Genomic DNA, 52015 nt, shown 5'->3' on the forward strand with positions numbered 1-52015 from the left:
GCCATCAGCCAGCACCGTCAGCGAGTGACCTTGACGCGCCACCGCCAGCTTCGTCGCCAGCGGCGTGCGCCTGCCGTCCGCACCCACGATCGACGCCGTCGACTCGGCCTTGCCCGCGCCGCCGGCTTCCAGCCAGCGGCCATCGGGCAACTGCACCTTCGCCGCCGTCGCCGCCGCCGGCTTCACCACTGGCACCTTCGTCTGCGCCTGCGCCGTCTCCACCGACAGCCCCGCGGCCATCGTTACGCACACCACCACGCACGCGCTCACCACCGCCTTGCGGGCAAATTCAAAGTCCGACATTTCCTTCTCCCTCTGACATGACCCGGCGAGGACCGCTTTGGCGCTGTACTGCCGGGCACCTCAACGCCGCAGCCGCTCAGCGCGCCGTGAGCGCAGCATTGGCTTGGGCCGAGTTCTGGAACCTGGGGACGAAGGCCAGGCCGTAGTCACCACTCAGGGCAAAGTAGCCAGCGCCGAACTCGCACGTCGACTGGCTTGAGTAGAACGTGCAATACGTCGCCTGGCTGCCATCCGGCTTGTACAGATAGACCGTGACACTGGGGCTGTTGACGCCCGGGGCGATCACGAGGTCCTTCAGTGCCAGCCCGTAGGCCTTGCCCGCGACACCGGCGAACCGGTAGTAGCCCATGGCCTGGTCGGCGACGCTGACTGCTGTGGCCGTGCCGTCGGTCGGCAGGCTGGCCCCGGAGTTCGCGCTCTTCAGGTGAAGCTTCACCTGGCCTTCGTCGAGGTTGTCCGGCACAACCATCACCGTGTAGGTGCCGCTGACCGGGAGGACCGGCAGGCTCAGCACCTCGGCCGGCCGGCTGCTCGTGTACTGGTAGGCATACGCCATCTGGCTGCCATCGGGCCGATACACGTACACGTAGGTGTAGTTGTTCGTGCCCGTGTTGCCGTCGTCCAGCGTGTTGTTCGTCCACAGCAGCTGAAGGCTCTTGCCCGCCACGCCGTTGAAGGTGTAGCGCGCGTTCTGGCCCGCAGCCAGCGTGATCGTGGTGGGCTGGGCAGCGTCCACCGCCAGCTCACCGCTCAGGTCCTTGGACAGCACGGCCTTGAAGCTCGCGGCGTTCTGGAACTTGGGCCGGAACACCAACCCGTAGGCTCCGTCGACAGTGAACAGGCTCGGGCTGAACTTGCAGTCGGTTCCAGGCGTGAAACTGCAGGAGGTCACCTCGCTGCCGTCAGGCCTGTGGAGAGACACCGTCACGTTCGGGCTGTTCACGCCCGGCGTGAACACCAGGTCCTTCAGCGCCAGTCCGTAGCCCTTGCCCGCCGTGCCGGCGAACTGGAAGTAGCCCAGCTCCTGGTCGGCCACGTTCACTGAGGTCGCCGTGCCATCGGTCGGCAGCACCGTGCCGCTGTTGGCGCTTTTCAGATGCAGCTTGAGCTGGCCTTCGTCGAGGTTGTCCGGGTTCACCAGCACCGTGTAGACACCATCCACCGGCAACGCCGGCAAGCGCACGACCTCGCCCGCACGATCGCTCGTGTGCTGGGACTCGGACGTCAGCTGAGATCCGTCGGGCCTGTAGATGGTCACGTAGGTGTAGTTGTTCGTGCCCGTGTTGCCGTCATCCAGCGTGTTGTTGGTCCACAGCAGATGCAGGTTCCTTCCCGCCACGCCGGTGAACGTGTAGCGGGCATTCTGACCCGCCGCGAGCGTCACCGTCGTCGGTGCTGCCGCGTCGATGGTCAGCTCGGACCCGACATCCTTGCCCAGCTGAGCCTTGAAGCTGGCCGAGTTCTGGAACCGCGGCACGAACGCCAGGCCGTAGGTACCGTCAACGGGGAAGTAGTTCGGACCGAAGTCGCAATCACCAGCCGTCGAGAAGCTGCAATACGTTGCCTGGCTGCCGTCGGGCTTGTAGAGATACACCGTCACGTTCGGGCTGTTCGTGCCCGGCGTGAACACCAGGTCCTTCAGTGCCACGCCGTAGCCCTTGCCCGCCGTGCCCGTGAACTTGTAGTAGCCCAGTTCCTGGTCGGCCACGTTCACGGCCGTCGCGGTGCCGTCGGTCGGCAGCGCCGTACCGCTGTTGGCGCTCTTCAGGTGCAGCTTGACCTGGCCTTCGTCGAGGTTGTCCGGGTTCACCAGCACCGTGTACACACCATCCACCGGCAGCGGCGGCAGGCTCATCACCTCACCTGCGCGGTCGCTCGTGTACTGGCTTTCGGAGGTCAGCTGGTAGCCATCGGGCTTGTAGATGGTGACATAGGTGTAGTTGTTCGTTCCCGTGTTGCCGTCGTCCAGCGTGTTGTTCGTCCACAGCAGCTGCAGGTTCTTGCCCGTCACGCCGTTGAACGTGTAGCGCGCGTTCTGCCCCGCCTTCAGCGTCACCGTCGTCGGTGCGGCCGCGTCGATCTTCAGCTCGGTGCCAATGTCCTTGCCCAGCTGAGCCGTGAAGCTCGCCGAGTTCTGGAACTTGGGCACGAACACCAGGCCGTAGGTGCCGTCAACGGGGAAGTAGTTCGGACCGAACTCGCAATCGCCAGCCGTCGAGAAAGTGCAGTACGTCACCTGGCTGCCATCAGGCTTGTACAGATACGCCGTCACGCTCGGGCTGTTCACGCCCGGCGTGAACACCAGGTCCTTCAGCACCAGGCCATAGCCCTTGCCCGCCACCCCCGTGAACTTGTAGTAGCCCAGTTCCTGATCGGCCACGCTCACCGACGTAGCCGAAGCATCGGTCGCCAGCGCGGCACCGCTGTTGGCGCTCTTCAAGTGCAGCTTGACCTGCCCCTCGTCGAGGTTGTCCGGGTTCACCAGCACCGTGTAGACACCATCCACCGGCAGCGGCGGCAGGCTGATCACTTCGCCCGCGCGGTTGCTCGTGTACTGGTAGGCCGAAACCAGTTGGTTGCCATCCGGCTTGTACACATACACGTACGTGTAGTTGTTCGTGCCCGTGTTGCCGTCGTCCAGCGTGTTGTTCGTCAACAGCAGCTGCAGACTCTTGCCCGTCACACCGTTGAACGTGTAGCGCGCGTTCTGCCCGGCTTTCAGCGTCGCCGTCGTCGGCGCGGCTGCATCGATCTTCAGCTCGGTGCCCACATCTTTGGCCAACTGCACCGTGAAGCTGGCCGAGTTCAGGTACCGCGGCACGAACACCAGCCCGTAGGCACCATTGACCGTGAAATGGCTCGGCGCGAAATCGCAGTCCAGCGTGTTGGCGGTCAGCGAGCACGATGTCGCCAGGCTGCCGTCGGGACGGTACAGGTAGGCTGCCACGTTCGGGCTGTTCGTGCCCGGCGTGAACACCAGGTCTTTCAGCGCCAGGCCATAGCCCTTGCCAGCAACACCCGTAAAGCGGTGGTAGCCGAGCTCCTGATTGGCCACGCTCACCGCGGTGGCCGTGCCATCGGTTGGCAGGGCGCTGCCGCTGTTGGTGCTCTTCAGATGCAGCTTGATCTGCCCTTCATCCAGATTGTCGGGCGCCACCAGCACCGTGTAGGTCCCGTCCACCGGCAGCGCCGGCAGCGACAGCACCTGACCCGGCCGGTCGCTCGTGTATTGATAGGTCGACACCAACTGGCTGCCGTCGGGCTTGTACACATACACGTACGTGTAGTTGTTCGTACCCGTGTTGCCGTCGTCTATGGTGTTGTTCGTCAGCAGCAATTGCAGGCTCTTGCCCGTCACACCATTGAATTTGTAACGCGCGTTCTGCCCGGCCTTCAGCGTCGCCGTTGTCGGCGCAGCAGCATCGATCTTCAGCTCGGTGCCCACGTCCTTGCCCAGCTGGACCTTGAAGCTGGCCGAGTTCTGGTACCGCGGCACGAACACCAGCCCGTAGGCGCCATCGACCGTGAAATAGCTCGGCGCGAAGTCGCAATCGAGCGTGCTGCCAGTCAACGAGCACGATGTCGCCAGGCTGCCGTCAGGACGGTACAGGTAGGCCATCACGTTCGGGCTGTTCGTGCCCGGCGTGAACACCAGGTCCTTCAGCACCAGACCGTAGCCCTTGCCCGTCACGCCGTTGAAGCGGTAGTAGCCCACCTCCTGATCGGCCACACTCACGGCCGTCAACGTGCCGTCGGTCGGCAAGGCGGTGCCACTGTTGGTGCTCTTCAGGTGCAGCTTGATCTGCCCTTCATCGAGGTTGTCAGGCGTCACCAGCACCGTGTAGGTCCCGTCCACCGGCAGCGCCGGCAGACTCAGCACCTGACCCGGCCGGTCGCTCGTGTACTGATAGGCCGACGCCAACTGGCCACCGTCGGGCTTGTACACATGCACATACGTGTGGTTGTTCGTGCCCGTGTTGCCGTCGTCGATCGTGTTGTTCGTCAACAGCAGCTGCAGACTCTTGCCCGTCACACCGTTGAACGTGTAGCGCGCGTTCTGCCCGGCCTTCAGCGTCGCCGTGGTCGGCGCGGCTGCATCGATCTTCAGCTCGGTGCCCACGTCCTTGCCCAACTGGACCTTGAAGCTGACCGAGTTCTGATACCGCGGCACGAACACCAGCCCGTAGGCGCCGTTGACAGTGAAGTAGCTCGGCGCAAAGTCGCAGTCCAGCGAGCTGGGATACAGCGTGCATGAGGTCGCCAAGCTGCCGTCAGGACGGTACAGGTGGGCTGTCACGTTCGGGCTGTTCGTGCCCGGCGTGAACGCCAGGTCCTTCAGCGCCAACCCATAGCCCTTGCCCGCAACGCCGTTGAAGCGGTAATAGCCCAACTCCTGATCGGCCACGGTCACCGCCGTCGCCGTGCCATCGGTCGGCAGGGCGGTGCCGCTGTTGGTGCTCTTCAGGTGCAGCTTGACCTGCCCTTCATCGAGGTTGTCTGGCCTCACCAGCACGGTGTAAGTCCCGTCCACCGGCAGCGCCGGCAGCGACAGCAGTTGGCCCGGCCGGTCGCTCGTGTATTGATAGGTCGACACCAACTGACTGCCGTCGGGCTTGTACACATACACGTACGTGTAGTTGTTCGTGCCCGTGTTGCCGTCGTCCAGCGTGTTGTTCGTCAGCAGCAGCTGCAGGCTCTTGCCCGTCACACCGTTGAACGTGTAGCGCGCGTTCTGACCCGTCTTCAATGCCGCCAAGGTAGGCGTTGGCGCATCAATCGCCAGCACACCCTGGATGCTGGACACGACGCCGAGATTGACCGCCCCTGTCTCGGTCGCTTTGGGAATGAAAACGAGGGTGTAGGTGCCGTTGACCGTCAGCGGTTTGACGAAATCCACGACGCCACTGTTGTTCACATAGCTGGAGGATTCGATGCGGATGCCGTCTGGACGGTAGACCTCCATCGAAGCGGACGATGTAAAAGTACCTGCAGTGGTCAGCAGGCTGAGATATTGGCCCGCCTTGCCATCGAAGATCACCAATGCCTTCTTGCCCTGATTTGCAACGACCAGGGGAACGACTGCGCCATCGACGCGCGCTCGCGCTTTGAATTCAATCTCCGACACCAAGTGCGCACCGGGGACGGCATAGAAATCTGCCGAATTGGCTGATTTTCCGTAGCGCGTGGCGACGTTGATCGGGCCTGAAGGCGCCCCTGGGGGGACTTTGGCCTTGAGAAGGGTTGGGGAAGGACTGTCAGCGTCTGAAATAATCTGCGCCGGCCCTGCCGAAAATGCGACGGAATTATCTGCAACGCCTGCCTGAAAGTTATTCCCTGCAATTGCTACAACGTCTGCCGGCTTGCCAATATCAGGGGTAATCGACACGATCACGGGAATAGGCTTGTCGGCTCCCGTCACAAAGTCGGTCGCACTGGTCACCTGCCCTCTGACGTTGCTGACGGTGATCCGCCCCGTTGTGGCCCCGGCCGGAACTTTGACAACCAAAACATTCGACGTCGCCGACTGGACCCCGGCCGTCTTGCCGTTGAATTTCACGGTATTCTCGGCGGCAACGGCGCTGAAACCCGAGCCGTAGAGCGTCACGATCGTGCCGCTGGGGCCCGCATTGGGCGTGAATTCAGCCAGCGCCAAAGTGTTGACTGCGAAGCGCTTGACCTCGGTGATATTACCGACGGGGTCGTATTTGTACTGAACGCTGGCCCCATCGGGCGCCACGACCTGAACCAGCCGCCCCAGCTCATCGTAGACGTGGCCAACGTCCGCATAGGCAGCCGCACTGCAGAGCAGTAATGCCAAACCCATGCGCCTGACAAGACCATGCACCCCGCAGATCGACATCAGTCGACGCAATAGGGCCCCAACGCTATATCCGCAGCGCAGTTTTGACATCTCTCCCCCGGCAAAGAAATATGCTCAAGCCTGAGGAAGCATCAAAAAAATACGCTGACACGGTGCGTGCCAGTGCCCCCTCCCCTCGTGCCACTGAAAACTTCTTGTAGCTTTCGGCTTCGCGGCGATGCTAGAGGATGGAATCGTCTCCCAACAATTCAATTACAAGAATTTACATCTCGTCTTTGCATGTCATTCAAACTCGGGTGCGGCCCGGACCTAATTCTCATAGTTCACAGAACGAAACCTGCCGAAGACGTCAATCCCCATACCATAGGGATATGCTTTGGCCGGCTTCAACCACTCTTCAAGGCGGCGCGCAGCTGGTCACCGAGTTCCGGCCGATGCACAAACGGATCGGTCGGGTTGCGCATCTTGACGATGTCTTCGGCCCGCACCGCGACCGGCGCCAAAGCCCGCTCGTTCGGGTGGCTGAAGATGTAGAAGCGCCTGGCTTGCATCGCGTCGAACACGAACTGCGCCACCTCGGCCGCGCTGACCTTGCCACTGGCCACGGCCTTCTCACCCAGCGCCTTGGCGACCTTCTGGCTCGCCGTCATCGCGCCACTGTCGGCCATCTCGCCGGGGCGGGTTCGTTCGCTGCGCGCAATGCCGGTCGGCACGAAGTACGGGCACAGCACGTGGGCGTGCACCTGGTCGGTCACCAGCGCCAAGTCCTGATACAGGGTTTCGCTCAACGCGACCACGCCGTGCTTGGTGACGTTGTAGGCACCCTGGTTGGGCATGTTGACCAGACCCGCCATCGATGCCGTGTTGACGATGTGGCCTTGGTAGCTCGGGTCCTTCTTCGCCGTAGCCAGCATCATCGGCGTGAACACGCGCACCCCATGGGCCACGCCCATCAGGTTGACGCCGATGGTCCACTCCCAGTCCTTCAGCGTGTGTTCCCAGATCAGCCCGCCGACGGAGACGCCGGCGTTGTTGAACACAAAGTGCGGGGCGCCGAAATGCGCCATCGTCGCGTCGGCCAGGGTCTGCACGCGCTCGGCATTCGACACGTCGAGTTGGAACGGCAGCACCTTGGCGCCGAGTGCCTCGATCTCGACCACGGCTGCCGCCAGCGGCTCGGGCATCACGTCGGCCATCACGACGTTCATGCCCTCGCGCGCCGCAATGCGCGAAACCTCCAGGCCGAAGCCCGATGCCGCCCCGGTGATGACCGCCGTGCGGCCGCTGAAGTAACCCATGGTGTGCCCTTCGAAATAAATCTAGTGAATGGGGTTGGCGCGCGCGATCAATGTGTCGAACGGTGCGTTGCGCTGAAGGCTGCCGAACGCGCCGAGCGAATCGCCGCTGGCGATGCGCGAGTCGCAGAACGCGGCGAACACGAAGTCCGGGGCGTGCTGGCGCAACAAGGCCGCCTGCACGGCCAGCGCCACGTCGCGCGCCAGGATGCGGGCTTCGACCTCGTCGGTCAGGCCGTCAAGCCGCGTCGGCAGCGCGTCGGCCAGGCGGTCGAACGCCACATGCGCACCGCGCGCCGGCGCCAGCTCGGCCACCAGCGCATCGGCCACCGGGCCCCCACGCAGAGAGCGCAGCAGGTCAATCGCCATGATGTTTCCCGCCCCTTCCCAGATCGAGTTCAGCGGCATCTCGCGGTAGATGCGGGCCATCAGGCCCTCCCCGTGTTCCTCGACATAGCCGTTGCCGCCCAGGCACTCCATCGCCTCCTGCGCGAAATGGCTGCCGCGTTTGCAGACCCAGAATTTGGCCACCGGCGTCAGCACGCGCCGCATGATGGCCTCGTGGCCGCTGGCGTCCTGCCCGTGCTCGGTGCGGTCGACGGTGCGCGCCACACGCATCGCCAACGCGGTGGCGGCCTCGCTCTCGAGCGCCAGGTCCGCCAGCACGTTGCGCATCAAGGGCTGTTCGATCAGCGGCTTGCCAAACGCCTGCCGCTGCGCGGTGTGATGGATCGCCAGCGACAGCGCCTGGCGCATCAGCCCCGCAGTGCCCAGCGCGCAATCGAGCCGCGTCAGCGCCCCCATCGCCAGGATCTGCGGGATGCCGCGGCCCTCATCGCCAACACGCCAGCCCAGAGCGTCGCGAAACTCGACCTCGGAGCTCGCGTTGGCGTGATTGCCCAGCTTGTCCTTCAAGCGCTGGATCTCGACACGGTTGCGCGTTCCGTCCGGCAACCAGCGCGGCACCAGGAAGCAACTGAGGCCTGCAGTGGTCTGCGCCAGGACCAGGTGCGCATCGCACATCGGCGCCGAGAAGAACCACTTGTGACCGGTGATGCGGTAGCGCTCACCCCACACGTCGGCGCCATCACGCTCGGCACGCGTCGTGTTGGCGCGCACATCCGAGCCGCCCTGTTTCTCGGTCATGCCCATGCCGAGCGTCACACCGGTCTTCTGCGCCAGTGGCAAGCTGCGTGCGTCATAGACGGGCGCTGTCAACTTGGCTGACCAGTCCGCGTGCAGCGCTGCGTTGGCCTTCAGCGCCGGCGTGACCGCGTAACTCATCGACACCGGGCACAGCACCGAAGGCTCCAACTCGGTGAAGAGCATGAAACCGGCGGCGCGGCGCAGGTGGCCGCCCGGCCCTTCAGCCCACGGTGTGCCGTGCAACCCGTGGCCAAGCGCAGTGCCCAGCAACGCGTGGTAGCTGGGGTGAAACTCGACCTCGTCGATGCGTCGGCCTTGTCGATCGTGCGTATGCAGCACCGGCGGGTTCACGTTGGCCAGGCGAGCGTGCACCTGCAGCTCGGCGCTGCCGGCTTCGACGCCCAGGCAATTGAGCGTTGCATCGCCCGTGGTCGGGCCGTGGAACGCCAGCGCATCGCGCAGCGGCTGGTTGCCTTCGAACAGATCGGCACCGACCAGCGGCGCACTCTGGTTCGTCACTTCATGGGTCGGCGTCGACATGTTGTTCATGGCAGTCTCAGCATCTCCTGGTGCGGGATGTTGTCTTCCTGGTAGGGCTCGCCGATCGGCTGGAAGCCGAAATCGCCGTAGAACCTGGCGAGATGCGCCTGCGCGCTGATGCGGTTCGGCTGGCCGGGATAAGCCTCGGCGCAGCGCCGGATGGCTTCGGCCATCATCACGCGGCCGAGGCCGGTGCCGCGCAGCTTCCCATCGATCACGACGCGGCCGATCGACGGCTCATCGTATTTCAGGCCCGGGTCGACGACCCGCAGGTACAGCAGCAGTTCACCGGCATGCGGGCCGGTCTCGGGCCGCCCCAGCAGGTGCCAGCTGTGCTGGTCCAGCCCGTCGGCGTCGAGATAGGGGCAGTCCTGCTCGAGCACGAACACGCGCTGGCGCAGTTGCAGCACGTCGTACAAGCCCTGCAGGTCCAGCCCACCGAAGCGGCACCATTGCCAATGGGTGGGGATCGTCGCCATCAGACCAGCTTGACCAGTTGCTTGCCGAAGTTCTTGCCCTTCAGCAAGCCCAGGAAGGCTTCGGGCGCGCTGGCAATGCCCTGCGCCACCGTCTCGCGGTACTTGAACTTGCCCGTCGCCACCAGTGTGCCCAGCTCCTTCAGCGCTTCGGGCCAGACCTCCATGTGCTCGCTGACGATGAAGCCTTCGAGCTTCATGCGGTTGGTCAGCAGCAGCTGCGGATAGGTCATCGGGATCGGCTCGCCGTTGTAGCCCGAGATCATTCCGCACATCGCGATGCGGCTGAACGCATTGGCGCGCAGCATCACCGCGTCGAGGATCATGCCGCCGACGTTCTCGAAGTAGCCGTCGACGCCGTTCGGGCAGGCTTCCTTCAGCGCCTTCGACAGGCTCTTCAAGTCGCCATGCGCCTTGTAGTCGATGCAAGCATCGAAGCCCAGCTCTTCGACGACCTGCGCGCACTTTTGCGGACCACCGGCGATGCCCACCACACGGCAGCCGCGCACCTTCGCGAGCTGGCCCACGGCACCACCGACAGCGCCGCTGGCCGCACTGACGACCACCGTCTCACCCGCCTTCGGATTGATGATCTTCACCAGGCCATACCAGGCGGTCACACCGGGCATGCCGACCGCGCCGAGGTAGGCCGACAGCGGGATGTGCGTCGTGTCCACCTTCTGCAGCACACCCCGCTGGCTGGCATTGACGACCAGGTACTCCTGCCAGCCCCCCATGCCGACCACCTTGTCGCCGGGCTTGAAATGCTCGTTCCTCGACTCGACCACCTCGCCGACGGTGCCGCCGATCATCACCTCGTTCAACGGCTGCGGCGCGGCATAGCTCTTGGAATCGTTCATGCGGCCGCGCATGTAAGGGTCCAGGCTCACGAAGTGGTTGCGCACCAGCACCTGGCCGTCGGCCAGCGCCGGCACCGGCGTCTCGACCAGGCGGAAGTTGTCGACGGTGGGCTCGCCCTCGGGGCGCGAGGCGAGCAGGATCTGGTGGTTGATCGTGGTCATGGTGTTCTTCCTTTCAGGGGTTCTCTTGGTCGTTGCGTTGCAGCGGCTTCAACTGTCGGCCCTTGGCGGGCAGCGCACGCACGTACTTGAAAGTGCCGGTGGCATGGGCGCACAAGTGGCCGTCGGCATCGAACACCGACGCTTCGCAGAAGGCCATCGTCGAGGTGCGATGCAGCAGCTTGCCGAGTGCGCGCAGTTCGCCCTCGGCCGGCCGCATGAAACTGGACTTCATCTCGATCGTCGCGACGCCGGGACCGTCGAGGTTCATGCTGCGCGCCGCGATGGCCATCGCCACGTCCATCATGGTCATCAGCACACCACCGTGGGCGACTTCCCACGAATTCATGTGGGCGTCGTTCAGGTCCACCCGCAGCTCGCTGGCGCCGCCCGCGCAGGCGTGCAACTCCAGCCCGAGCTGCTCGACGAACGGCACGCGGACCGGGAACGGGATCTTGGTCTTCGACAACTCGCTCAACCTCCGGTCAAGGCCGACACACCGCCATCCACCGCGAGGATCTGCCCGGTGATGTGCTTGCCTGCGGCCGATGCGAACAACAGCGCCGCGCCCTTCAGGTCGTCGTCGTCGCCCAGCCGGCCCAGCGGCGCGTGCGCGGCCATCTTCTCGGCCCCCAACTTCTCCAGCAGGCCCTTGGTCATCTTGCTCGGGAAGAAGCCCGGCGCGATCGCATTGACCGTGATGCCATGGCGGCCCCATTCACCGGCCAGCGCGCGGGTGAAGTTGACCACCGCGCCTTTGCTGGTGTTGTAGGCGATCGTCTGCATCTCGGGCGGGTTGCCGCCCAGGCCGGCGATCGAGGCCACGTTGATGATGCGGCCGGCGCGGCGCGGGATCATGCTCGCATTGGCGACCAATTGGCTGAAGACGAACAGGCTGCGGATGTTCAGGTTCATCACCTTGTCCCAGGCCTCGAGCGGGTGCGATTCAGCCGGCGCACCCCAGGTGGCGCCCGCATTGTTGACGAGGATGTCGATGCGGCCCAGGCGCTCCATCATCTCGGTCACCACCCGCTTGGCGTCTTCGGGCTGGCTCGCATCGGCCGCGACCCAGCGGGTGTCGATGCCCTTGGCCTGCAACTGCGCCGCCGCCTCTTCCAGGTCGCCCGCCTTGCGCGACGACAGCAGGATCTTCGCGCCCGCTTCGCCAAGTGATTCGGCGATCTGCAGGCCCAGCCCGCGCGAGCCGCCGGAGACGAGGGCCGTCTGGCCTTCGAGGTTGAAGAGTTGTTGGATGGGGGTGCTCATGGGCGCTCCTGGTGGTGTGAGGTTGCTGGTCCTTCGACAGGCTCAGGACCGTGCTTCGACAAGCTCAGCACGAACGGGGTGTGGCGGTTCGACGCGTGCCTCACCACCGTTCGCCCTGAGCTTGTCGAAGGGTCTCCGATGAGTCAAAACCATTCATCGTGCATTTCGCGGCACACCGCTTCACGCGCGCTCACCACCTTGAGCCACGCATCGACCAGCGGCAGTTCGTAGGCATAGAAATAGCGGCAAGCCGCGAGGGTCCCCTCGCGTCGCGCCGTATCGGCATCGCGCGCGGCCAAGGCCACATCGAGCCAGATCCACGCGATCACCACGTGGCCGAAGGCCTGCAGGTACGGTGTCGCGTTGGCCAGCGCCTCTTCCGGCACGCCGGTGGCCCAGGCCGATTTGGTGGCGGCGCCCAGTCTCTGCACAGCCGCACCGAGCTGCGTCGCGAACTCGGCCAGCCCGTCGGCGTGACCCGCGCGCTCGATCGTCTCGTTGATGCGCGTGGCCAGCAGCTTCAGCCCGGCGCCGCCTTGCATCACGACCTTGCGGCCCAGCAGGTCCAGCGCCTGGATGCCGTGGGTGCCCTCGTGGATCATGTTCAGGCGGTTGTCGCGCCAGTACTGCTCGACCGGGAAGTCACGCGTGTAGCCATAGCCGCCATGCACCTGGATCGCCAGGCTGTTCGCTTCCAGGCACCATTGGCTCGGGAAGCTCTTGGTGATCGGTGTCAGCACCTCCAGCAGCAATGCCGCTTCGGCCGCCGCCTGCGGCGTGCCCGTGTGCTGCTCATCCACCAGGCGAGCGCAATACAAGCCCAGCGCCAGCGCGCCTTCGCTGAAGGCCTTCTGCGCCAGCAGCATGCGCTTGACGTCCGCATGCTCGATGATCGGCACCTGCGGCGCCGCCGCGTCCTTGCCGCCCTCTGTGATCGGCCGGCCTTGCGGACGTTGGCGGGCATAGGCGAGCGAAGCTTCGTAGCCCGCATAGCCCAGCATCGCCGCACCCAGACCCACGGCGATGCGCGCCTCGTTCATCATGTGGAACATGCAGCGCAGGCCCTCACCGGGCCGGCCGACCAGGTAGCCCACGGCCCCGGCTCGCCCGCCCGGCTTGAAGCGGCCTTCGCCGAAGTTCAGCAGCGTGTTCGTCGTGCCACGCCAACCGCACTTGTGGTTCAGCCCGGCCAACGCCACGTCGTTGCGTTCGCCGGTCAGTTGCGCATCCGTGCCGACCAGCTTCTTCGGCACGACGAACAGAGAGATGCCCTTCGTGCCCGGCACCAGCTTGCCGTCGGGCCCGGGGATCTTCGCCAGCACCAGGTGGATGATGTTCTCGGTCAGCTCGTGCTCGCCGGCCGAGATCCACATCTTGTTGCCGGTCAGGCGAAAACGCGGGCCCAGCGGATCCGCTTCGAAGTCGTCGCCATCGGGCACGGCGCGCGTTGCCACGTCGGACAGGCTGGAGCCGGCCTGCGGCTCCGACAGACACATCGTCCCCGACCAGCGGCCGCTGAACTCGTTCAGCGCGAAGACCTGCTTCTGCGCCTCGGTGCCGTGCGCCATCAGCAGGTTCGCATTGCCCACCGTCAGCAGGCTGCCGCCGATGCCAACCGAAGCCTTGGCGAAGAACGCATTGGCCGCGGCTTCGACGGTGTACGGCAATTGCATCCCGCCGATCTCGTAGTCTTGCGCCGCGCTCAACATGCCGGACTCGCCGAACGCCTTCCAGGCATCGTGCGTGGCCTGCGGCAGGATCACCTTCTCGCCATCGAAGCGTGGTTCCTCGATGTCGATCAGGCGGTTGAACGGCGCAAACTTCTCCCGGGCCAGGCGCTCGCTGGCGTCCAGCACCGAGCCGAAGGTCTCGCGCGAATGGTCGGCAAAACGCGGCCGGTCGACCAGCGAATCGGCGCGCAGCCAGTCGTGGAGCAGAAAGTCGATCGTCGGTCGCAACATGGGGCCCCCACGCCCCCTTCCGGGGGCTGCCCCCCAAGGGGGCTCACGCAGCGGACCGGCAAAGCCGGATCCGCGCACGCCACTTGATGAACGGCGGCTCCGTTGGAGCGCCTCGCTGGATCATGCCGAGCGTCTGTCAAAGCACCTCGAAGATCCCGGCAGCGCCCATGCCACCGCCAATGCACATCGTCACGCACACGCGCTTGGCGCCGCGGCGCTTGCCCTCGATCAGCGCATGGCCGGTCAGGCGCTGGCCCGACACGCCGTACGGGTGGCCGACCGCGATCGCACCGCCGTTGACGTTGAGCTTGTCCATCGGGATGCCGAGCTTGTCTGCGCAGTACAGCACCTGCACCGCGAAGGCTTCGTTCAGCTCCCACAGATCGATGTCGTTGACCGTCAAGCCCAGGCGCGACAGCACCTTGGGCACGGCGAAGACCGGGCCGATGCCCATCTCGTCGGGCTCGCAACCGGCCACCGCAAAGCCGAGGAAGCGGCCCAGCGGCTTCAGGCCCTTGCGCTCGGCATAGGCCTCGCTGACCACCGCGCAGGCGCCGGCGCCATCGCTGAACTGGCTCGCATTGCCGGCGGTCACCACGCCGCCGGGCATCGCGGTGCGGATGTCCTTGATCGAGTCGTAGGTCGTGCCTTCGCGCAGGCCTTCGTCGGCGCCGACGGTCACTTCCTTCGTGCGCAGGCCCAGCACCTTGTCGGCGACACCGGCCGTCACCGTGATCGGCACGATCTCGTCGTTGAACTTGCCAGCCGCTTGCGCCGCGCAGGCCTTTTGCTGGCTGCCCGCACCGTAATGGTCCATGCGCTCCTTCGAGATGTTGTAGCGCTTGGCCACGTTCTCTGCCGTCTGCAGCATGCTCCAGTAGATCTCGGGCTTGTGCTCCTTCAGCCAGCTGTCCTGCAGCATGTGGGTGTTCATCTCCTGCTGCACGCACGAGATGCTCTCGACGCCGCCGGCCACGTAGACATCGCCTTCGCCGGCGATGATGCGTTGCGCAGCCATCGCGATGGTCTGCAAGCCACTCGAGCAGAAGCGGTTGACCGTGGCGCCACTGACGGTGATCGGCAGCCCGGCGCGCAGCGCGATCTGGCGCGCGATGTTGGCGCCGGTTGCACCCTCGGGGTTGGCGCAGCCCATCAGCACGTCTTCGATCGCGCCCGGGTCGATGCCGGCGCGCTCGACGGCTGCCTTGACCGCGTGGCCGCCCAGCGTGGCACCATGGGTCATGTTGAAGGCGCCCTTCCAGCTCTTGGCCAGCGGCGTGCGTGCGGTGGAAACGATGACGGCTCGGCTCATGGCGGGCTCCTGTGGGGGACGTTGATTCAAGCGCCTGCGCCAGCGGCCTGGCTGACGAGGCGGTGGTAGAAGCGGATCAGCTCGGCCAGGTTGGCGGCCGAGATGCGTTCGTTGGTGCCGTGGAAACGGGCCAGGTCTTCGGGCTTGGCGCGCACCGGCGAGAAGCGGTAGATGTGGTCGCTGATGGCCTCGAAGTGGCGCGAGTCCGTGGCGCCGATCATCAGCCCCGGCGCCACCAGCGTGCCCGGAAAAACCTCGCGCACGGTCTTGTTGATCAATTGGTACGAAGCCGATTGCGTGGGCGAGACGCGCGACGCCTCGCTGGCATTCGGCAACGCCGACAGCTCGTAGCGCCCGCCTGGCATCGTGGCCTCGGCCACGTCGTGCACATGGCCCATCACCGCCGAGGCGCTGTCGCCCGGCAGCAGACGAAAGTTGACGGTCGCCTCGGCCCGGCCGGGCAACACGTTCTCCTTGTTGCCGGCGCTCGTCATCGTCAGCGCCGTGGTCGTGCGCAGCATCGCGTTGGTGCTGGCCTTGGCCTCGAGCTGCTTCTGCACCACCGGGCCGAACAGCCACAGGTTCGACAGCGCGATGCGGCCAAACCCACTCATCTCGGGGGCAACGGTCTCGAACATCTCGCGCGCCACGCCGCGAATGCCGCCGGGCAGCTGCTTGTCGTCCAACCGCTTCAGCGCCGCGCTCATCATCGCGATCGCACTCTCGCCCTTGGGTGGCGGCATCGACGAGTGCCCTGGCGTGGCCGGCACTTTCAGCACCACCGACAAGTAGCCCTTCTCGGCGATGCCGATCAGCGCGGCTGGCTTGCTGAGGCCCGGCATGATGCCCTCGGTGATCAACAGGCCCTCGTCGATGACGAAGTCCAGCCGCTCGCCACGCGATTTCAGCAGTGCCGCGATCTGCTTGGCGCCACGCTCGCCGCTGACTTCTTCATCGGCGCCAAAGGCCAGGTGGATCGTGCGCTTGGGCTGGAAGCCGCTGCTCGCCAGCAGCTCCATCGTCTCCATCTGCGCGATCAGGTTGCCCTTGTCGTCCCACGCGCCGCGGCCCCAGACGAAACCGTCTTTCACCGTGCCGGCAAACGGTTGCTCGACCCAGTCGCGCTCGGTGCCCGGGGACACCGGCACCACGTCCTGGTGCGCCATCAGCAGGATGGGCTGGAGCTTCGGGTCCGATCCCTTCCAGGTGTAGAGCAGGCTCAAGCCTCCGACCAGCTCGCGCTGCATCACCGCGTGCGCCTTCGGGTAGCGCGCCTGCAGCATCGTGTGCAACTGCTCGAACTGGTCGGTGTTCAGCGCCGCATCGTCATAGCTCGAGATCGTGCGCGCACGGATCGCCTCGGCAAGCCGTGTCGCGGCGCCGGCTTCGTCGACCACCAGCGGCGGCGCCGGCGGCACGTCGAGCTGGCGCGAGCCCTGCCGCAGCGTGTTCACCGCGACAGCGGCGACCAGCAGGCCCAGCACGGCCAGGATCGTGAGCAGCAGGCGGCGCAACACGGTCGTCGCTTCAGTTGAAGCTCTTGCCTTCGGCGGCCAGCTTGGCCAGCAGCGGCGCCGGCTGCCAGAACTCGGCGTCGTCGTTCGGGTTTTGCGCAAAACGCTTCATCGCCTGCACCACGTTGTACAAGCCGTAGGTGTCGGCGTAGCACATCGGGCCGCCGCGATGCAGCGGGAAGCCGTAGCCCGTGAGGTAGACCATGTCGACGTCCGATGCGCGCTGCGCAATGCCCTCTTCCAGCAGGCGCGCAGCCTCGTTGACCAGCGCGAAGACCAGGCGGTGCACGATCTCGTCGTCGCTGATGGGGCGCGGCGTGATGCCGGCCGCCTTGCGGTGGTCTTCGATCATCTTCTCGACCACGGCCGAAGGGATCGCGTCGCGCTTGCCCGGTTGGTAGTCGTACCAGCCGGCGCCGGTCTTCTGGCCGAAGCGGCCCATCTCGCACAGCAGATCGGCGGTCTTCGAGTAGCGCAGGTTCGGCTTTTCGACATAACGGCGCTTGCGGATGTACCAGCCCACGTCGTTGCCGGCCAGGTCGCCCATGCGGAACGGGCCCATCGCGAAGCCGAACTTCTCCACCGCCTTGTCGACCTGCTGCGGCGTGGCACCTTCTTCCAGCAGGAACCCGGCCTGGCGGCTGTACTGCTCGATCATGCGGTTGCCGATGAAGCCGTCGCACACGCCCGAGACGACACAGGTCTTCTTGATCTTCTTGCCCAGTGCCATCACCGTGGCCAGCACGTCCTTCGCGGTCTTCTCACCGCGCACCACCTCCAGCAGCTTCATGATGTTGGCGGGGCTGAAGAAGTGCGTGCCAATCACGTCCTGCGGGCGCTTGGTGAAGGCGGCGATCTTGTTGACGTCGAGGGTCGAGGTGTTGGAGGCCAGGATCGCGCCGGGCTTCATCACCTTGTCCAGCTGTTCGAAGACGGCCTTCTTGACCTCCATGTCTTCGAACACCGCTTCGATGACGATGTCGGCGTCGCCAATCGCGGCATAGTCCAGCGTCGTCGACAGCAGCGCCATCGTGGCCTCGTACTTCTCGGGCTTGAGCTTGCCCTTCTTGACCTGGCCTTCGTAGTTCTTGCGGATCGTCGCGACGCCACGCTCCAGCGCATCCTGCTTCATTTCCAGGAGGACGACCGGCGTGCCGGCCGACAGGAAGTTCATCGCGATGCCGCCGCCCATCGTGCCGGCACCGATGATCGCGACCTTCTTGATCTCGCGCAGCGGCGTGTCTTCCGGCACGTCGGCGATCTTGCTGGCCGCACGCTCGGCGAAAAAGGCATGACGCAGTGCCTTGCACTCGGGCGTCATCATCAGGCCGACGAACAGCTCGCGCTCATAGGCCAGGCCGTCTTCGAACTTCTTGCTGACCGAGGCTTCGACCGCGTCGACGCACTTCAGCGGCGCCGGGAAGTTCTTGGCCATCGCGCCCACGGTGTTGCGGGCGAACTGGAAGTAGCCGTCCGGGTTCGGGTGCTTGACTTTCAGGTCGCGCACCAGCGGCAGTGGGCGCTTGTCAGCCACCTCGGTGGCGAAGGCGATCGCGCCTTGCAGCAGATCACCATCGGTGATCAGCTTGTCGAACAGCTTCTGCCCCGGCAGCGAGGCCAGCAGCTCGCTCTTCACCGGGTCACCGCTAACGATCATGTTCAGGGCCGTCTCGGCGCCCAGCACACGCGGCAGGCGCTGCGTGCCGCCGGCACCGGGCAACAAACCGATCTTCACCTCCGGCAGCGCCACATTGGCGCCCGGCGCAGCCACGCGGTAGTGGCAACCCAGCGACAGCTCCAGGCCACCGCCCATGCACACGCTGTGGATCGCCGCGACCACGGGCTTGTTGCACAGTTCGACCAAACGGATCAGCGACAGCAGGTTCGGCTCCGCCAGCGCCTTGGGCGTGCCGAACTCCTTGATGTCGGCGCCGCCCGAAAATGCCTTGCCGGCGCCGGTGATGACGATGGCCTTCACGTTGGCATCGGCCTGCGCGCGCTCCAGGCCTTCGGCCACCGCCAGGCGGCTCGCATGGCCCAGCCCGTTGACCGGCGGATTGTTCAGCGTGATGACGGCCACCGGGCCGTGAAGTTCATAGCTGGCGCTCATGTGCGGGGTCCCTTCAAGGTGACTTCAGACGTGGCAAAAATAGAACGATCGTTCGATTCTAGGGACAATCGAATGCCCTTCAGTGTCTCTGCAGTGACAGGGGATGGGCTAGGTGAAACCCTAGGCACCCAGCGACGAATTGGCCGCGGCAAACGCAATGGCGCACCTATGCTCGCGGCTTCACTTTTCTGCGTCGCCATGTTCACTGTCCTCAACCGCCGCCCTGCCCCGCTGGCCCTGTTGATTGCCAGCCTGTTCGCTGCACCCGCCGTGATGGCGGCCGAGGCCGCAGACACGACCACGAAGAAATCCCCCTGGAACGTGAACCAGCCGCCGGGCGAAGCGCGCATCGCCGAGATCGATGTCCGCACCGGCACCTGGATCAGCGTGGACGTCAGCCCCGACGGCAAGACCCTCGTTTTTGATCTGCTGGGTGACCTGTACCTGCTGCCGATCGCCGGCGGCGACGCCAAGCCGCTGACGCATTCGATCGCCTGGGAGCACCAGGCCCGCTTCTCGCCCGACGGCAAGCGGATCGCCTTCATCAGCGATGCCGGCGGCGGCGACAACGTGTGGGTGATGGACGTCGACGGCAGCAATGCGCGCGCGGTCAGCACCGAAGACTACCGGCTGCTGAACAACCCCGTCTGGCATCCGGACGGCCAGTACATCGCCGCACGCAAGCACTACACGGGCACCCGCTCGGCCGGCTCGGGCGAGATCTGGCTGTACCACGTCAGCGGCGGCAAGGGCGTGGCGCTGAACGAGAAGCCGAACTGGCAGAAAGACCTCGGTGAGCCGGCGCTGTCACCCGACGGCAAGTTTCTCTACTACTCGCACGACGCAACGCCGGGCAAGACCTTCGAGTACAACAAGGACTCGAACAAGGAGATCTTCAAGATCTTCCGCCAGGATCTGTCGGACGGCTCGGTCGAACCCTTCGTGCAAGGCCCGGGCGGCGCGATCCGCCCGACACCGTCGCCCAACGGCAAGTGGCTGGCCTTCGTGCGCCGGGTGCGCAACCAGAGCACGCTGTTCGTCAAAGACCTGACGACGGGCGTCGAGCGCGCCGCATGGCCCGGGCTCGAGCGTGACCTGCAAGAGGCCTGGTCGGTCTACGGTGTCTACCCGGCCTTCGCCTGGACGCCCGACTCGCGCTCGATCGTCTCGTGGGCGCGGGGCAAGCTGTGGCGCATCGACCCCTTCAACAACACCGCGGTCGACATCCCCTTCCACGTGAAAGACACGCGCGAGCTGCGCACCGCGCAGCGCGTGATGCAGACCGTGGCGCCGGACGAATTCCCGGTGCACCAGCTCGGCTCGGTCAACGTGTCGCCCGATGGCTCGCGTGTCGTCTACTCGGCGCTCGGCCACCTGTATGCGAAGAACCTGCCGAACGGCAAGCCCTACCGGCTGACGACCACCAACGACCGTTTCGAGTTCTCGCCCAGCTTCTCGCGCGACGGCAAGGAACTCGTCTACGTCACCTGGAACGATGATCAACTCGGCTCGGTGCGCAAGCTGCAGCTGGACACCAACCGCGAGACGGTGCTGACCACCGCGCCGGGCAAATACGTGGAGCCGCGCTTCTCGCCCGACGGCAAGACCGTGGCCTACGTGAAGGCCAAGCCTGGCATGCTGACCTCGCCGTGGCACGCGCTCGAGACCGGCGTCTACCTCGTCAGGAGCGACGGCAGCGGCACGCCTCGGCGGCTGACAAAGGAAGGCGAAGCACCGCAGTTCGGCGAGCGCAACGACGAGGTCTACGTCTCGCGTTTCAGCATCACGAACGAGGTCGATCTGAAGCGCAAGTTGGTGCGCATCGATCTCGACGATCGGCAGGAGACCGAGGTCGCGAACGGCGAATTCGTCTCCGACTACGCCGTCTCGCCGGACGGCAAGTGGCTCGGTTTCGCCGAACGCTTCCATGCCTATGTGACGCCGCTGCCGCGCACCGGCAAGCCCGTCACCGTCGGGCCGAAGATGGAGTCGTTCCCGGTTCGCCAGCTCGACGTGAATGCCGGCCTGGCCATGCACTGGAGCGGCGACAGCCAGCGACTGCACTTCACGATCGGCGATGAGCTGTTCACCACCGCGTTGGCCGACGCGTTCGCCCCCGGCACCGACAAGACACCCGGCTACAAACCGGCCGAGAACGGCGTGCGGATCGGTTTCAACCAGAAGACCGACAAGCCTCAGGGCACGATCGCGTTGGTCGGCGGGCGCATCGCCACGATGAAGGGCGACGAGGTGATCGACAACGGCGTGGTCGTCGTCGAAGGCAACCGCATCAAGGCGGTCGGCCCGGCGGCGCAGGTGCAGGTGCCGCCGAACGCGCGCCAGGTCGACGCACGCGGGCAGACCATCATCCCCGGCCTGATCGACGTGCACTGGCACGGCCCGATGGGCGACTCGGGCATCGTCCCGCAGCAGAGCTGGATCAACTACGCGTCGCTGGCCTTCGGCCTGACGACCGTGCACGACCCGTCGAACCGCAACGACGAGGTGTTCACCCAAGCCGAGCTGCAGCGCGCCGGCCTGGTGGTCGGCCCGCGCATCTACTCGACCGGCTCGATCCTCTACGGCGCCAAGGCCGGCGTGACGGCGGTGGTGAACAGCCTTGACGATGCCCTGACCCACCTGAAGCGCCAGAAGGCCGAAGGCGCGATCAGCGTCAAGAGCTACCAGCAACCGCGGCGCGAACAGCGCCAGCAGGTGCTGGAGGCCGCGCGCCAGACCGGCATGATGGTGGTGCCCGAGGGCGGCTCGATGTTCCAGCTGAACATGAGCATGGTGATCGACGGCCACACCGGCATCGAGCATGCGCTGCCGATCGCCGAGGTCTACGACGACGTCAAGCAACTGTGGCCGCAAACCGGTGTGGGCTACACGCCGACGCTGAACGTGGCCTACGGCGGCCTCGACGGCGAGCACTACTGGTATGCCCACACCGACGTCTGGAAGCACCCGCTGCTCAGCAAGTTCGTGCCGCGCACCGTACTCGAATCACGCAGCGTGCGCCGGCCGATGGCACCGGAAGAAGACTACAACGTCGTCCGCGTGGCCCGGACCGCGACCGAGCTGCAGCGCCAGGGCGTCAAGGTCAACATCGGCGCGCATGGCCAGCGTGAAGGGCTGGGCGCGCACTGGGAAATGTGGATGTTCGGCCTGGGTGGCATGAGCCCGCTCGAGGCCATCCGCACCGCGACGATCAACCCCGCCCATTACCTGGGCCTGGACCGCGACCTCGGCTCGATCGAGCCCGGCAAGCTGGCCGACCTGGTGATGATCCGCGGCGACGTGCTGGCCGACATCCGCCAAAGCGACCAGATCAGCCACGTGATGCAGAACGGCCGGCTGTTCGACGTGCCGACCCTGAACGAGGTCTGGCCGCAAGCCAAGTCACGCAAGACCTTCTTCTTCGAAGGCAGCGCCGGCACCGGCATGCCGGTCGACATCGAGTCATCGAGCCACGGCGAGGACTGACAGCGGGCGCCGGCCGCAGGCGAGGTTGCACCTGGGCGCGCTCCGGCCTGGCGCATCCGGCGTCAGATGGTGGTGCCCTCGGTACCCGCTCAGCCGCCGGCGCGCTTCACCGTGCGCCCGTCGGCCTGGAGCAGCGCCATCACCCGCTCGACATGGTCACCCTGCACCTCGACGACGCCGTCCTTCGCGGTGCCGCCACTGCCGCAGGCGCTTCGCAGCTTCCGGCCGTAGGCTGCCAGGTCGTCGGTGCCAAGATCGAGCCCGCGCACGACAGTCACCGTCTTGCCGCCGCGCCCCTGCTTCTCACGGCTGACGCGCACGATGCCGTCGCCGCGCGGCGACGGGGCGGCGGCGCAGGCGCATTGCGCCACGGGACGCCGGCACGCCGGGCACATCCGCCCGCCATCGGTGGAATAGACAAGGCCGCCTGTGGTGCGTGGCTTCATGGCGCGAATTGTCGCCTTGCCCGCGGCGCTTCGCGCGAACCCGTCCTGTCGCGCCGCCAGGCGGCTGGGTGGGCCGGCGGTGCAGTCCGTCGCAGCGGGCTCGCGGGCCGATCGGCATGCAACGACAGTCCAGGCCTTCGCAACATGCTGTCCCCAGTCGACCCATGAAATCCACCTTCCTTCTTGGCCGCATCGCCCTTGCCGTCCTCAGTCTGGCTGGCGCGGCATCCGCACAGGCTGCGCACCCGCCCGCAGACGGCGTCAAACCACCCCAGGTGGTCGAGGCGGTGATCGGGCAGATGAACCGCCACTACGTCTTCCCCGAGGTGGCGAAGAAGGTCGAGGCCGGCTTGAAAAGCAAGCTGATGGCCAAAGCGTTCGACCAAGCGGCTGACGGCGACGCCCTGGCCGCGGCGTTGACCGATGAACTCGTCAAAATCACGGGCGACAAGCACATCCGTGTCGGCTACAGCGCCGAGCCCTTGCCGCCGGGCGGCGACGCCGCACTCGGCGCCGAGGCGAAAGCCGCGCAACGCGAGATGGAGCGGCAGCACAACTTCGGCGTCGAGCGCGTCGAGCGGCTGCCGTTCAACATCGGCTATGTCGATCTGCATGGCTTCGCCACCTTGGCCGATGCAGGCGACACCATCGCCGCCGCGATGAGCCTGGTCGCGAACACCGACGCGCTGATCATCGACCTGCGCCAGAACCACGGCGGCGAGCCCGCGACGGTAGCTTTTGCGCTGAGCTACCTGTTCGACGAACGCACGCACCTGAACGACCTCCAATGGCGCGAGGGCGGGCGCACTGAACAGTACTGGACGCACGACTGGGTGCCGGGCAAGCGCTTCGGCCAGGCCAAGCCGGTCTATGTGCTCACGTCGGGCGCCACCTTCTCCGGTGGCGAGGAGTTCGCCTACGACTTGAAGAATCTCAAGCGCGCGACGCTGGTTGGCGAAGTCACCGGCGGTGGCGCCAACCCGGGCGACATGCGCCCGTTGACGGCGCACTTCGAGATGTTCGTGCCCTCCGGCCGCGCCGTCAGCCCCATCACCCACACCAACTGGGAAGGAAGCGGCGTGCAGCCCGATGTGGTGGTGGACCAGGCCCGGGCACTGGACGTGGCGCAGTCCCGGCTGCTGCAGGGCATGTTGGAGCGCGAGCAGAACCCGCGCCGCAAGGCCTCGTTGCAGCGGCGGCTGGACGAACTGGCAGGCAAGGTCGCGGTGAAGTAGCGCCGCGACATCCCGGTCGCCGAACCACAGCGCGCCCGCCGTCTGGCCCAGGCGCGCCCCATCACCGGGGTATGGGGCCTTGCCTCCCAGTCCCGACCGTCTTGCAAAGCAACCGTCCCTCATGCAGCTGTCGTCGATTCCAATGCTTGCGGGCGCCGCGCTCGCCATGCTGGCTGGTACCAGCCATGCCGTCGCACCGGCGCCCTTGCGCACCGAGCTGACGCTGACCCATATCGCTGCCGACAAATGGCGCGCCGACTACGTGTTTGCCGAGCCGGTCACCGCCGTTGACTTGGGTGCACAAGTCGGCCCGTACCGCAAGCAGGCATGGCGGCCCCTGACACCGGGGGTAGAGCTGGTCACCCATCAGGGCAACGACGCCATGCGCAGCGCCGTGCCGGTGACCAGGCTGAGTGTGGAAATCAGCGCCTACGATGGTTTCACCGAGGCGCAGTATTCACCGATCGACCGCTTTTCCGACGGCGGTTGGGACTTCCATGTCGGCTTCCTGCATGGCAGGCTGACCCAGGCCGAGCGCAAGCGCACCATGGAGGTTGCACTGCATCTGAATGGCTTGCCCGGCGAAACAGTGATCGCGCCCGGCAAGCCTGGCACCGAACTGATGGGTTATGCCTACTTCGGGCCGGCCAAACCGGTCCGCATGGGCAACGTGAACGTCATCATCGACCCGAAAACACCGGCCTGGCTGCGCGAAACGCTTGAGCAGACGACCGCCAAGGTGTCGGAGTTCTATGAACAGGCGTTCCAGCGGAAATTGATCGATACGCCCTTGGTGGCGGTGGCGCTGGTCGGGTTCGACGGGCCCAGCAGCTTCAATTTCAAGGGCGGTGTCGCCGGTGGTGGCCTCGCCTATCGCCTACAGGGAAGCGGCCTGGTCGACGACCATCCCAAGAAGCGCAGTTATGTTGCGCGCCTGGTGGCGCATGAAATGGCGCACTTGTGGCAGATCAATCTGAAGCGCGGCGGCATCGGTGAAGACGCCGCCTGGATCCACGAAGGAGGCGCGGAAGCGCTCATGCTGGCGGCCGTGCGCGCGACCGGCATCCTCACTGAAGAAGCGAGCGACCAGCACGCGCAGGACCTGCTCAAGGAGTGCGATCACCTCAAGGGCGATGAGACGGTCTATCGCGGCTTCTACGCCTGCGGATTCAAACGCTTCCATGGGTATGCGCTGGCCCCGGTGCCGCTGTGGCGCGCCATGATGGAAAGCAGTGAAAGCAGTGGCGAGTTCTATTCAGAACCGATGATCCGGGCCATTCTCAAAGGCGCACAGAAGCTGCAGTAGTCGCGGCCGAGCAGGCGAGGAGCACCGCTGGGCCGTGCCGCCTTGCTCTGCGTCAGTCGTCGAGCGAGTCATCTGACCTTGATCACGACCTTGCCTTGGGTGCGACGACGGCAGCCGATCGGCATCTACACTGACGCGCACGCCTCAGACTTCGTCGGAATCGTCACCATGACAAAGCGAATCGCCTCCTGTTGTTGCGGACAACTTGAAGCCAAGGTCAGCACGGATCCAATCCGGGTATCTGTCTGCCATTGCCTTGCATGCCAGCGCCGCACCGGGAGTGTCTTTGGTGCGCAGGCTCGGTTCTCAAGGGAGGCCGTGCAGATTTCCGGCCAGGGAACGCGGTTTCTTCGAACTGGTGACGAAGGCACCGAAATCACCTTCACGTTCTGTCCCCAATGCGGATCGACGGTCTTCTACGAAATGGCAGGTCGAGAAGAGTTCATCGCAATCCCCGTTGGCGCATTCGCAGATCCAGGCTTTCCTGCTCCATCGTTCTCCGTCTACGAGGATCGGATGCACAGTTGGGTGCAGATGCCAAAAGACATCGAGCACATGGCGTGATGCCGACCCCGGCGCGCGCGCCCTTCACCTCGACTCCGGCTGCCCTACACGTGACCACCATTCTTCGCGCTCGCTTCCCTGCCGATGTCCATGAGGTCATCTCCATCTTTCGTGAGTACGTCGCCAGCCCCACCGTGAGCCTCGACTTCCAAGACTACGAGAGCGAGTTTGCAGACCTGCCGGGCAAATATGCCGAACCAGACGGTCGTGTTCTTCTTGCCTGGCAGCAGAGTGCGGTCGTTGGCTGTGCCGCGCTTCGCCGTGTGAACGGCTCCGCCTGTGAACTCAAGCGGGTCTATGTTCGTCCTGGCGCGAGAGGCAACAGCATCGGCCGGCAGCTCGTCGAGTACATGATCCGTGAAGCCCGGGGTGAGCGCTACTCCACCATGTGCCTGGATGTCTTGCCGGAGTTCGTTGCCGCGCAGCAGCTCTACGAGTCCCTCGGCTTCTCGCCCGCCGAGGCGGTGAGCCACAACCCGATTCCCGGCACCAGGTTCCTGGCACTCACGTTGTAGGCGGCAGATTCAGCCTCCCCCCACAGCCAAGGGGACGTTCATAACCGGTCTTCACGCGCCAACATCGACCATCCCTATTCACCACATGCCAAGATCACTCGTTGAATCGCATCTCTTCCAGCCCATCGGCCCCTACAGCCACGCCGTCGTGGCGGGAGGCCAGGTCTTCATCTCGGGAACGCCTGGCGTCGATCCGAATACGGGTCAACTGGCCGGCAACGATGCATACCTGCAAACCCAACAGGTACTGAAGAATTTCCAGTCGATGCTTGCCGCGGCTGACGCAACGCTCGACGACATCGTCCACGTCCAAGTCAATCTGGTGAACGTCGCCGACTTCCCGGAAATGAATCGGGCTTATGCCGAGTTCTTCGCCGAGCCGTATCCAGCGCGAACGGTCATCGGGATCGCGTCGCTCCCGAAGGCGGGTGCACTGCTCACGATGAATGCCATCGCCGTACTCAAGACGTGACGGCCAACGCTTCCCTCCTGGCATTGATCAAGGCTCTCGCGTCAGATTCCACTTCTGCCCCCACTGCGGCTCTACCGTCTACTACGAGCCCGAGGGATGGGAGGAGTACCTTGCCATCCCCGTCGGGGAGTTCGCCGAGAGCTTCCCGGTGCCGATCGTCTCCGTCCACGAGGAGCGAATGCACGGTTGGGTCATTCCTCCAGCCGACGCCGAGCACATCCGCTGAGCGGGCAGCCAGCTGACCACCCTGGCGTTTCCTGGAAACCGAAGCCCCACCGCCGATGCGCGGCACCGGCGACACGTTGCAGTCGAAAGGAAGGCATGACACTGCAGTTCAGGCCCTACACGTGGACGCGAATCGCCACGAATGACGGCCGGTTCAACGATTTCGCGCCCTACGTGGCCGCCATCAACGACGATGGGGTCGTTGCCTTCCAGGCGACATTGAGCGATGGGCACAGCGGCGTCTTCACGAGCGACGGCACGTTCATCACCGAGGTCGCCGTGACCGCGTCCACCGCCTGTCCGGCGCGCTTGTTCTCGAGCCACCCCGACATCAACCAGGCAGGCAAGCTCGCCGTCTACGCGACGCTGAAGAGCGGTGAGGCGGCCGTGCTGCTGATGCGCCCCGATGGCAGCCTGGCGGCCACGGATGGGCTGGACTGGTTCAACGAGATCGGCCCGATGGGGCCGACCATGAACGAGCATGACGACGTGGCCGTCCGTGGAACGTCGCAAGACGGACGGGCATGCATTCGTGTGTGGCGTGGCACCCAGTTCCAAGCCATCGCCGAAGCAGGCGATCGGTTCAGCCGGTTCGAAGGTCTACCCGTGGTCAACAACGACGGGCATGTCGCGTTCCGGGCGGATCTGCCCGACGGTCGGCAAGGCATCTTCGTCCATCGGGATGATCAATGTGCCGCCATCGCGTTGACGGGCAACGATTTCGTGGCGATCGCGCGCTTTCCAATCATCAACGACCGCGCAGACGTCGCATTTGCAGCCAGGCGAGCCTCCGGTGTCTGGGGGATATTCACCGCAGCCTCAGGCCGGCTGGCGTGCGTGGTCGACGCTGAAGCAGGGTTCGAGAGCTTTCGCGGCGTCCTGATCAACAACGCCGGGCCTGTCGCCTTCTACGGAACGCCCGCAGGCGGACAACTCGGCATCTATACGGGTATCGATCCGATCCGGCACAGGATCCTCGGCCTTGGCGACACCGTCTTCGGCGCCACCGTTGTCGACTTCGCATTGAATCCCGTTTCCATCAACGGACTCGGTCAGCTGGCGATCCGCGTCGCGCTCGACGATCGACGTCAATTCATCTTGCGCGGCGACCCGGTGGTGTGAGGTACGCGTTGGTGTGCGTTGCAGGGCGATCGTCTCGATCGTGAAGGCATGATCCTTGCGCTCAATGCCCGCACTTCCGAGAACGAACAGGCGAAAGTGCTGGGCATATCCCGGCTGTTTTGGAACAGGTTGTGCGCGAACGACACGCTGGCTCGTGGCGAGGTGGACATCCACCGCCGGATGCGCCCGCAACCGCAATGCGCACTCCAGCGCAAGAACGTTCGTCGGGTCCGACACGACTTCGGTCGCGCGCGGCGCCGAGAGGACACGATTCTGATGAGTCGGGCCGACGACCGAGCAGGTTCCGATAGGCGCGACCGGCGAGAGTTCGACAGCCTCGAAGCGCTCTGCGGCCGCCAGCAGGTGGCTGTCGATGGCCAGCATCGCACGCAGGTCGACGGGTGCAGGCACACAAAAGGGATCGCGGCTGTACTGAGCCACAAGATCCGTCGCGCTGCGCGCCAGCGCGCGCGCATGCATCACTTCGAGCAGAAGAGACTGGACAATCGCCCGTGGCATGGTCGAAGTACGAAAACTGGTAGTAGCAAAAGCCCCACTTCGGGTTGTCGGCAAAAGCTTGGACAGGACGTTCGATCATGTGCGGGCGGCTCCGGTTGGGTAAGGCCGACTGACGGTCTGTCTAGGCCCGATCGTCTCGGCGTTGATGCTGCAACCCCCACTCACCCATCGCATCGAGCACCGGCACCAGCCTGCGTCCGTAGTCGGAGATCGCGTACTGGGAGGTGATCACCTTGCCCACGGGCACGACCGTGCGCGTGACGACCCCATGGGTCTCCAACTCGCGCAGGCTGCGGCTCAACATGCGTTCGGATGCAGCGGTGGCGCGCTGCAGCTCGCCGAAGCCGGCGTCGCCCTTTCGCAGGTGCCAAAGGATGCGCGGCTTCCATCGACCGCCGATCACCTCCACGGTGGTCATGACGGGACAGTCGTGCATCTTGTCGACGCTGGATCCTTCGCCCAAGCTACTCAAACTCGGACTGCTTACATCGATGTCAGTCATTGAAGCGGTAGGTGCTCGCCCGTAGAGTTTGCTCGGTCCAATCACCCAAGGGTTCTATGTCGAGCAAGTATCGTCGCTTCATGGCCGTGCTGGCCTGTGTGGTCCTGTCGGGTTGCGCCGCCTCCAGCGCGCCGCCTTCCACCCATGCGCTCGCGGACTTGGTGGCGCGCTCGGACATCATCGACCTCACGCACACGCTCGATCAGGACTTCCCTTACATCCCCGTGCCCGGGGTCACCTTCGGCTTCGCGCTGGAGCCGATCGCCACGATCGAGAAGATGGGCGTGGCCGCGAACGCCTGGCGCATCCACGAACACATCGGCACCCAGATCGACGCCCCGAGCCACTTCAGTGCGGGCGGACGCAGCCTGGAGGCCCTCCAGGCACAGGCCCTGGTCGTGCCCGTGGTCGTCATCGACTTCCGTCGCCAAAGCGCACTCGACCGCGACGCGGTGATCCAACCCGAGGACATCTTGCGCTGGGAGCGCGAGCACGGGCGCATTCCCGCAGGCGCGGCGGTGGCGCTGTACACGGGTTGGGATCGCAAGATCGGGCAAGCGTCCTTCATCGGCCTGGATGAGGGGCATGTGAAGCACTTCCCTGGCTTTGGCCCGGACGCTGTGCGCTTTCTGGTTCGACAAAGAGACATCTGGGGTGTTGCCGTGGACACCATCTCGTTCGACGTCGGCATTGACGGCAGCTACGCAGCGCACCGCGAGTTGCTGGGCGCAGGCAAGTGGGCCTTGGAGGCCCTCAAGGATCTGGACCTGCTGCCGCCGCAGGGCGCCACGCTGTTCATCGGTGCGCCCAAGGTCCGTGGCGCGACCGGGGGCCCGGCACGGGTGCTCGCGTTCGTGCCCAAGGTGTCTGCACGGCCGCTTGCCATGGCAGGCACCTGGAGCAGCCCCGGCGTCGAGACGACGCCGGGGCCGCGCACCACCCACCTGACCCGGACCTTCCAGTTCGATGCCAACCGCTGGTCGGTGGCGTTCACCGTGTTCGCCGACGCCCGGGGAAAGGTCCCGCTGGTGCGCGGCCACAACGAAGGGTCGTACACCCTGGGCAGGGCGCTTCCCCTGGCCGAGGCGGTGGAAGCGGACTTCTCCTTCGAGCGACGCTCCCTGACCCCCTTGACGGAAGATGTGGCCGCCACCCTGACGGCGGCCCGCTGCGGCGACGCCCCGTGGAAGGCCGGCCAGTCGCAGGACGTCACCCGCGGCGGCTGCGCAGTGCTCCGGGTGCCCCCGGCAAGCCAGTGCCCGCGCGAGTATGACCTGGTCCGGATCGAGGCCGGTCAACTCCGGCTCGGTCCTCGGCCGCAGGGCAGCGACCTGTGTGAGCCGCAGCGCCGACCGGCCTACGCCGAAGGCGCCTCGTTGCGTCGGCAGTGACGGTGCGGTTCACCCACGCACAGCCAGGAAGAGACCCCGCGCCGTACCTGAGCGACAACCCCCAGACCGGCATCGGCGCTTCGCCCTCAATCCTCCACGCCCACCACCCGCCGAATCTCGTCGGTCTTGAACCCGAGCGCCATCGGCGTGTGCACGCCGGGCAGTGGGATCACATCACGTCCTAGAGTTAGTCGACGATGCCTTCGATGCGCAGCCAGTGCACGGCGAGGTCCTGCTGACGATGATGATGCCGTGGGCGGCCTGAGGCCCGGTCACTTCAAGATGTCGCCCAGCCCGGCCGCCTTGCAGTCGTCCGAGGGCATCGGCTCCTTTGACCGCAGCGTGAACTCGGTGGCCGAGAAACCGCCCTGGGCCTCGATCGTCACGATCAACGCGCCATCCTCGTGGCGGGAGGTGAAGCCCCCCAAGCCCTTCAGCCGCACGAACTCCCAGCCAGAGTCCAGCCAGGCCCTCGAGGCGAACGTGACATTGCAGGCCGTCGCTGGCGGGGCAAAGAAACGGTTGGCGACCAAGTCGACATGCAGGCAATCCGACACCGGCACGAGTCCCCTCGCCTGCGACGCAGCCAGGAACTGCGCGCCGGCGACGCTCTTGACGCAACCCTGCGAACCGGTCGCCGCAGACGCGGGAACCGATGCCGCGTCCGACGCCGCGACCTGCGGCGCCGATGGCGCCGCGCCAGCCGCCGCCGCCGCCGCCGCCGCCAACCACGATGCCACCGCGCGGAAGACCATGATGTCTAGGGCCTGTCAACACTACGGAGGCCCGTGCGAACGGGCCGTCCAGGGATGCAGGGCAAGGCGTCCGCCGCCGCCAAGGCTCGAGCCTGGGCAAGGTGGGCAACGACGCCATGCGCCCTGTACGACCCGTTCCCGAAGGGTTGCCACCAGAACAGCCGACCGCGGCGTTGCAAAGCCTCGCCGGGGCTGAGCCCGGACAGGAGCAGTCCTGGGGACTGGTCCTGCCAGGCGAAGGGACCGAGCGCTGCGAGGTCGCGGCCTGCAAGGCCGCACCCCGGCTTCGTTTTGTGCCTTGCGCTCGACTTGTTCTGGTGGCAACGCATCGGGTCTCCGTAGTGTTAGCAGGCCCTAGTTGCCCCGAAGCGGCGGGATGTCCAAAGCCAGCACATTCGGAATGTCCAGCTGATGGCGGATCGCCCCGTTGATGCGAACGTAGTGCGGGCCGGGCACGGCATTGAAGTAGTACATCCCGTCGTAACCCGTGCGATAGCTCAGGCACTGGTTCGTCGGCGCGAAGCACAACTCCACGAACGCCTGGTTCATCGGAAACGACCCACCGGGGGTGACGAAGTCGACCCTGCCGCGCACGTTGACGGCCCACGCCACTGTCGAGGCCAGCATGAGGGGCACGGCCACGCCGATCCTATGGATTCTCATTGCCATATCTCCTGCCGATCTCGAGCCACACGGGCGCGATGCCGCTCATCTTCCGGCCCGCGTAGTCGTGCTGGATGCGGCGCATGTCGTTCAAGTCGAGGATCTCGGGTCTGGTGCTGAGCGGCGACAAGCTGAGCCGTGCGGTTGGAAACTTGCCGTTGTTTGGAATGACCCAGAACTGCACTGCGTTGGACGATGCGAGCGTCAGGCTCGGCTCCAGCTCCACCCGCACCTGCTGCATCTCACCCATGTTGGCCGGTATCACCTCGCCGCCAGGCGAGCGCAGGTAGACCGGCACTTCGACCAGCCAGGCCTGCTGTTCTCTGATCGCGTCCGCGCGCTGCCGCGCCTCCTCGAGCCGCATCGCTTCGCTGTCGCGATAGATCCAGGTGGCCGCGCCGAGGAGGATGACGTAGGTTGCCGTCGAGCCAACCACGTTGAAGCGGAACTTCAGCCGGCCGGCCTCGGCTTCGCCGCTGGCGACGTTTGCGTCGCCGGCGCCCCGGCCCCGTCGCGGCGTGAGAATGAGGTAGAGCACGGCCGCGGGCATGAGAGGAACCAGCAGCAAGCAAGCTGCCACCAGCAACGGCATGACGAGGTTCACGTCCACCTTCAGTCCTTTCGATCCGCGCCAGGCAGCGCTGTAGAGCCTGCCGCCATTGCGGCGCCTCAGAGCACATCGATGGAGTGAAGCATCGTGCGGCAAAGGCGAGCCGAAGGTGACGTAGATCAATCCAACCCTCACAACCGGCATCCGCGTCCGGCGCAGTGGCAGGCGTGCGTCATGCCCGCTGCACGAAGCCAGCCGCCTTCCGGCCTTGAAGCGGAACCCGCGTCGTGGCGGGCTTGGAGTTGAGGCCGCCGGCCCTCAGCGCCATGACGCCGAGAGGCGTCGTGCGCACGCTCTATCGGCATGCTCGGGGTGGTGAACAAGATCCACCTGGCCGCGCCTCACTGAGACGTCGCGATCCGCTGTCCGCCGTCCCGGCACTCGATCAAACCGTTGCTTGGCTTCACCAACGATCGACGGGATCTCGGGCCTTCCGACCAGATCGAACATGGTTTGTGCCATCGATCAACGCGACAACCGACATGTCCATGGCCACCGCTCTCCCGCAAGCCTGGCCACGAAGTGCCGGCGGTGCGCGCGCGAGAACCTTGCGCTTGCTCAACCCCAGGACACTTGAATGGATTCAAGCTCGCCCGGGCAGGCTCTGGCGCGGGCGACGTTGGAACACGAAAACGTCACAGTCGACGCGCCGAATGTCGACCGCCACCGACTTGCGAAGGTGTTGGGCCTCGCGGTGACGCAGCGCATCACGTTGGCACCAGCTGTCGGGTATCCGGGCCGCGAGGCCTGAGGGGAACGCATCGCCATGAAACAACCGCTTCAGATCCGCTTCCTCGGTATGGCAGCGTCGGGCGCCGTCGAGGCGGCTGCGCGCAGGAAGGCCGGCAAGCTCGACGTATTCTGCCCGGACATCATGTCGTGCCGGGTGAGCATCGAGCAGACGCACAAGCACCAGCATCAGGGACGGCCCTTCGCCGTGCGTGTGGACCTGACGCTGCCGGACCACGAGCTCAGCGTCGACCGGGTACACGACGAAGACGTGTACGTCGCCTTGCGCGAAGCCTTCGACGACATGAAACGCCAACTGGAGGATGCGGTGCGGCGCAGGCGCGGACAGGAGAAGCAGCATCCGATTCCCCTGCACGGCGAAGTGGTCCGTTTCGGCGACGAGCGTCAATGCGGCTACATCCGAACACCCGAGGGGGACGAGTACTACTTCGACGCCGACAACGTGGCGGGCGTGCCGTTCGAACATCTGCAGCTCGGCACCGAGGTCCAGTTCATTCCAGAGGTGGCGGCGCAAGGCCGGCAGGCCAAGCGCGTGAGCATCGGCAAGCACCACGCCGGCTGAGCGCCGGGCAGAGCGAACTCCGCGGGCACCACCGGCGCCGGCATGGTCCCGTTGGCCTTCTCCGCGAGTCGCATGTACTCGCGTGCGTCATGCATCCAGGGTTCGTACAGCACGGGCGGCAACGGCTCGGGCATCACCTGGTCGATGCCCCGGCCGAGCATGACGTCGCCCGCGAGGAGCAGGGTGATCGTCTCCAAGGCGCGTCGCCCTATCCCTTCACGCAGATCAGCGGCTGCAGGCGGGCGACCTTGCGCGCCAGCCCGGCTTCATCCGCCGCGTCGACCACGGCCGCGACGTCCTTGTACGCGCCGGGTGCTTCCTCCGCTATGCCGCGCGAGGAGGCGCTCTTCACGATGATGCCCCGCGCCGCCAGATCGTCGACCACCTGGCGGCCGTGCCAGTGCTTGAGCGCCTCGTGGCGGCTCATTGCGCGCCCCGCGCCGTGGCAGGCCGACGAGAAGGCGAGTGACTCTGACTCGCGCGTGCCCGCGAGCACATACGAGCTGGTGCCCATCGAGCCACCGATCAGCACCGGTTGCCCCGCGATGCGCAAGGGCTCGGGCAGGTCGAGGTGCCCCGGGCCGAAGGCGCGCGTGGCACCCTTGCGGTGCACGAAGAGCTCACGCAGCTCTCCGTCCACCCGGTGCCGTTCGAGTTTGCAGGTGTTGTGCGAGACGTCGTACAGCAGCGGCATCTGCGCCTTCGGAATGATGCGTGCGAACACCAGCCGCACCAGGTGAGTGAGGATCTGCCGGTTGGCGAGCGCGCAGTTGATCGCTGCGCGCATCGCGCCCAGGTACTGCTGGCCCAGCTCAGAGCGAAGCGGCGCGCAAGCCAGCTCGCGGTCGGGCAAGGTGAGGCCATGGGCGGGTGCCGCTTCTACCATCATGCGCAAGTAGTCAGTGCCGATCTGGTGGCCGAGGCCGCGCGAGCCGCAATGGATCGTCACGACGATGTCGCCGCGCCTGAGGCCGTAGGCTTCGGCAATCGTGGGCTCGTGAGTGTCGGTCACCTCCTGTACTTCGAGGTAGTGGTTGCCGCTGCCCAGCGTGCCCATCTCGTCGCACTGGCGCTTCTTCGCCATGTCGCTGACGAAGGACGGCTTGGCGTGCAGCATCTGTCCATGCTCCTCGATGCGCTCGAGGTCAGCCGCCGAGCCCCAGCCGCGCTCGACCGCCCACTTCGCGCCGCCGACCAGCATGTCGTGCATCTGCGTCTGGTTGAGGTGGATAGCCCCGCGGCTGCCCATGCCGGCTGGGATGTGGCTGAAGAGTGCGTCGGCCAGTTCGCGCTGCACGGGCATCACGTCGTCGCGGTGGAGCCCAGTGTGCAAGCTGCGGACGCCGCAGGACACGTCGAACCCGACGCCACCGGCGGACACCACGCCGCCATGCGCGGCGTCGAAGGCCGCCACCCCGCCGATCGGAAATCCATACCCCCAGTGCCCATCGGGCATCACGTAGGAAGCGCGCACGATCCCGGGCAGGCAGGCGACGTTGAGCGCCTGCTCGCGCACCTTCTCGTCCATGTCGCGCACCAGTGCCTCGGTGGCGTAGATGACCACGGGGACATTCATCCTTCCCGCCGGGGCGATTCGCCATTCACAAGGCCCGTGTTGCAAGAGAGCGTCGATGTTCATGGTCAAACGTCCACCACGGTTTGTGCCATCCACCCGCCATCGCCGGTGCGCGCTACGCGCAGCGTCGTGTAGGTGGCTCCCTTGACCTCCACCGCAGGCTCGTGTCGCTCGATCGAGGTCGCCTCTCCCGCGGCGGTGGCCTGCAGCCGACCGTCGAGCAACTCCACGTGGAAACGCCCGAACAGCATCCGGCGCACCGCCATCTCGAAGACCACCGCGTTGAGCCAGGCGGCCAGCAGCAACTCGTCGTCCGCGGCCTCACAGGCGATCGACACGGTCTGCTTGATGGCCACGCGGCTCGGGTCGGTGATGACGGCGACGAGCGCCAGAGCGGCCTGTTCGAATGCGGTAGCCTTGGTCAACCCGAAACCGCGCACGCCGACGTCGGCACCGTGCTCGAAGTGTTCCCAATGGTCGTGCATGGCGAGTTCCATGTCGGTGGGGCCGCGCTGCCTTTCCGGGTCGGGTTCGAGTGCGTCGGGCCGACCGGCGGCGAGCCCCGTTGGTATGAGCAGCCAGTGTGCGTTGCGCGGCTTCAGTACATATGCTGCCCGCCGTTGATCGACGGTTTGGCTCCGGTGATGATGGCCGCTTGCGGTGGCGCGAGGCACGAAACAATCCGCGTCAACTCGCCGGGCCCGCCCAGCAGCACTTGCAGATCGCCTCACCCAGCCCGCCGGAGCAGCCCGTGACGACGCCGACGCTGCCTGTCTCGCTCACCGCCGTCCTCCTGAAATGCCACCGATACGGCCATGCTGGCGCGAAGCTTCGGGCACCGATTGAGCCAGCGCAAAGAAGAGGCTTTGCCCGAGCCTAAGCTGGACGCGTATTGCCACCCTTTGCAGGAGCTCGTCGTGCCGCTGTTCATCATGCAAACCCAGGTGTCGGCCGATGCGCTGCACCAACCGAAGTCGCTGCAGACGCTGGAACGCCATGTCGCGGACCAGCTCCGCGAGCACTGTCCCGACGTGAAGTGGATCTCGAGCTATGCCGTGCTCGGACCTTGCGACTACATCGACGTGTTCGAGGCACCCGATGTCGAGTCGGCCACACGCGTGTCGGTGCTCGTGCGCAGCTACGGGCGGGCGCATTCGCAGGTCTGGCCCGCGCTGGCGTGGCAAGACTTCAAGAATGTGGTGCAGCAACTGCCCGAAGACGCCTCCAGGCCGCGCAGCGCATGACACGCCTGCGCTTGGCCGTGATCGGCTGGGGTCGGCTCGGCAAGGCGTGCGCGGAGGCATTGCGCGATGCGCCTGAATTGGCGCTGGCGGGCATCGTGCGCAGGGCGGACGCCCTTGGCGCCGCAAGCTCCAGCCCCATTCGTGGCGTGCCCTGCGTGGGGCACGTGAGCGAGCTGGAGGCGATCGACGCGGCGCTGCTGTGCGTTCGCAGCGAAGCTGCTCCGGGCGTGGCCCGCGAGTTGCTGCAGTCGCGCGTGCGACTCGTCGAATGCGCCGACTTGGCGGACGGGGCGCTGCGGGCGCATCACGATGAAATCGCCCATCTCGCCAAGCGCTATCGCGTGGGCGCGGTGGTCGGCGCCGGGTGGGATCCGGGGCTGCTGCCTCAGCTCCAGCGCCTGTTCGAGCTGCTGATCCCGAAGGGGCACTCGCAGGTGACGCGGCGCGTGGGAACCGCACTTCACCATACCGCAGCCGCTGAAAACGTCGCCGGAGTTCGTGGCGCACTGTGCAGCGAGTTGCGTGACCCCGACGGCGGCACGCACCGCTACGTCTATGTGGAGCTGTCCCGCGGCGGCGACCTCGAGCGCGTGCGGCAGCAGATCGAGGGCGATCCGCTGTTCGCCGACGAACCGACGCAGGTGCTACCGGTCGACGACCTCGCCGCGCTGGAGCAAGAGAACCGGGGCGTGCTGGTCGAGCGTCTGGGCGACGGCGTGGGCGGGCCGCACGCCAGCCTGATTCTCGAAGCGAGACTGGACCCGATCGCATTCACGGCACGGTTGATGCTGGACGCGGCTCGCTCGCTGTCGCCTCACGCACGCGGCGCTTGGCGCTATACGCCTTGCGGCCTCGTCCCTCTGGACGGCCCCGGCTGAGGCTGTCCCGATGACAAGCACCGTCCCGTGGGTTCCGGGAGCGTCGGCCCGCGCCGCCTCCACGCGTCGCACCTGAAGCGTGCTGTCGGCGGCCGAGCTGCACGCACACCGAAGGGCTACGGTCATCGGTCGGGCAACCCGTACCACCGCCCCGGCCCCATTGCGGTGCGAGCCCCGGGCCGTCATCGCCTTCTGGGTCTCATTCCTCCACGCTCACGACCCGCCGAATCTCGTCGGTCTTGAACCCGAGCGCCATCGGCGTGTGCACGCCAGGCAGCGGGATCACGTCGTAGAGTTCGTCGACGATGCCTTCGATGCGCAGCCAGTGCACGGCGTCGCCGGTGCGCAGGTCGATCACTTGAATGCCGCATCGGGCCTGGGCGCCGCGCTCGCGCAGGCGCTCGTCGAGCGGCAGGCCGCTGAAGGTCTTGTTGTCGCGGGGCTTCGAAAGGCCGACGAGCGCGAAGTCGTCGACGAAGTAGAGGCCGCGCAGGTAGCCGGCACAGAAGGCCACGGGCACGAAGCGGCCGGTGTCGAGCTCGATGTGGCCGAACTCGCCGGTGCCTGAGTTCAGCACCCACAGCTTGCCGCGGTGCCAGCGCGGTGAGTGCGGCATGCTCAGGCCGCGGGCGACGGTCTCGTTGCTCGCCACGTCGACCACCACGCCGCCGTTGGCGCGATGCTCGCGCCAGCCGTCCACCACGTCACTGGTGCTCGCGGCGGTCACATAGGCCGGCTGGCCGTCTTTCATCGCGAGGCCATTGAGGTGGCAGCGGTCTTCGGCCGCCAGGCGGCTGACGAAGGGCGGGCGCCAGATCGGCTTGAAGCTGTGGGTGTCGCTCAGCGTCGCGAGGCAGCCGAACAACGTGTTGACGAAGACGAGCTGCCCTTCCCCATCGACCGCCATGTCGTGGATGTCGAGGTCGCCGGTGGTGTTGCCCAGCTGGGGCACGTAGAGCCTGTCGTAGCCATCTTGCGTCTGCCCCGGCTGCAGCACGTTCACGAAGCGCCAGACTTGGTAAAGGCTGCTCATGTAGAAGCCGTTGTCGGCCGGGCACAGGCCCATGCAGCGGTTGAAACTGCGCTCGAAGACGGACAGGTCTCGCTCCCGGCCGGGCTTCAGCCCGAGCAGGAACAGCTTGCCGATCTGGTAGGTCGTGAGCGCAATCGACAGCCGCTGCTGCGCCATCCAGGCCAGCATCTGGCGCGAGGTGGTGATCTCGAGCGCCGGGGCGGGCGCAGCAACGGTAGCGGTCATGGCGGGGTGTGTGACGCAGGCTGGACGCGCTGGTTCATCAGCAGCTGCGCTCGGCCGGCGACGCTGTTCCACACGGTGTAGGCCTGGCCACCGTGGAAGACGGTGCCCGCGTCCTTCCAGCCGTGCCAGGTGGCGGCCAGCGAATCGCCGGCGTCGCCGTCGATGACGAGCTGGTGGCGGCGCGATGTCTGCTTGAACTTGTGGCTGCCGTTCGTCCACCCGAGCGCGGCCTGGTTGCCGGCGTTGATCAGGTTCATGCCGGCCATGTCTTGCACATCGGCCACGCCCAGGCGAAGCTGGTTGTCACCGCCGCCGGTCAGGTCGATGCGCTCGATCGATTCGATGCGCGACGCGTTGCCCGGCATGCTCATGCCCTGGCTGAAGACGTCGCGCAGGTTCAGTGTGACATTTGCTCCCGCCAGGCTGAGCGTATCGAAGCCGGCTCCGCCCTCGATGCGGGCCAATTGCACGTTGTTGCCGCCCTCGCCCAAGGGGGATCGCAGCGCCTTGACGTTGCTGGCGTCCAGCACCAGCGTGTCGTCGCCGGGGCCACCGTAGAGCACATCGGCGCGGCCATTGCCGATCAGCACGTCGTTGCCGGCCCCGCCCGCCAAGGACTCGCGCACTGGGCCGCCGGTCAACGTGTCGTCGGTCGGGCCGCCGATCTGGTCGAAGGCCAACGGTTTGAAGGCGGCGGTGGTTCCGCCAAACACCACGTAGCTGCGTCCGGCGGTGTCCGCGTTGGGCAGGTCGCGCATGGGCGCACCGACGATCAAGTCGATCAGCCCATCGCCGTTCACATCGCCGGCGCACGCCACGCTCGTGCCCATCTCGCCGTAGTGGCCTTCGCTGAAGATCGTGATGCCGTCTGCGGCACCGCCGGTCACATAAGACAGCCAGAGCGGTGCCGGGTCGGTCTTGCCGAACACCACGTAGCTGCGGCCGCCGTAGTAGCCATCGGTCGGTGGCTCCGAGTCGGCGCCGGGGGCACCGATCAGCACGTCGGACAGACCGTCGCCGTTCATGTCGCCGACGCTCGCAACGCTTTGGCCGCTGTAGTCGTAGCGGATGGCTTCACCCGCGATGACGAACCCGTTGCCCGCACCGGTCTCGAAGTCGCGCAGCTGGACCGCCTCGGTGCTCGTGCGGCCGAAGACGACATAGGTGAAGCCCCGCGCCCAGCGGCCGTACTTCCAGTAGTTGCCCGGCGCGCCGATCAGCACATCGGCCAGGCCGTCGCCGTTCATGTCGCCGGCGGCCGCCACGCTGGTGCCGCTGCCGTCGTATTCGTCCCAGCCTTCGAGCTTGAAGCCGCCGACGCCGGTGGCGACCGTGGCCAGGTCGATCGGCACGGTGCCGGGCCGGCCGAATACCACATAGCTGCGGCCGGCGCCGCGGTTGAGCGTCGGGACACCGATCACCAGGTCGGCCAGGCCGTCGCCGTTCACATCGCCCGCGCCGGCCATCACGCTGCCGGCGTGCTGGGCTTCGCCATTGATCATGACGCCGCCTTGGCCCTGCGCAATGGCGGACAGCTCGACCGGCGCCACGCCCGTCTTGCCGAAAACGACATAGTTGCGGCCGATGTTCGATTGCCCGATGCGCTCGTAGCGGACGCCAACGGCCACATCCGACAGCCCATCGCCGTCGTAGTCGCCCGCCGGAGCCACGGCGAAGCCGCTCGCGGTGTTGGGGCTACCGGCGTGGATTGCGAAGCCGCCGCCCAGCCCAGCCGCCACCGCCGACAGCTCGACAGCCGCGGTATCGGCCTTGCCGAACACGACATAGCTGCGATCCGCCGGGTCGGGCCTGCCGAAGCGTACGCCAACGCCGACGAGCAGATCCGCCAGGCCATCACCGTTGACGTCGCCAGCCGCGGCCACCGACCGGCCGCTGCCCAGGTTCACGCCTTCGCCGCGAATCACGAACCCGCCGTTGCCGGCAGCCACCGCAGCCAGGTCGACAGGCTGCGTATCGGGCTTGCCGAACACCACGTAGCTCGCACCGATGCGTTCGTCGTAGTCACCGGGGCCGTCGCCGGGCACGCCGATGATCAAGTCATCCAGCCCATCGCCGTTGACATCACCCGCGCCAGCGACGCTGTACCCGCTGAACGCCGCGCGAGGAACGCCGCCACCGATGATGAAGCCGCCTCGGCCAGTCGCAATGTCTTTCAGCGCGATGTTCTTGACGACCATCGGCCGGGGCCCCAGCGGCGACGCGGCGGCCTGCCTGGCGGCTGCCGGTGCGCAGCCGAGGGCTGCGGCCAACGCCACCGCGGTCAAGGCGACGGCCGGCCCCGATTGCCCAAGGTGCCGAGCCGGGCTGGAATCTCGAGAGGTACCCATCGCGTTGTCTCCCTGGTGCAGCACGACAACCGCCCCGCGCGGCACCGGCCCGCTGACGGACCGGCTCACCGTGAAACGCGCAACGTAGCACCAGCGCCCCGCGCCGTCCAGCGATTGACCCTTGCGTTGCCTAACCCAACAGTTGATAGGCGCCGATGAGATGGAACCTGAACGCCTGGTTACCAAACAGCGCGAGCCCGCAAGCCACCAGAAAGCGGTTTCAACCAGAATACCGAGCGGGAACCCGACACGCCCGTTCGAGGCAAAAGGGGGCCGGAGGAGCACTGCATGAAACGGCTGGACACCCGCGCGGCCCGCTCGGCTGCGTCTGCGCGCATCATCCCCCTCGCCTGCGCCGCCGCCTTCACGTTGGCCGCAGGCGCCATCAGCCCGGCGCTGGCTGCCGGCGGCCGCGCCGGCGCGTTGTCGATCGGCATCGAGAACGTCAACGACTCCCCGCTCAAGGCCGCGAACTACCGAACGCTGCTGCGCTTCGTGCCACGCGCGACGATGACCGTCGACCGCGTCTACTTCGGCTTCAAGCTGCGTGGCGCCAACTGCTGGGACGCCGGCAATGCCGGCTACGGCGCGGGTGACGGCGGGCTGATGCAGGTGCGCCTGGTCCGCATCGACAAGGCCACCGGCCTGCCCGCCGAGACGATCGACGCCGAAACGGTCAATGGCTGCACACGCCACGACCAGGCCAAGGCCGAGGTCAACGACCAGATCCCGGTGCTCGTGTGGGCGTCGCTGCAGGCCACGCTGAAGGCCGGCCGGATGTACGGCCTGATCGTCAGCAACGTGCACGCAGACCCGGCGCGCAACTTCTTCTCGTTCAATGCACCGATCGGCGACGCCGCGCTCGCCGGCCCGCACGGCCGCAACGAACTCAGCCGCTATGCCAAGGGCGCGGTGATGTCGCTCGACCCGCGCGAGCACGTGGCCTGGTCAGAAGACAGCGGCAGCACGTGGCGCTATGGCAAGGCCAACGGCCAGTACCCGTCCTACATCAACGACGACGACATCAACCACCCCGCCATCCGCTTGCCGCAGTACGGGTTTCGGCTGACCAACGGCAACACGGCGCCCGGCCAGCCCTACTACGCCTACAGCGTGGATTGCGTGGGCTGCACGGTCGCCTATGCCAACGCCAAGGTCGAGCGTGATCTCACCGAAGTCGGCGGCTACACCGCGGGCGAAACCGGCATCGGCACGCTGACACTGAAGAACCTCGACACCGGCCAGCAAGCCAGCTGCACGCCGTCACAAGGCCACGGCTTTCGCAAATGTTCGCTGCCTGCGGCGGTGCACGTGGCCCCTGGGCAGAGCTACTCGATCCGCGCCACCGGCTCGGTCGAGCTGATGAAGATGGACTACTCGCAGCGCGTGCTGTTCCCGCAGGTCGGCACCAGCGGCGGCGACTTCACCGCCCACCAGCCCTCGCCTGCGCCCGGCACCAACAAGCAGGACGTGCCCAACCTCTGGGCCGGCCCGCGGTCGCCCCACGTTCCGAACTGAACCCCGTCGACAGGAGCCTCCGATGAACAGACACCTGATCAAGATCGGCCTGGCGCTCGCCATGGCCTGGCTTGCACCCGCCGCCCACGCCGCAGCCAACGGCCCGGTATGCCTGTACAAGAACGCCAACTTCGGCGGCACGCCCAACTGCAAGAGTGCGGACACGCCCAAGCTGCGGGACACCTGGAACGACAAGACCTCGTCGGTCAAGGTCGCGGCCGGCTACGAAGCCACACTGTTCGAGAACAAGCAGTACGGTGGCCGCTCACTGACGCTGAAGGTGCACACCGCCAGTCTCGCCGGGGCGAACTTCAACGACATCACCACCTCGTTGAAGGTGGTCAAGAAGTGCGACGCGGTCAGCTGGCAGGAAGGTGTGAACTACTGGCTGGGCGACGTGGTGCGCTACGAGCCGAACGGCCAGTACTACAAGGTGATCAACGTCACCGCCAACGGCACCGATGGCACCAACCCGACCATCAGCACCTGGTACTGGGCACCCACGACCTGCGGCGATGGCGGTGACAGCGGCAAACGCGCCGGCGGCTACTACGTCAACTGGACCCCCGCGCCGCCGCGGCTGCGCGACCTGCCGCTCAACTACAACCTGGTCTACCTGTTCCACGCCGTGCCCGTGGGCGGCCCGCCGGGCACCACCGGCGCAGTGACCTACTCGCCGCCGGGCGACGGCCGCGGCGCCGCGACGCACCTGAACGAGGACATCGCCTACGCCCGCACCGTGCAACACCGCAAGGTCATGCTGACCGTCGGCGGCGCGGGCAACGGCATGAGCTTCCCGACCCGCACGAAATCGCAGACCTTCGTCAACAGCATCGTCTCGATCTACAACCAGCTCGGCGGCTTCGACGGCATGGACTGGAACACCTTCGAAGGCAGCCAGCAGCCCGACACCGGCGAGATGATCTGGATCAGCAAGGAACTCAAGCGCCTGTACCCGGGCTTCATCATCAGCGCCCCGCCGGCGCCCTGGAACTCGGTCGACAAGACCTTCTGCAAGGACATGCTGAACGCCGGCGCGCTGGACTACTGCGCCCCACAGTACTACGACGGCCCCGGCCTGGCCGACCCGGACTACGTGGTGACCAGCGTGCAGGAATGGGTCAACCTGCTCGGCCCGACCCATGTGATGGTGGGCTTCGGCATCAACACCTCGCTGCCCAACTACATGACCCAGGCCCAGGCGATCGATGCATGGACCCGCGTCGAAGCCGCCCACCCGACCATCCACGGCGGCTTCGACTGGGAAACCGGCAGCGACGAAGCACAAGGCTGGCCCTTTGCCAACGGAGTGGCGCCGCTGATCCTGCATTGACGAAGGCGCGGCTTCGCGTCACCTGCGCGCCCCATGCCCGCGCTCACTGAAGTTCAGCGGGCTGCCGGGATCAGCACCAAGGCTCGGGTCGTTCCGTCGATGCGGTTCTTGCCGGTGGCGATGATCCGCCCCTTCTTGTTGATGCCGTGGGCATCGGTGAGCTCCCAGGCTTGCGCGGTCGTACGCGCGGGGCTTGAAGAATGCGAAATCCCCTCAACGCCGCCCGCCGAGACGAAAAACCTGCTGGGGGCGCTCGAAGCTGATTCAGCCTGAGCGACGCCCCAGTCGGGCTGGCTACATCGGCCACGCCGGCGTGCGGCCCTCGTAGGTCAGCACGAGCAGGAGATCGTCGATCTCTTCATCCTTGAAGCGGTTGCGCATCTCTTCGGTGTTGGGCAGCGTCAGCTCCCAGTCGCCGGCAGGCGACTTGCCGATCATCGGCACCCAGGCGCTGCCATTGCCGCGACGGGTGCTGATGAGGCCGTCGGTGGTCCCATCGACCGCCCCGCCAACGGCCAGCGTCTCGCCTTGCGGTATCAGCCTCAGCTGCGTGTTGCCGATCTCGAAGGTCTGCCCATCGGCCCGCGCGACGGCAAACATCACCTGCTGGATCCGCACGTCGTCGAGATTCGGCGGGAAGCTCTGACGGTCGAGCTTGAACTTCACCGTCATCGGCGTTTGCGCGTGCTCGGCGTTGTGCAGCGCGTACCACTGATCGGCGTACTGATCGCGGATGCTGACCACGCGCTCGGCGCTCAGGCTGTCGTCCAGCTGCTGGATCACCTGCTGCCGGTAGGTGAAGTCTTGCAGCGCGGTGTATTCGACGGTGAACAGGACATCAGAGATGGTGCCGAAGTCGAAAGGATTCGCGGCCTTGGGCAGTTGCAGTTCCCAGTTGGTGTCCACGCCCATGCTCTCGAACGGACGCAGCATGCCTTGATCGGGCTGCAGGTCGAGCAGGCCGGTGGCGCTGCTGGTCGATGTGAATGCGATCAGTTCAGGATCGCGGCGCACAGTGAGGGTCTGGAAGGTGTCGCCGCCGGCCACGACACGCGAAATTCCCGACGCGATCAAGGTGGCCCGCAGGCCTCGACGCGGCGGCACCAGCGCCACCACCGACAGGCTGACGCGCGAGATCAGTCGCAGGTAGTGCCCCGGGAAGCCACTGTCGAACAGCGACATCGGCGTGGCAAACGGCAGGCGTCCCGTCTCGCGGAAGCGTTGAAACTCCACCGGGAACAACTGCGCCAGCGAAAACGTCTCCATCAGCTGCAGCTTGCGCTTGTTGGAATCGAATGCGAACTGGTCGAGCCGCGTGATGTCTTGCAGCAGACGGACCGAGCCGGTCATGCCGCGGCGATCGGGTTGGCCGTCTTGTCCATTGGGAGCGGAGTCCTCCGTCGCCTCCCAGTAGTCGGCCTTGATGAAGGAAGGCGGCGACTCCTGGCGCTCAAAGGCCAGCTGGTACTGGGCCAGCTGCGCCATGGCCGTGGCCTGCTGCAGGAAGTAGTTGTAGGCGCCGCCGAGAATGCCGCTCATCCAGGCGTACAAATCGGCATTGGTGAATTTGTTGTTCAGGAACTGCAGGGTTGCATCCGCCTGACGGTGCTGAGTCGTCGCAATGAAAGCTTCCTTCCGGGCGACGTCGGCGTGGCGTTGCGCCACCAGCACCTGTTGCGAGCTGATGGCCATGTCGTGGCGGGCGAGCTGACGCTGCAGTCGCCATTCATCGCTGCGGCGTTCGAAACTGGCCTTTGCGGAGCCGATCTGCGCGGCGGTCTCGGCACCGACTTTCAACGCACCCGTTGTCGCAGACGACGCGGCTGCGACTCCGACCTTGGCAGCGGATGCCAGCGCTGCCGCCTTGTCCGGGCCATGGGGAGCGGACAACGCGCTCGTAAGCGCCTGTGCCGCCGCCAAAGTGGCATCAACACCCGCCAGGACAGCACCGAATGCACCGGCGGCCGCATGGCTGGCGAGCACACTGTGCTCCCAGAAGCTCAGGCCTGAATCAATCCAGTCACCGTAGGTATCGCGTTGCGTGGTGGCTCGATCGAGCTGGTGCTCCGCCACGCCGATGCTCTCCTCCGACTCAATGACTTGCAGGTTCTTGAGATCGATCGCCGCGCTGGCCAGCGCGAGATCATGGCCAGCTTTGAGCAGGTTGTACGCTTCGGCGTCGCGCTTCTCAAGCGCCGCCAGGAACGCTTGCTCAACCTGCTGCGCGATGCTGACCAGGTTCTTCGCGCGCTCGATCAGCACCGGGTAGTGATACGGCGTTGGGCGGAAATGGCGTTGCATTTCGCTGGCCACCGGCAAGCGGTCGAAGTTGAGCGCAGGCTGAATGATGAGCGGCGCCTGCCGCGGAATTCCGGCAATGTTTCGACCACTGCGCAGCTTGGACAGATTGAGTTCCGCACGCATCTTCAGTGCCTGCGGCACCGGGTTGGGCGGGAATGGCGACACCTGATCGGGTTGGGTCGGCGGCTGCATCTCCCGCAACGACAGCAACGACAGCGCTGCTGTGTACAACGCGCGGGCCCGAGCGACCGCCTCGCCATCGTCACGCGTGAACTCGGCATCCGCAAAGTCGAGGTAGCAACGCACCAGTGTCATCAGCGTAAAACGCGTGTAGGCGCTGGCGCGCACCAGTGCGATCTCGTGGGGGTTCAAGCCCACCCGCAGCCAGTTGTCCGGGTTGCGTTGGTAATGCGTCGGGATGGACTCTTCCAGCGTCAGGCCGTGGTAGATCTTGCGTTCGTCGACTTTGAAGTGGTCGACATAGACGGTCTCGATCCAATCCAGGGCCACCAGATACTGGCCCGACCTCTGGAGCTGCAAAGCCAGCGCCATCGGCACAAAGTAGAAGATCTCCTGGAGGTAGCTCACGTTGGGATCGAGGAGCTGCTCGAAGAGTCCACGGACAAAGTCGCGCCGGGCGTCGAGCTGGCTGTCGGTGAGCAGCTCAGTGATGATCACCTCCTCGTCGGCATGGTCCGGGTCCTTCTTCTGCAATGCGGGCGGCAGGATGTCGGCCAAGTCCACTCTCAGCTTGCTGAAATAGTCTGCTGCGAGGCTTCGCGCCTGCACCGGTGTGAGCCGCGGCTGGTCGCGCAGATCCGTCAACAATTTCCGGAAGGCGTCGGTCTGGGTCGAAGGCGGGCGCGAGTCCCGTGGCAAGTTCGATACGGGACGAAGCTCCGGCAGCAAATAGCTTTCCGGGTAGGCAAAGACGCGCATGGCTGCATTCCAGGTGGCGTAGCCACCCATCCAGATCCATTCCTCGTCGAAGTCGGACTCGGTGTAGGGCTTGTCCGGATCGAGCACCAACTCCCAGTCGGCCGCCGGATTCACCGTGCCCAGTACCGGTGGCTCTGTCTTGAGTCGCCCGGTGCGCAGCGACAGCAGCACCTCTTGCATCGTGGCCAGCGCCTGCAATGCCCGCGTGGTTTGTTGATGCCCTGCGTCCTTGCAGTCGATGCCCAATTCCTGTGTCAATCGATCGGCGATGACTGCGGGGTCACGATCGCCGGCGATGGCCACCACGCAGGCCTGCCTGAGCAGCGGCAAAGCCTCTTCTTCGGCTGTACCCACCACCGACTGCATGGCCTGCTTCAACGTCTCCTCTTGCTGCATGCGCGAATCCAAAGTGCGGCGCCACGCCTGTCGTGCTTGTGGTGTTGCCCGCCATGGGTCCAACACAACCGGCGGCGTGTTGACGGCATCGGGCAGCTGGAAAGCGTCTGGCCCGAGGACCAGCCCTTTGGTCTTTTCTTCGCCGCGCCAGGCTTCGTAGCGCCCCAGCTTGTTCACTTGCGTCAGGATCGCGTAGACATCGGCCCACTCCGCGTCCAGCACGTCACGGGCGACGGCCAATTCGCGCACTCGCATGAGATGCAGGAAGGCCTGAAGGGTGAGCAGCTTGGCAACCAGCGCGTCCTCGATGGCCTCGCCCCGTCGCCGAGCCTCGTCCAACGCCAGCAACTCGGTCACCGACCCGAGCACTTCGCCAACGATGTGGTCGAACCCAGCCTCTTGCGTGGCTTGTGCCTTGCGAGCGGCGTCCAATGCGGCCACGAAGGCGGTCAAGTCACCTTGCCGCGATCTCCACAGGTCGTAGGCGGCATCGCCTGCGCTGGCGGTGCGCAGGTCTTGCACGATCAGCAGGTCCGGGTCGATCACCGGCGCCGGCAGGTCGAATGCCGAGCGCGCCGCGTCGTCTTGCTGTTGCCAGATGCCGCGCAAGTTCTCTTTCTGCCAGATCAACAGCAAGGCTTCGGGCAGCAGACTGTCGGCCAGCGGCTTGAGCGTTGTCTCTTCGAGGCCGAACAAGGTCTTCAGTGCCGCTTCCGTCAGTTCGGCAGGCTGCAACAACAGCTGGTCCAGGCGATCGGGGCGGAAACCCGACAATCCGATCCCCAGCCGACCGGCCAGCGCATTGCGCGCGGCGCCTTCAGCCACTCGCGCCAACCGGATCTCTTCATGCGAAGTGCCCAAGCCGCGCAAGAGCGCGACATAGGCTGCCTGGCGGTAGGTCGCCTCGGCCTCGGCAGGCAGCACACGTTCGTGCTTGGCCATGTAGCGGCGCAACACGTCGACGCACAGCCGCACCTGGCTGGCCGGCAAGTTCGCCACCAGGCGGTTGTCCGCAGTGACCAACTCGGCAAAAGGCTGCAGATAGTTGTCGACCAGCAATTGGCGAGTGATCAGCTCGCCATCCGGCCCGGTCTTCGCGCGGTGGGTGGCGAAGTCCAGCAGATCGTCCAGGTACGCCGCGGGGCTGAAGACTGCGTCCGGGTCGGCTGGCTCGAACGGCTCTGCCACCACGATGTCGCGTTCCATTGGAGTCACATTCGGCCCGAGCGCCGCCTTGTCGGTAGCGCGCACCTTGATCTTGTGGTTGCCCGCCTTGTCGATCAGGATGCGTGCACTCCAGGTTGACCAATCACCATCGGACCGTGGCGTTGCAGGCGTGTAATCCTCTTCGCCGTCCAGCGCCCACTCCACAAGAGCAACCCCGCTCTGCGTGTCAGAAGCCGTCCCGCGCACATCCACGATCGCCAAACCATCCGCCAGAGGGAACGCTGGCGCATTCGGTTGCGGCACGTCGATGTCAAGCGACGGTGCGGTCGTGTCGCCAAGCATCACCGTCACCGTCTGAAGCGCACTCTCATTGCCCAGGCTGTCACGCGCGCGCACTGCCACCGTGTGCGACCCGAGGCGAGGCTGCAGCGTGACTTGCGCCGACCAACTGGTCGTGCCGTTCGCCTGCACGAACCCGCTGTCGCCGTACTGCCATTCGACTGCGGCCACGCCCGCCGGGCTGTCCACAGCCGTGCCGGTGATGGTCGCAACGAATGGCGGCGCCGGAGAAACCACGTCCGCGGGCGGATCGATGGTGATGGTTGGCGGGGCGCTGTCGACGACCACCATTCGTGAGTCAGTGGCGGAGCCTCCGGCGTTGGGCGGATCGCTTGCGAAGACTTGGGCGACGACCGTCAAAGTTCCGTCGGGCATGCCGCTGACTGATAGCGTCCAGCTGGTCCAAGGCGTCCCACCAGGGCCTGTGGGCGTTGCGGTGAATGGCCCAGCGGTCCCCACCCTGACTTGGACGCCAGTGATTGTCTCGTCGGCGTGGCGGACAAAGATGTCGTCTTCGTCGCCAGGTATGTCCTTGAGCAGATCGCACGAGGCGGTACCGCTGATCGTGAATGCATTGCCGGCCAGCGGCGGTACGGTCAGGCCGACCTCAGGCTCAAGATGAAAGAACTCTTTCGGTGGAACCTCCAGCCCGACGCCTGCACTGCGAGTCTTTGGCTGCGAGTTGAGCGAAACGCTTTGAGATGCGGTTCTCAGTTCAGTTTCGGCTGCCAATACGGCGGCCTGTTTGATTTGCATGTAAATTTCCCCTGATGGAATATAAATATTGAGATCCACACGTCGAAGATCCGGCTCTATCCCCAACCCTTCAAACCGATCTCATGGACGACGCGAACAAGGAGCGCCAGAATAGCAAAGCTTACTGCGCAGCCCCCCACTAACCGCAGGACCAGCGAAACCCGGAGAAAACGCCGAACCTGGACTTGAGGTCAGAATACCAATATTCGATTTCAAGAACTTCGGCACCATATCCAAGGTGGTGGCACCAACAGTTATTAAAGTGTGAGAAACCGCCGCGGCTGCAGCCCCTATAAGTTGCGAACCAGTTTCACCTTCAACAGCCTTACCGATTCCTGTTGAAATTCTATTTAGCTCTGGATCATGTCTTTTTTGAAGAACCGCAGCGCCCGCGAGCGCCAGCCCGACGCCAGGTATCTTCTTGGCCGCGACAAGCAACCCCGTCCCTTCCAACGCTTCCCGAATATCACCATTAGCCACGTCCTCAAGGATGCTGAGAGCGTCGAAGCTCGCCTGAATCGCCCCCGAAGCACGGCCTCTACTTGACCGTCCCTTGACCGAACTGGTCCCCGTTCCGTCTTTCAGCTTTGAAAACTTTTCCTTCAAAGGGTCTTTATCTACGTCGGCTATATCTTCTGAGGTTACCCGCGAATCGCTCGGTTCGGCATTTGGATCCCCCCCGAGCCTTTGCGTTTTCGCGGCGAGCCTCTTAACCTCCTTTTTAGCCGCCTCAATTTTCCTCTCGACCATTTTCAGCCCCTTGTTTGCCCTTTCAAGAGAGCCCTTTGCCTCAGCAAGCTTGCGCTCGGCATGTTCAAGCTTTTTCACAAGCCCCCGATTGCCGCTTCCGCGCTCATACGATTTCAGATCGCCCCTCCTGATTTGCTCTGTCTCAGCATCAAATATTGCTTGTTTGGTCTCTTTGATGGTATCTTCCCATTTATCGACACCTGCCTCTTGGAGACGCTGCTGGACCAGTAGGTTGGCTTGCTCTCGTCCAAGTGCGTCAAGATTTCCGCGGGCGCTTCTCAGGCGAGACTCGGCTTGGTCTGCCTTGTCGGAGCTGTATCCACTCGGGTCGACTAGGTTTATCGGGTTATTTCGGCAATAGACATAGAGGTTTAGACAATCCACAGGCCCTACCGAATCACAGCCAGTCCACCTCCCCAACCACGCCGCGTAATACCTCGCCCCGTGGTAGTTCAGTCCCGTCTCCTCATCCCTCTCCATCCCCGTGTACCGATACCGCTTCAAGCTCACCTCCGCCGCGCTGCGCCCAGCCTGGTACGACGTGCTGCCATACGGGTAGTACTCCTCGTAGGTGATGATTTGCCCGTCGGCATCCACTTCCAATGACGCCGAGCCGAGGTGGTTGGACAGCTGGTAACGGGTCAGCTGCACGGGCACCTCGACCTCATCGCCCACCGTGCGCGTCTCGACCAATGCAATGCGCTGCCGGTCGTCCATCACATGCAGCGTTTCGCGCTCGAGCGAAACCTCGCCGGTGGCGTTACGACGGCGGAAGACTTCGAACCCCCCGAGCGTGATGCGCTCTTCGATGAGGTTGCCGCCGTTCTTCTCGACGACCTTGCGGATGCGTTGGCCCGAGGCGTCGTAGACGTAGTACGCGATGCCACCCCCGCCCAGGTCCACGCGCCGCAACTGGTCGCGGAAATCCCAGGCCATGCCGCTCAGGTGCGGCATCGCGGTCATGTTGCCGTGGGCGTCGTAGGGGAAGCGTTGTGGTTCGTTGTCACCGACCGCCACGCTGCTCAGACGGTTGCTCAGTTTGCTCGGCTCGATCAGGCTGGCTTCGTCGTAGCTGTAGCCGCGCGTCCAGTTGCCATTCGCCGCTTGGTGAACCAGCTGCACGAAGTTGCCGACCGGGTCGTACGAATACTGTTCGACATAGCGGCGCATCGCCTGGCCGTCGTTCGGGTGCGGCAGGTTGACGCGAAAGGCATCGTTCCAGCTCGTCTCGTGTTGCGAGACCTGGCCGATGTGCTCTCGCCCTTCGGCAACCAGCAGACGGTAGAGCGCGTCGTAGGTGTAGTCGGCGCTGGCCGTGACGACCTG

38 protein-coding genes and 1 pseudogene are annotated in these 52015 nt (G+C 65.6%); 15 read left to right on the plus strand and 24 right to left on the minus strand.

Annotated features, from left to right (window positions below):
- The 13 genes and pseudogenes from VFY73_RS12195 to VFY73_RS12255 form a co-directional block, all read right to left on the minus strand.
- Positions 1-303 (minus strand): hypothetical protein (locus tag VFY73_RS12195; protein ID WP_329719025.1); only part of this gene is annotated, 303 nt, incomplete at its 3' end.
- A 76-nt stretch (positions 304-379) separates the two neighbouring features.
- Positions 380-5341 carry a hypothetical protein gene (locus tag VFY73_RS12200; protein ID WP_329719027.1) on the minus strand — a complete coding sequence of 1654 codons (4962 nt, stop codon included), beginning with the start codon at positions 5339-5341 and terminating at the stop codon, positions 380-382.
- Between the two features lie 144 nt (positions 5342-5485).
- Positions 5486-6214: pseudogene (locus VFY73_RS30440) on the minus strand (IPT/TIG domain-containing protein); the annotation flags it as partial.
- A gap of 296 nt (positions 6215-6510) precedes the next feature.
- Positions 6511-7422, minus strand: a complete 912-nt coding sequence (locus VFY73_RS12210) for an SDR family oxidoreductase (protein ID WP_329719031.1) — start codon at positions 7420-7422, stop codon at positions 6511-6513.
- Positions 7423-7443: 21 nt separating this feature from the next.
- Complete coding sequence (locus VFY73_RS12215) at positions 7444-9114, minus strand: isovaleryl-CoA dehydrogenase (protein WP_414654449.1); 1671 nt, start codon at positions 9112-9114, stop codon at positions 7444-7446.
- Positions 9111-9584, minus strand: a complete 474-nt coding sequence (locus tag VFY73_RS12220; RefSeq protein ID WP_329719033.1) for a GNAT family N-acetyltransferase — start codon at positions 9582-9584, stop codon at positions 9111-9113. The genes VFY73_RS12215 and VFY73_RS12220 overlap by 4 nt, the downstream gene beginning before the upstream one ends.
- Positions 9584-10603 (minus strand): NADP-dependent oxidoreductase, encoded by a 1020-nt coding sequence (locus tag VFY73_RS12225; protein WP_329719035.1) that lies wholly within the window; start codon positions 10601-10603, stop codon positions 9584-9586. The genes VFY73_RS12220 and VFY73_RS12225 overlap by 1 nt, the downstream gene beginning before the upstream one ends.
- A 13-nt stretch (positions 10604-10616) precedes the next feature.
- The gene (locus VFY73_RS12230) at positions 10617-11069 is read right to left on the minus strand and encodes a PaaI family thioesterase (RefSeq protein WP_329719037.1); all 453 of its coding nucleotides are present in this window, start codon (positions 11067-11069) and stop codon (positions 10617-10619) included.
- A 5-nt stretch (positions 11070-11074) separates the two neighbouring features.
- Complete coding sequence (locus VFY73_RS12235; protein WP_329719039.1) at positions 11075-11866, minus strand: SDR family oxidoreductase; 792 nt, start codon at positions 11864-11866, stop codon at positions 11075-11077.
- Between the two features lie 143 nt (positions 11867-12009).
- Positions 12010-13827, minus strand: a complete 1818-nt coding sequence (locus tag VFY73_RS12240) for an acyl-CoA dehydrogenase (RefSeq protein WP_329719041.1) — start codon at positions 13825-13827, stop codon at positions 12010-12012.
- 136 nt (positions 13828-13963) lie between these two features.
- Complete coding sequence (locus VFY73_RS12245) at positions 13964-15139, minus strand: acetyl-CoA C-acyltransferase (RefSeq protein ID WP_329719043.1); 1176 nt, start codon at positions 15137-15139, stop codon at positions 13964-13966.
- A 26-nt stretch (positions 15140-15165) separates the two neighbouring features.
- Positions 15166-16656, minus strand: coding sequence for a M20 family peptidase (locus VFY73_RS12250; protein ID WP_329719045.1), 1491 nt, complete (start codon positions 16654-16656; stop codon positions 15166-15168).
- Between the two features lie 10 nt (positions 16657-16666).
- On the minus strand, positions 16667-18763 hold the full coding sequence (locus VFY73_RS12255) for a 3-hydroxyacyl-CoA dehydrogenase NAD-binding domain-containing protein (RefSeq protein WP_329719046.1): 2097 nt from the start codon (positions 18761-18763) through the stop codon (positions 16667-16669).
- Between the two features lie 198 nt (positions 18764-18961).
- Here VFY73_RS12255 and VFY73_RS12260 point away from each other — a divergent pair, with 198 nt between their 5' ends.
- Entirely contained in the window at positions 18962-22249 is a 3288-nt protein-coding gene (locus VFY73_RS12260; protein WP_329719048.1) for an amidohydrolase family protein, read from the plus strand.
- Positions 22250-22338: 89 nt separating this feature from the next.
- Here VFY73_RS12260 and VFY73_RS12265 read toward each other — a convergent pair whose 3' ends face one another.
- On the minus strand, positions 22339-22695 hold the full coding sequence (locus VFY73_RS12265) for a translation initiation factor Sui1 (protein ID WP_329719050.1): 357 nt from the start codon (positions 22693-22695) through the stop codon (positions 22339-22341).
- A 164-nt stretch (positions 22696-22859) separates the two neighbouring features.
- On the opposite strand from VFY73_RS12265, the gene VFY73_RS12270 reads away from it, so the two are divergent.
- The 7 genes from VFY73_RS12270 to VFY73_RS12300 all read left to right on the plus strand — a co-directional run bounded on the left by VFY73_RS12270 (position 22860) and on the right by VFY73_RS12300 (position 28134).
- Positions 22860-23930 (plus strand): S41 family peptidase, encoded by a 1071-nt coding sequence (locus tag VFY73_RS12270; RefSeq protein WP_329719052.1) that lies wholly within the window; start codon positions 22860-22862, stop codon positions 23928-23930.
- A 121-nt stretch (positions 23931-24051) separates the two neighbouring features.
- Positions 24052-25236: a hypothetical protein gene (locus VFY73_RS12275; protein WP_329719054.1), complete on the plus strand. Its 1185-nt coding sequence runs from the start codon at positions 24052-24054 to the stop codon at positions 25234-25236.
- Positions 25237-25314: 78 nt separating this feature from the next.
- The gene (locus VFY73_RS12280; RefSeq protein ID WP_329719056.1) at positions 25315-25800 is read left to right on the plus strand and encodes a GFA family protein; all 486 of its coding nucleotides are present in this window, start codon (positions 25315-25317) and stop codon (positions 25798-25800) included.
- A 50-nt stretch (positions 25801-25850) separates the two neighbouring features.
- Positions 25851-26315 carry a GNAT family N-acetyltransferase gene (locus tag VFY73_RS12285; protein WP_329719058.1) on the plus strand — a complete coding sequence of 155 codons (465 nt, stop codon included), beginning with the start codon at positions 25851-25853 and terminating at the stop codon, positions 26313-26315.
- A gap of 85 nt (positions 26316-26400) precedes the next feature.
- Positions 26401-26787: a Rid family detoxifying hydrolase gene (locus tag VFY73_RS12290; RefSeq protein WP_329719060.1), complete on the plus strand. Its 387-nt coding sequence runs from the start codon at positions 26401-26403 to the stop codon at positions 26785-26787.
- A complete protein-coding gene (locus VFY73_RS12295) occupies positions 26762-27013 on the plus strand; it encodes a GFA family protein (protein ID WP_329719062.1) in 252 nt (83 codons plus the stop codon). Before VFY73_RS12290 ends, VFY73_RS12295 begins: the two co-directional genes overlap by 26 nt.
- A 95-nt stretch (positions 27014-27108) precedes the next feature.
- Positions 27109-28134, plus strand: coding sequence for a choice-of-anchor tandem repeat NxxGxxAF-containing protein (locus tag VFY73_RS12300; protein WP_329719064.1), 1026 nt, complete (start codon positions 27109-27111; stop codon positions 28132-28134).
- 640 nt (positions 28135-28774) lie between these two features.
- Here VFY73_RS12300 and VFY73_RS12305 read toward each other — a convergent pair.
- A complete protein-coding gene (locus VFY73_RS12305) occupies positions 28775-29071 on the minus strand; it encodes a helix-turn-helix domain-containing protein (protein WP_329719066.1) in 297 nt (98 codons plus the stop codon).
- Positions 29072-29235: 164 nt separating this feature from the next.
- On the opposite strand from VFY73_RS12305, the gene VFY73_RS12310 reads away from it, so the two are divergent.
- Entirely contained in the window at positions 29236-30546 is a 1311-nt protein-coding gene (locus VFY73_RS12310) for a cyclase family protein (RefSeq protein ID WP_329719068.1), read from the plus strand.
- A 272-nt stretch (positions 30547-30818) separates the two neighbouring features.
- Here VFY73_RS12310 and VFY73_RS12315 read toward each other — a convergent pair whose 3' ends face one another.
- The 3 genes from VFY73_RS12315 to VFY73_RS12325 all read right to left on the minus strand — a co-directional run bounded on the left by VFY73_RS12315 (position 30819) and on the right by VFY73_RS12325 (position 32697).
- The gene (locus VFY73_RS12315; protein WP_329719070.1) at positions 30819-31301 is read right to left on the minus strand and encodes a hypothetical protein; all 483 of its coding nucleotides are present in this window, start codon (positions 31299-31301) and stop codon (positions 30819-30821) included.
- Between the two features lie 354 nt (positions 31302-31655).
- Positions 31656-31964: a hypothetical protein gene (locus tag VFY73_RS12320; protein WP_329719072.1), complete on the minus strand. Its 309-nt coding sequence runs from the start codon at positions 31962-31964 to the stop codon at positions 31656-31658.
- Positions 31951-32697: a hypothetical protein gene (locus VFY73_RS12325; RefSeq protein ID WP_329719074.1), complete on the minus strand. Its 747-nt coding sequence runs from the start codon at positions 32695-32697 to the stop codon at positions 31951-31953. Before VFY73_RS12325 ends, VFY73_RS12320 begins: the two co-directional genes overlap by 14 nt.
- Positions 32698-33340: 643 nt before the next feature.
- Between VFY73_RS12325 and VFY73_RS12330 the strand changes: the two genes are divergently transcribed.
- The gene (locus VFY73_RS12330; protein ID WP_329719076.1) at positions 33341-33886 is read left to right on the plus strand and encodes an HPF/RaiA family ribosome-associated protein; all 546 of its coding nucleotides are present in this window, start codon (positions 33341-33343) and stop codon (positions 33884-33886) included.
- A 208-nt stretch (positions 33887-34094) separates the two neighbouring features.
- Here VFY73_RS12330 and VFY73_RS12335 read toward each other — a convergent pair whose 3' ends face one another.
- Both VFY73_RS12335 and VFY73_RS12340 read right to left on the minus strand, forming a co-directional pair.
- Positions 34095-35462, minus strand: a complete 1368-nt coding sequence (locus VFY73_RS12335; RefSeq protein ID WP_329719078.1) for an RtcB family protein — start codon at positions 35460-35462, stop codon at positions 34095-34097.
- Between the two features lie 65 nt (positions 35463-35527).
- Positions 35528-36136 carry an archease gene (locus VFY73_RS12340; protein WP_329719080.1) on the minus strand — a complete coding sequence of 203 codons (609 nt, stop codon included), beginning with the start codon at positions 36134-36136 and terminating at the stop codon, positions 35528-35530.
- Positions 36137-36277: 141 nt separating this feature from the next.
- Here VFY73_RS12340 and VFY73_RS12345 point away from each other — a divergent pair, with 141 nt between their 5' ends.
- Entirely contained in the window at positions 36278-36706 is a 429-nt protein-coding gene (locus VFY73_RS12345) for a GYD domain-containing protein (RefSeq protein WP_329719082.1), read from the plus strand.
- Positions 36703-37584 (plus strand): hypothetical protein, encoded by an 882-nt coding sequence (locus tag VFY73_RS12350; RefSeq protein WP_329719084.1) that lies wholly within the window; start codon positions 36703-36705, stop codon positions 37582-37584. Before VFY73_RS12345 ends, VFY73_RS12350 begins: the two co-directional genes overlap by 4 nt.
- Before the next feature lie 199 nt (positions 37585-37783).
- Here VFY73_RS12350 and VFY73_RS12355 read toward each other — a convergent pair whose 3' ends face one another.
- Positions 37784-38842, minus strand: coding sequence for a TIGR03032 family protein (locus VFY73_RS12355; RefSeq protein ID WP_329719086.1), 1059 nt, complete (start codon positions 38840-38842; stop codon positions 37784-37786).
- Positions 38839-41190, minus strand: a complete 2352-nt coding sequence (locus VFY73_RS12360; protein ID WP_329719088.1) for a hypothetical protein — start codon at positions 41188-41190, stop codon at positions 38839-38841. The genes VFY73_RS12355 and VFY73_RS12360 overlap by 4 nt, the downstream gene beginning before the upstream one ends.
- A gap of 288 nt (positions 41191-41478) precedes the next feature.
- On the opposite strand from VFY73_RS12360, the gene VFY73_RS12365 reads away from it, so the two are divergent.
- The 3 genes from VFY73_RS12365 to VFY73_RS12375 are packed head-to-tail and all read left to right on the plus strand — an operon-like array spanning position 41479 to position 44314.
- Positions 41479-42708, plus strand: coding sequence for a hypothetical protein (locus VFY73_RS12365; RefSeq protein ID WP_329719090.1), 1230 nt, complete (start codon positions 41479-41481; stop codon positions 42706-42708).
- A gap of 22 nt (positions 42709-42730) precedes the next feature.
- Complete coding sequence (locus tag VFY73_RS12370) at positions 42731-44041, plus strand: peptidase inhibitor family I36 protein (RefSeq protein WP_329719092.1); 1311 nt, start codon at positions 42731-42733, stop codon at positions 44039-44041.
- A 33-nt stretch (positions 44042-44074) separates the two neighbouring features.
- Positions 44075-44314 carry a hypothetical protein gene (locus VFY73_RS12375; protein ID WP_329719094.1) on the plus strand — a complete coding sequence of 80 codons (240 nt, stop codon included), beginning with the start codon at positions 44075-44077 and terminating at the stop codon, positions 44312-44314.
- Between the two features lie 21 nt (positions 44315-44335).
- On the opposite strand, the gene VFY73_RS12380 is transcribed toward VFY73_RS12375, so the two are convergent.
- Together VFY73_RS12380 and VFY73_RS12385 are read right to left on the minus strand one after the other, a co-directional pair.
- Positions 44336-49978: a hypothetical protein gene (locus VFY73_RS12380; protein ID WP_329719096.1), complete on the minus strand. Its 5643-nt coding sequence runs from the start codon at positions 49976-49978 to the stop codon at positions 44336-44338.
- A 42-nt stretch (positions 49979-50020) separates the two neighbouring features.
- On the minus strand, positions 50021-52015 hold a 1995-nt coding region (locus tag VFY73_RS12385; protein WP_329719098.1), incomplete at its 5' end, for an RHS repeat-associated core domain-containing protein.

This window comes from Ideonella sp. (genome assembly GCF_036277275.1).
GTDB lineage: Bacteria > Pseudomonadota > Gammaproteobacteria > Burkholderiales > Burkholderiaceae_C > Ideonella.

Coding starts and splice junctions, on each gene's coding strand:
- VFY73_RS12265 (WP_329719050.1), bottom strand. CDS start 22,695: ATGAAGCCACGCACCACAGGCGGCCTTGTCTATTCCACCGATGGCGGG.
- VFY73_RS12215 (WP_414654449.1), bottom strand. CDS start 9,114: ATGAACAACATGTCGACGCCGACCCATGAAGTGACGAACCAGAGTGCG.
- VFY73_RS12245 (WP_329719043.1), bottom strand. CDS start 15,139: ATGAGCCGAGCCGTCATCGTTTCCACCGCACGCACGCCGCTGGCCAAG.
- VFY73_RS12305 (WP_329719066.1), bottom strand. CDS start 29,071: ATGACCACCGTGGAGGTGATCGGCGGTCGATGGAAGCCGCGCATCCTT.
- VFY73_RS12320 (WP_329719072.1), bottom strand. CDS start 31,964: ATGAGAATCCATAGGATCGGCGTGGCCGTGCCCCTCATGCTGGCCTCG.
- VFY73_RS12255 (WP_329719046.1), bottom strand. CDS start 18,763: ATGAGCGCCAGCTATGAACTTCACGGCCCGGTGGCCGTCATCACGCTG.
- VFY73_RS12335 (WP_329719078.1), bottom strand. CDS start 35,462: ATGAATGTCCCCGTGGTCATCTACGCCACCGAGGCACTGGTGCGCGAC.
- VFY73_RS12225 (WP_329719035.1), bottom strand. CDS start 10,603: ATGACCACGATCAACCACCAGATCCTGCTCGCCTCGCGCCCCGAGGGC.
- VFY73_RS12260 (WP_329719048.1), top strand. CDS start 18,962: ATGTTCACTGTCCTCAACCGCCGCCCTGCCCCGCTGGCCCTGTTGATT.
- VFY73_RS12235 (WP_329719039.1), bottom strand. CDS start 11,866: ATGAGCACCCCCATCCAACAACTCTTCAACCTCGAAGGCCAGACGGCC.
- VFY73_RS12375 (WP_329719094.1), top strand. CDS start 44,075: ATGCCCGCGCTCACTGAAGTTCAGCGGGCTGCCGGGATCAGCACCAAG.
- VFY73_RS12360 (WP_329719088.1), bottom strand. CDS start 41,190: ATGGGTACCTCTCGAGATTCCAGCCCGGCTCGGCACCTTGGGCAATCG.
- VFY73_RS12370 (WP_329719092.1), top strand. CDS start 42,731: ATGAACAGACACCTGATCAAGATCGGCCTGGCGCTCGCCATGGCCTGG.
- VFY73_RS12345 (WP_329719082.1), top strand. CDS start 36,278: ATGCTGGCGCGAAGCTTCGGGCACCGATTGAGCCAGCGCAAAGAAGAG.
- VFY73_RS12220 (WP_329719033.1), bottom strand. CDS start 9,584: ATGGCGACGATCCCCACCCATTGGCAATGGTGCCGCTTCGGTGGGCTG.
- VFY73_RS12330 (WP_329719076.1), top strand. CDS start 33,341: ATGAAACAACCGCTTCAGATCCGCTTCCTCGGTATGGCAGCGTCGGGC.
- VFY73_RS12275 (WP_329719054.1), top strand. CDS start 24,052: ATGCAGCTGTCGTCGATTCCAATGCTTGCGGGCGCCGCGCTCGCCATG.
- VFY73_RS12240 (WP_329719041.1), bottom strand. CDS start 13,827: ATGTTGCGACCGACGATCGACTTTCTGCTCCACGACTGGCTGCGCGCC.
- VFY73_RS12350 (WP_329719084.1), top strand. CDS start 36,703: ATGACACGCCTGCGCTTGGCCGTGATCGGCTGGGGTCGGCTCGGCAAG.
- VFY73_RS12210 (WP_329719031.1), bottom strand. CDS start 7,422: ATGGGTTACTTCAGCGGCCGCACGGCGGTCATCACCGGGGCGGCATCG.
- VFY73_RS12270 (WP_329719052.1), top strand. CDS start 22,860: ATGAAATCCACCTTCCTTCTTGGCCGCATCGCCCTTGCCGTCCTCAGT.
- VFY73_RS12365 (WP_329719090.1), top strand. CDS start 41,479: ATGAAACGGCTGGACACCCGCGCGGCCCGCTCGGCTGCGTCTGCGCGC.
- VFY73_RS12300 (WP_329719064.1), top strand. CDS start 27,109: ATGACACTGCAGTTCAGGCCCTACACGTGGACGCGAATCGCCACGAAT.
- VFY73_RS12295 (WP_329719062.1), top strand. CDS start 26,762: ATGCCATCGCCGTACTCAAGACGTGACGGCCAACGCTTCCCTCCTGGC.
- VFY73_RS12310 (WP_329719068.1), top strand. CDS start 29,236: ATGGCCGTGCTGGCCTGTGTGGTCCTGTCGGGTTGCGCCGCCTCCAGC.
- VFY73_RS12315 (WP_329719070.1), bottom strand. CDS start 31,301: ATGGTCTTCCGCGCGGTGGCATCGTGGTTGGCGGCGGCGGCGGCGGCG.
- VFY73_RS12355 (WP_329719086.1), bottom strand. CDS start 38,842: ATGACCGCTACCGTTGCTGCGCCCGCCCCGGCGCTCGAGATCACCACC.
- VFY73_RS12290 (WP_329719060.1), top strand. CDS start 26,401: ATGCCAAGATCACTCGTTGAATCGCATCTCTTCCAGCCCATCGGCCCC.